Here is a 53,853-nt window from a genome sequence, read left to right on the forward strand (position 1 = left end):
GTGTCCGGCGAGCGCGGGGTCCTCCAGCAGCTCGTCGATGGGGCCCCGGATGCGGGCGAGCGGGCGCGGCACGGGGGTGTCGATCCGCTCGGCCACCGGGCTCGTGCCCGGGGCGCCGAGTTCGATCAGCCACATCGTCTTGCGGTGGTGGACCTCGGAAAAGGAGTAGGCGAGCGGGGAACCGGAGTAACGGACCCGTTCGTTGATCGTCTGACAGCCGTGCAGGTGGCCGAGGGCGGCGTAGTCGACTCCGTCGAAGACGGCGACGGGCACCGAGTCGACCCCGCCGACCGCGATGTCGCGCTCACTGTCGCTGGCCTGCCCGCCGGTGACGAAGGCGTGCGCGAGGACGACCGAGCGGATGCCGGGGCCGCGGGTGGCGAGGTCGTCGCGGATCCGGTCCATGGCGGCGCCGAGCACCGCCTCGTGGCTGACCTTCGGCGCGTCGAACGCGTCCTTGACCAGGGCCGGTTCGAGGTACGGCAGTCCGTAGAACGCCACGTCGCCGTGGACATCGGTGAGCACGACGGGGTCGGCGCAGCCCTCGGGGTCGGTCCGCAGGTGGATCCCGGCGCGGCCGATCAGTGCGGCCCCCACGCCGAGACGGCGGGCGGAGTCGTGGTTCCCGGAGATCATCACGGTGGGCACGTCGAGCTCGGCGAGCCGGTGCAGGACCTGGTCGAAGAGCTCGACGGCGGGCAACGGCGGCACGGCGCGGTCATAGATGTCGCCCGCGACGAGCACGGCGTCCACCTCGCGCTCCCGCACGGTCTCGACGAGGTGATCGACGAAGGTCGCCTGCGCCCCGAGCAGGTTGACCCGGTGGAAGGCCCGGCCGAGATGCCAGTCGGAGGTGTGGAGGATCCTCACAATGCCACTCCGACCTGCACTTTACCGTTCCTCCAGCTCCGGGACCAGCACGGACCCCCTACGGGCGCCGCGGCAGGCACCCACCACGCTAACGCGAATCGGCGTCCGGTCCGTCTCGGTTCTCAGTTTGCCACCGGCGCCCGGGGGTGGACGACCAGTCGGCCGGGCCCCGCGGGGCGTGGGTGCGACGGCCACGACCGCGCCCCCACGACCGCGCCCCCACGGCGTCGGATCCACGGCGTCGGATCCACGGCCTCGGCGTCACGTCCTCAGCGCCACGGGTCGAGGGCGTGCTTGCCGGTCGTCCGGCGGGATTCGAGTTCCCGCAGGACGGCGGGGCCTTCGTCCAGCGGGTGGACCCGGGGGGTGCCCGGCGGGTAGACGCCCCGCTCGACGAGCTCCGCCAGCTCGGCGATCAGCGACCGGTAGAGGGCCGGGGCCTTCGAGGCCAGGGCGCCGATGTGCAGGCCCTTCAGCTGTACGTGGTGGGTGAAGACGAGGTCGTGGGTGCTCAGGCCGGCGTCTCCGGAGGACGCGCCGAAGACGACGATCCGCCCGGTGAAGGGGCGGGTGACGCGGAGGCTGGTGTCGAAGGTAGCCCGCCCCACGGACTCCAGGACGAGGTCGACGCCTCCCGTCAGCCCGGTGATCGCCTCGGCGAGGTCGGGCCGGGAGCCGTCGAGGATTTCCTCGACCCCGAGCGCCCTGACCGTGTCGTGCTTGGCCGGCGAGGCGGTGGCGATGACGCGCGCCCCGTAGTGCCGGGCCAGGCGGACGGCCGCCTGCCCCACGCCTCCTGCCGCCGCGTGGACGAGGACCACCTCGCCGCGCGCGAGCCGGCCCAACGGTTTCAGCGCCGCCAGCGCGGTCGCCCAGTTCAGCACCATGCCGAGGGCTTCGGCGTCGCTCCAGCCCGCCGGCACCGGCAGGACGCCGGCGGCCGGCATGACCGCGTACGGGGCGAAGGCGCCCGCGCCGGCCCCGACGATCCGGGTGCCCACCGGAAGGGGGTCCTCGGTGTCCGGGCCGACGGCTCCGATCGTGCCGGCGGCTTCGAAGCCGGCGATGTAGGGCGCCCGCGGACCACCGTCGTAGGTGCCGTACGCCTGCATGACGTCGGCGTAGTTGATTCCGGCCGCCCCGACGCGGATCAGGTACTCGCCCGGCCCCGGCGCGGGACGGGGGCGGTCGCTGACGAGGACCAGGTCCCGCGGCCCGGCCTGGGACGGCTGGACCAGCGCCCGCATCGTGGGTACGTCACTGTCCTGCTGCTGAAGGATCTCCATGCCGAGGACCGTAGGAGCCTCACGCACACGTCAAGGTCAAGGGCGAAGGGCGAGAGGTGAGGGGTGAAGGACGAAGGGTGAAGCCGAGGTGAGGGTCAGGGTCGAGCGCCCGCGGCGGCCGGCGGCCGCGCGGTGCCCAGGAAGGACTCCAGCGCCGCCCGTTGGGCGGTGAGCGCGGCGATCCGTTCGGTGAGCCGACCGTGGTAGTCCCGCACCTCGTCGAGGAACTCCCCGCACAGGGCGGCCGCCCCGCCGATCGGATGCTCGGCGAGGAAGGGCAGGACCTCCTTGATCAGCCGCACCGGGAGCCCGGATTCCAGCAGCGAGCGGATGACCCGGACCCGTTCGACGGTGACGGCGCAGTAGTCGCGGTACCCGTTGTCGTGCCGGCCCGGGACGATCAGGCCCTCGTCCTCGTAGAAGCGCAACGACCGCACGCTCACGCCACTGGCCCTGGATGCCTCGCCGATCCTCATGCACGACCCCAACGCCCGACCGGCCCGTGGTCTTCCGGCGGCGCCGCATTACACTGCCGTAGACGGTCTACACCACCGTAGACGGAAGAAGCGTGAGGAGCGCCCCATGGGTGAGGCCAACCCGGACCGGCTGCCGGCCGGCGAGCTGGAGGCGTCGGTACTGGCGGCCCTGTGGGCGGCCGGCACCCCGCTGACCCCCGGCCAGGTCCAGGAGGCACTGGGCACGTCGCACGCGCGGACGACGGTGACGACGATCCTGACCCGGTTGCACGAGAAGGGCGCGGTGTCCCGCACCCGCTCCGGTCGCGGGTTCGCCTACCTGCCGACGGAGGACGCCTCCGGACTCACGGCCCGTCGCATGCACTCGGAGCTGCAGAAGACCGAGGACCGGGGCGCGGTGCTGACCCGCTTCGTCTCGCAGTTGAGCGACGACGACGAGCAGCTGCTGCGGTCCCTGCTCGACGGGGGCGGTGCATGATCTACGCGGTCTGGCTGCCGCTGCTGGTCCCCTTCCTCGCCGGGCCCGTGGGCCGACGGCTGGCGGCCTGCCTGCCCCCGCGGCACGCCGTGTGGCTGTTGGCCTCCGCCGCGGCGGGGCTGGCCCTCGCCAGCACGGTCTCCCTCGCCCTGCTCGTGGTCCCGGGCGCCACGCATCTGCGCACCGTCGCCGCGCTGGGCAAGCTGCTCACCCCACTGCGGACCGGTTCGCCCGATGCCGTGGTGGCGGTGGCCGTCGTGGCCGCGGCCCTGCTGGGCTGGTCCGTCGCGCTGCTGGTGCGGGCCGCGAACCGGCGCTGGACCCAGCTGCGCCGCGCCGGCCGGCTCGCGGCGCACGCCGGCGGAGAGCTGGTCGTCCTGGACGAACCGGGGCCGGACGCCTACGCGCTCCCGGGGCGCCCCGGTCGGATCGTGGTGACCACCGGCATGCTGGGCGCGCTGACGGCCGCCGAGCGCGAGGCGCTGTTCGCCCACGAACGCGCCCACCTGCGCGAGCGTCACCACCTCTTCGCCGCCGTGACCGATCTGGCGGCCCTGTGCCATCCGGCCCTGCGCGCCCTGCGCGAGCCGCTGGCCTACGCCCTGGAGCGCAGCGCCGACGAGGCCGCCGCGCGCGCCACGGGTGACCGCGGGCTGACCGCCCGGGCCATCGGCCGGGCCGCGCTCGCCACCCGTGCGGCCCGGGCGTCCGGCCCGGCGCGGCCGGCCTTCGCGCTGGCCGCGACGGCCGGTCCGCTGCCGCGCCGGGTGGCGGCCCTGTTGGGCCGACCGGTGGAGGCCTCGGCCGCGGCACGCTCCCGTACCGCACGGCACCTCACCGCCGCGGCCCTGGTGACCTGCCTGGCCCTGTCCGGCGCCGCCGCCCTGGACGCCGCGGTGGACCTGCACGCGGGCATCGAGGCGGCGCAGGGCGAGTCGGCGGGACGGTGACCCGGGGCGGCGGACCCGCCCCGGTCGCTCACCCGACCTCACCGCTCAGGAGCCTGGGGGGCGTAGGTCTCGCCGCTCAGGGGGCGTAGGTCTCCCCGCCCAGGGTGAGGGTCGCGCTGCCCGCCGTGCTGTCGGCGAGCCACGCCTCGAAGGCGGGCAGGTCGGCCTCGGGCAGGGCGATCTCGATCTCCACGGCGGCGCCGTAGCGCAGGTCGACCACGGTCCGGCCGGTCGAGCGGAGGTCGTTCTGGGTCTTGCCGGCGCGCTGGTGGTCGACGGTGACGGTGGCCAGCCGGTAGCGGCGGCGGGTGACCGTGCCCAGCGTGTCGAGGGCCTCGCCGACCACGCCCCCGTAGGCCCGGATCAGCCCGCCCGCGCCGAGTTTCACACCGCCGTAGTAGCGGGTGACCACGGCGACGACGTAGCGGATGTCGCGCCGCATCAGCATCTGGAGCATCGGCACTCCGGCCGTACCACCCGGTTCGCCGTCGTCACTGGCCTTCTGGACGGAGGCGTCCGCCCCGACGACGTAGGCGTAGCAGTTGTGCGAGGCGGTGGGGTGCTCCTTGCGGATGCGGGCGACGAAGTCCTGCGCCTCGCGCTCGGTCGCGGCGGGCGCCAGCGCGCAGAGGAAGCGCGAGCGGTTGATCTCGGACTCGTGGACGCCCTCGCGGGCCACCGTGACGTACTGGTCTGCCTTCACCCGCTCCACCCTAAAGGGAATCGGACGGGGGAATCGGACAGGTGTCCTCCCTGTTGAAGCCGGGTGCGGGCGGCACCCGGTCGGCCCGCGAGAGCAGGAGGCGGCACGCGTGTACGGCGACCCGGCAACCATCCGCAGGATCCTCACCCAGCACGGCGACACCTGGGCCGTGGTGGGCCTGTCCAACAACAGCGACCGCGCCGCCTACGGCGTGGCGCGGGTGCTCCAGCGCTTCGGCAAGCGCGTGGTGCCGGTGCACCCGAAGGCGGAGACGGTCCACGGCGAGCAGGGTTACGCCTCGCTGGCCGCGATTCCCTTCCCGGTGGACGTGGTGGACGTCTTCGTGAACAGCGCGCTGGCCGGTCCGGTCGCCGACGAGGCCGCGGCGGCCGGTGCCCGCGCCGTCTGGTTCCAGCTCGGCGTGGTCGACGAGGACGCCTTCGAGCGGACCACCTCCGCCGGGCTGGACATGGTCATGGACCGCTGCCCGGCCATCGAGATCCCGGCCCTGTGACCCGGGCCCACCAGGGCTGACCCGGGCTCCCCCGACCCGGGCACCCCTGACGTGGGCTCCCCGACCCGGGCTACGGGCGGCCCACGGGCGGGATGGACACCGCCATCGTCATCTCCATCGGCACGGGGCCGTCGTTGCGGTAGGCGTGGGGTGCGTTCGCCTCGAAGGAGACGGCCCCGCCCGCCGGAACGGCGTACTGCTCCCCGTCGACCAGGAGCGTGAGCTCCCCCGTGGTGACGTGCATCATCTCGACGGTGCCGGCCGGATGGGGGTCGGAGTCGGTGCCCTCGCCCGGCTCCAGCCGGTAGGTCCACATCTCCAGCGGTCCGCGCCGGTCGTCGCCGAGCAGCATCTCGCTGGCGCTGCCGCCGTCCGTCGACCACATGCGCACGCCCTGCCCCGGGAGCACCACGTGCACCTGGGGGCCGGGTTCGTGGTCGAGCAGGGTGGTGATGCTGACGCCGAGGGCGTCGGCCAGTTTGACCGTGGTGCCGACGCTGGGGTTCGTACGGTCCTGCTCGATCTGGATGATCATCCCCCGGCTCACTCCCGCGCGGGCCGCCAGCGCGTCCAGGGTGAAACCGCGCTCACCTCGGCACTTCTTGAGGTTCCGGGCGAGTGCCTGGGTGAGCTGTTCGAGATCCGACACCATACCGTCCAATATTTTGGATGACAGAGTTCAATGGGCTGAACTATCGTGCATTGCACTCACTGGCTCAATGCACTGTACTGCGAGGTCCTGCCATGACCGCCCTGTTCGCCCTGGCCACAGCCATTCTGTGGGGTCTCGCCGATTTCGGGGGCGGATTGCTGACGCGCAGGCTCCCGGCGCTCACCGTGGTCGTCGCGTCGCAGGCCGTCGCCGTCGTCGTGCTCGGCTCGATCGTGCTCGGGACCGGCGCCTGGCGGGGGGCCGGACCGCAGCTGTGGTTCGCGGTCGCCGCGGGTCTGGTGGGCCCCCTCGCCATGCTGAGCTTCTACAAGGCGCTCGCGCTGGGCCCGATGGGCGTGGTCTCGCCGCTCGGTTCGCTGGGCGTCGTCGTACCGGTCGGGGTCGGACTGACGCTCGGCGAACGGCCCGGCTTCGGCCAGGTCGCGGGCATCGCGGTGGCCCTGGTCGGGATCCTGCTGGCGGGTGGGCCCGAGCTGCGCGGGGCGCCCGTACAGCGGCAGGCGGTGCTCCTCACCCTGGGCGCGGCCTTCGGCTTCGGCGCGGTCATGGCGCTCATCTCGGAGGCGTCCAGTGGACTCACCAGCCTGTTCCTGGCCCTCTTCGTGCAGCGCGTGACGAACGTGACGGCGGGCGGGACCGCGCTCTGGGCCTCTGCCCGGCGCGGGAACCGGGTGCTCCCGGCGGGCAGCGGCCCCGCGCTGCTGTGGACCCTGCTGCCCGCGCTGGCCTTCGTCGGGCTGGCGGACGTCGCGGCCAACGGCACCTATTCCGTCGCCGCGCAGAACGGTCCGGTGACGGTGGCCGCCGTACTGTCCTCGCTGTACCCCGTCGTCACCGCGTTCGCCGCCTTCGCCCTCCTGAAGGAACGGCTGCGCACGGTCCAGGCGGCCGGGGCCGGCCTCGCCCTGGCCGGCACCGTCCTGCTGGCAGCGGGGTAGCCGGCCCGGGGACGGCCGGTGGAGGTCATTCGATGGCGGGGGCGGCGGCCCCGGCGATCGGGTTGCCCGCCCAGCGGGTCGCCGGTGGGACCGTCTCACCGCGCATCACCAGGGAGGAGGCACCGACCGAAGCGTGGGCGCCGACCGCGCTGCCCGGCAGCACGATGCTGTGCGGGCCGAGCGAGGCGCCCTCGGCGAGATCGACCGTGTCCATCCGCATGATCCGGTCGTGGAACAGGTGCGTCTGGAGCACACAGCCGCGGTTGACGGTCGCCCCCGCCCCGAGCGCGATCAGATCCGTCTCCGGAAGCCAGTGCGTGTCGCACCACACGCCCCGGCCGATCCGGGCCCCCAGGCTGCGCAGCCACCAGTTGAGGACGGGCGTCCCCGTGAAGGGGCCGGCCAACCACGGCACGGCGAGGGATTCCACGAAGGTGTCGTAGAGCTCGTTGCGCCAGACGAAGGAACTCCACAACGGGTGCTCCGTCGCCCGGAAGCGGCCCACGAGCATCCACTTCGCGGCGGTCGCCGTCAGGGCAGCGGCCACCCCCGCGGCCAGCAGCAGGGGCGCGCCGACCACGGCGGCGAGCCAGAGGCCGCCCGAGTCGAGGGCGTCCTGTTGGGCGAGCAGCACCCCTTCGGCCAGCGCCAGTCCGCACATCAGCGGGATCAGCCGGCACAGCTCGACCAGCCCGCGGGCCAGCACCAGGTGCGGTGCCGGCTCGAAGGTGCGCCCCGCGTCCGGCGTGGCCGCCACCCTCGGCAGCGGCATCGTCGGCCGGCCCAGCCAGGATGTCCCGGGCCCGCTGTGCGCCGGGGCGTCGGAGAGGACCCCGATCAGCGCGTGGTCGGGCACGGTGCGCCCGGGGCCGACGATGCCGGAGTTCCCGACGAAGGCGCGCCGCCCGACGCGGACCGCGCCCAGCCGCATCCGGCCGTCGCGCAGCTCGTACGGCGCGGCGAGCACGTCGTCGGCGAGGAAGGCGCCGTCCTCGACGGTGAGCAGCGAGGGCAGGGTCAGCACGGTGGAGATCTCGGTCCGTCGGCCGACCCCGGCGCCGAGCAGCCGGAGCCACAGGGGCGTGGCGAGGCTCGCGTACAGCGGGAAGAGGGAGGCCCGCGCGCCGCCGAGGAGCCGGTGCACCAGCCAGACCCGCCAGGCGACGCCGCCGTCGGCGGGGTGGGTGCCGGGGGTGATGGCGCGGCCGAGGAGGCGGACGACGGCGGCCACGGTGAGGATCCAGCACAGGGTGGTGACGCAGGTGGCGACGGGAACGGTGAGCAGGAGCCACAGGGCGACGGCGCCGAGGGTCACGCAGTCCTTGACCAGGTAGTACGTCCCGACGAGTGCGGGCGCGCCGGCGAGGAGCGGGAGCAGCGGGAGCAGGCCGAGGGTCGCGGCGTAGCAGGCCTTCCACCGGCCGGGGCGGGACCGCTCGCCGGATGCGCGGCCCGCGGGCCGCTGCGCCGCGGTCGGCTGCGGTCGGGGGGTCGGCCGGGCCGGTGAGCCCTCCCAGCTGGCGCCGGCGGGGATCTCGCCCGACAGGCAGCCGCCGCCGGTCAGTTCGGCACCGGGTCCGACCACCGCTCCGGGCATGAGCATCGACCGGTGCCCCACCCGGGCTCCGGCGCCGACCCGCACCGCCCCCACCCGCAGGGTCCCGCCGTCCACCCACCACCCGGACAGGTCGGCCTCGGGCTCGACGGCGCAGCCGTCGCCCAGCTCGGCGAGCCCCGTCACCGGCGGCATCGCGTGCAGCGCGACCCCCTGTCCGGTGGCGCAGCCGAGCGCTCGCGCGTACCGGGCGGCCCACGGGGTACCGAGCAGCGCCGGGACGCCGAAGGAGGCCACGGCGCGTTCCGCGGCCCACAGCCGCAGGTGGACCCCGCCCCCGCGCGGGTAGGCGCCGGGGACGATCCCCCGGGTCAGCAGCCGCGCCGCGGCGGTGCCCAGGGCGAACCGGGACGGGGCGCTGAACAGCACCACCCAGCCGGCCAGCACCAACCACCACGAGGTGTACGGGGCCCAGGCCTTGGGGGCCAGCACGGCGAGGACGTTGTCGATGACCGCCAGGGCGACCAGCCCGCGCAGCCCGGTCACGCCGAACAGGGCGCACTGGACGAGGATCTGGGCCGCGCCGGTACGCCGCCGCAGCGGCGGCGTCGGGGCCACGGCCCCGATCGACCCCAGCGGGGGCGCCGACGACGCCGAGGACGCGGACGCGGACCGGGGGGCGGCTGCGGCCGGGCCCGACGCCGCCCCCTTCGCCCCGCCGCCCGGGGCGAGGCCCTCCAGGTGTGCGGCCATGTCCCGCAGCACCGGGTTCCGGTAGAGGTCCGCGACCGACACTCCGGGGTAGCGCTCGCGCAGCCGCGAGGCCATCCGCGCGGCCGTCAGGCTGGTGCCGCCCAGTGCGACGAAGTCGGATCCCGGCCCGGGGCGGCTGCCGAGCAGGTGCGCCCACAGGTCGGCGAGCTCCGCGGCGACCGCCCCGAGCGGCTCCGGACCCGCCGCCTCCGACGCCCCCGAGGCGCCCGAGGCGGCTGCGCGGTCCAACGGCTCGGCCCCACCGGCCCAGCCGGACCCGCCGGACCCGTCCGCCCGATGCGCGGATTCCGGCAGCGGCCACGGCAGGGCCTCGCGGTCGACCTTGCCGGAGGTGCGGGTGGGCAGTTCGACGAGCTCGGCCAGTACGGGCACCAGCGCCGCGGGCAGCGCCCGGGCCAGGGCCTCCCTGGCCCGGGTGCGGTCGTAGCCGGGCGCGGGGACGACGTACCCGGCGAGCACCTGGCCGCCGGCCGGGGTCGCGTGCACGGCCGCGGCGGCGCCGAGCACCCCGGGCAGGGCGCTCAGGGCGGCGTCGATCTCGCCGAGTTCCACCCGGCGGCCGCCGAGCTTGATCTGGTCGTCGGCCCGCCCGGTGAAGACCAGCCCCGCGGGGTCCGCCAGCACGAGGTCGCCGGTGCGGTAGGCACGGGCGGCGCCCAGTGCCGCGCAGGGCCGGAAGCGCTCCGCGTCCTTGACCGGGTCGAGGTAGCGGGCGACGCCGGCGCCGGCGATGACCAGCTCGCCCTCGGCGCCGGGCGCGACGGGCTCCCCCGCCTCGTCGACGACGGCCAGGTCCCAGCCGTCCAGGGGCAGTCCGATGCGTACGGGTTCGCCGGGCCGCAGCCGGGCGGCGCAGGCCACGACGGTGGTCTCGGTGGGTCCGTAGGTGTTCCACATCTCCCGCCCGCCGATCGCGAAGCGGTCGACGAGCTCGGCCGGGCAGGCTTCACCGCCGACGATGAGCAGCCGGACCCGGTCCAGGCAGTCGGCGGGCCAGAGCGCGGCGAGCGTGGGCACGGTCGAGACCACGGTGACGGCCCGGTCGACGAGCCAGGGGCCCAGCTCGTGCCCGGCGCGCACGAGCGCCCGCGGGGCCGGGACCAGGCAGGCGCCGTGGCGCCAGGCCAGCCACATCTCCTCGCAGGAGGCGTCGAAGGCCACCGAGAGCCCCGCGAGCACCCGGTCACCGGGGCCCAGCGGGCGCTCCCGCAGGAACAGCCCGGCCTCGGCGTCGACGAACGCGGCGGCGCTGCGGTGGCTGACGGCCACGCCCTTGGGGGCGCCCGTGGAGCCCGAGGTGAAGATGATCCACGCGTCGTCCTGCGGGCGGGCCGCCCGGCGCGCACCCCCGGCGGCACCGGCGGGCGGCACGGCGCCGGGCGCCACCTCGCCGTCCGCGCCGAGGACCAGGCAGACGCCCGCCTCGCGGAAGACGGTCGCGGCCCGCTCGTCGGGGTCGTCCGCGTCCACCGGGACGTAGGCGGCCCCGCAGCGCAGCACGGCCAGGACCGCCAGGTAGAGCTCCGCGGTGCCGGAGGGCACGCGGATCCCGATCCGGTCCCCCGCCCCGGCCCCGGCGCGGCGCAGCCGTTCGGCCCGGGCGGCGACCTCGGCGGTCAGCCGCCGGTAGTCGAGGCGTTCGGCGCCGGTGTCCAGGGCGAGGGCCCCGGGGTGGGCGGCCGCGGTGGCGTCGAGGACGTCGAGGAGCGTGCGCGCGGGGGCGGGGGGCGCACCGAGGTGACACGCGCCCCGCGCCGCGTCAGCGGAGGCCGGGCGGGGTGGGGGGCCGGACGGGTGGGATGGCATCGGCGCGCCTCTATTCGGCTGTGTGACGTGCGTATTCTGCACGGCCGAACGCCTGCCTCCGGCGCCGCCCGCACGCATCCACAGATACCGGCCAGGGGTGCCCGGTTCACCGACCGGAGGCTACTGTTCCGCAAATCGAACAGGGCGTCCGGAACCCCAACGGCACGTCAAAACCCTTGTCGTGGCCGGGATCGCGCCGCGCGCCGCGCGCTCCCGGCACCGTCCCGCATCGGCGACCCGTGGGGAGGATTTGGACAATCGCTGGGCTGACGTTCGGTATCGGACTCACCCGTTCCGCCCGCATCGCGCCCGATCAGGGGGCCGTGGGCGATCCGATCCCGCGGGACTCGGCGATACGTTCGGCTTCCTCCAGCGCGCGCAGTTGCGCGGGAGTCACCCCTTCCGGTATCGGCACCGGGGCCGGCGTGCGCAGCGGCGGCTGCCAGCCCGTCTCCGGCTCCCAGCGCCGCACGATCCGGGCCGGCGCGCCGGCGACGACGGCGTGGTCGGGCACCTCGCCGCGGACGACGGCCCCCGCGGCCACCACCACGTTGCGGCCGAGCCGGGCGCCGGGGAGGACCACCGCGCCGGTGCCCAACCAGCAGCCCGGGCCGATCTCCACCGGCGCGCTGCGCGGCCACTGCTTGCCGACGGGCTCGTGCGGGTCGTCGTAACTGTGGTTGGTGGAGGTGATGTAGACCCCGGGACCGCAGAAGGTGTCCGATCCGATGGTGATCCGGGTGTCCGCGATGACGTGGCTCCCCCGGCCGAGCACCACGCCGTTGCCGAGGACCAGCACCGGGTCCCGGCCGAGGTCGAGGTCCGGCATCATCCCGGCGGTCAGGGTGACCTGCTCGGCGATGATGCAGTGCTCGCCCAGGTGGATCCAGCGTTCGCCGAAGACGGTGCCCTGGGGGAAGGCCAGCCGGGTGCCCTCGCCGATGGCGCCGAAGCGCAGCCGCCCGGGCGCCTGCGCGGTGACCGCGCCCGCCTGCTGCGCCCAACGCCAGCCCGCGTGGACGATCCGGCTCGCGGCCCGGCGGCGCAGGGCGGTCACGGCCGCCAGGACCTCCGCGGGCGAGACGGATGAGAACGTGTTTCTGTTCTTCGGCACCCGGCCACGGTAGTGGGCCGCGCCCCGGGCGTCCGGACGGCCCTCCTGTGATCTTCACCCCATCGGCCGGTCGGCCGGAGGCGTGGCCTACGGTGCAAGGAGCGCGGCATCCGGAAGCAGAGGAAGAGAACATGACGTTTCAGGCGGACCAGGCATTCGTCGCCGGTGTCGGCGGGAAGAAGCCGGCCATCCACCCGGAGGCGTTCACCGCGCCGACGTCGGTCGTCGTCGGCGACGTCAGCCTCGCCGCCGGGGCGAGCATCTGGTATTCCGCGGTGCTGCGGGCCGACTGCGGGCCGATCGTGCTCGGCGCCGACAGCAACGTCCAGGACAACTGCACGGTCCACGTCGACCCGGGCTTCCCGGTGACCATCGGCGCGCGCGTCTCCATCGGCCACAACGCGGTGGTGCACGGCTGCACCGTCGAGGACGACTGCCTGATCGGCATGGGCGCCACCGTCCTCAACGGCGCGGTGATCGGCGCGGGTTCGCTGGTCGCCGCCCAGGCCCTGGTGCCGCAGGGCATGGTCGTCCCGCCGGGCTCCCTCGTCGCGGGCGTGCCGGCTAAGGTCCGGCGCCCGCTGACGGACGAGGAGCGGGCGGGCATCAGCCTGAACGCGACGATGTACGTCGAGCTGGCGAAGCAGCACCGCGCGGCGGTCGAGGACCTCGCGTAGCGGAGCCGTGGTGTCCCGGGCGGGCGCGGCGGCCGCGCCCGCCCCGGGGCCCCCGGTTCAGTCGACCGCCACCGTGGTCTCGGGCGCCACCCTCGCCTCGGCCTCGGCCGCCGACTTCTTGGCCCGGTTGCGCAGCACCAGCATGGAGGTGAGCCCGATCAGCACGGCCGCCACCAGCCCCAGCCAGGAGAACCGCTTCAGCCAGGCCTCCGCGACGATCCCGATGTAGTAGATGACCGCCGTCGTACCGCCCGCCCAGATGATCCCGCCGAGCACGTTGGCGATCAGGAACTTCCAGTACGGCATCCGCAGCACGCCCGCCAGCGGCCCCGCGAAGATCCGCAGCAGCGCCACGAACCGCCCGAAGAAGACGGCCCACATGCCCCACTTCTCGAAGGACCGCTCGGCCATCGCGACGTGGTGCTCCCCGAAGTGCCGGGGGAAGCGCCGCCCGAGCCGGGCCAGCAGGGGTTTGCCGCCCTTGCGGCCGATCGCGTAGCCGATCGAGTCCCCGATGATCGCGCCCGCGCTCGCGCAGGCGCCCAGCACCACCGGGTCGATGCCGCCGTTCTGCGAGGCGAGCAGGGCCGCGCTGACCAGGACGATCTCCCCGGGAAGCGGGATGCCCACGCTCTCCAACCCGATGACGAGGCCGACCAGCAGATAGACACTCACCGCCGGGATGGTCTCCAGCCATTCCTGGATGTGCACCGGTACGTCCTCCCGCAGCGTGGTCGGCGCGCCCCCTGTGGCGCACCGACCCGCCAGCCTACCGGCCCGCCGCGCGCACCACCGCGGCCGCCCTCAGGGGCAGTTCCCGCGAGGAGCGCCCCACCCACACCTCCCGCCGTCCGGTGCCCACCACCCAGGCGTGCGGACCGGGGTCCCAGGAGGACAGCGTGCGGGCGTCGAGGTCGACGGCGATCCGCTGGGAGCGGCCGGGGGCGAGGCTGATCCGCCGGTAGCCGGCCAGGGCGCGGACGGGCTGGTCGAGCGTGAGGTCCGGCGAGGGGCCGAGGTACACCTGCGCCACGTCCGTGCCCGCGCGGCGGCCGGTGTTGCGCACGGTGAACTCCACCCGCAGCCCGGTGCCCCGGGGCCGCACGGTCAGCTTCTCGTACTGCCAGGTGGTGTACGAGAGGCCGTGGCCGAAGGGGAAGAGCGGGGCCACCCGCTCCGCGTCGTACCAGCGGTGGCCCACGTGGACGCCCTCGCTGTACTCCTGGCGCCCGCCGACCCCCGGGTAGCGCACCGGGTCCGCGCCGACCGGGGTGGCGCGCTCGTCGGCGGGGAAGGTCTGGGTGAGCCGCCCGCCGGGGTCGGCGTCGCCGAAGAGCACGGCGGCGGTGGCGCCCGCGCCCTCCTGGCCCGGGTAGTACATCTGCAGCACGGCCGCGGTCCGCGCGAGCCAGGGCATGGCGGTCGAGGAGGACGTGTTGAGGACCACGGTGGTGCGCGGGTTGGCCGCGGCGACCGCCTCGATGAGCCGTGCCTGGCCGCCGGGCAGGCCCAGGCCGGTCCGGTCGCCGCCCTCGGTGGCGTCCTCGTAGGCGAACAGGACCACGCTGTGGGCCGCCGCGGCCACCCGTACCGCCTCGGCCACGTCGGCGGCCCGGGTCGCCCGGGTGGTGTGGCGCAGCCGGAAGCGCGCGCCCCGGTCGCCGCCGTGGGCGCCGACGGTGAGCTTGTGGGTCCCGGGCGCGAGGGCGAGCGTACGGCGGCGCACGGTGAGCCCGTCGGGGGCGGCGCCGAGCAGACCGCCCACGAAGTACTCGGCCACGCCCTGCTGGACGGGGAAGACCTCCTCGCCGTCGAGCCGCACGTCGGGCCGCTTGCCGGTGTAGTGGACGAGCAGGGTCCACTCGTCGGCCTCGCGGAGCGTGAAGGCGCCCTCGTAGTGGTGCTCCTTGCCCGCGTCCACGACCTGGTCGTCCAGGGCGGGCGCCGGGGTCAACAGGCCCGCGGGCAGCGGGCGCCCGTACAGGTCCTCGCCGAGGGCGTGGCGGACCTCGGCCCCCTTGCCGGCGCGGGTGCGGATCGCGGCCAGCGGGCTCGCGGCCCGGTCCCGGTCGGGGACGACGTGGGCGCTGCCGCCGCCGCTGACGAAGGGCACCTGGCCGGTGGGCCCGATGACGGCGAGGGAGCGGGCGGCGGCCCCGGTGAGCGGCAGGGCCGCCTTCTCGTTGCGCAGCAGGACCGCGCCGGCGACCGCGACCTGACGGGCGACCGCGGCGCCGGCGGCGGGATCGCGGGCCGGGCGGGGCGCGGGGGACGCCTCCAGCAGGCCGAAGCGGTCCATGGTGCTGAGCACCCGGCGCACCGCGAGGTCCACGGCGTGCTCGGGCACGGATCCGGCGCGCACGGCCTCGCGCAGCGGCTCGCCGAAGTGGGTACCGGCGGGCATCTCCATGTCGAGGCCCGCGGTGACGGCCGCGACGGTGCTGTGAGTGGCCTGCCAGTCGGACATCACCCAGCCGTCGAACCCCCAGCGCCCGCGCAGCAGTTCGTTGAGCAGCGGCTTGTTCTCGCAGGCGTAGGTGCCGTTGACCTTGTTGTACGCGCCCATCACCGAGCCCGCGCCGGCCGCGACGGCGGCCTCGAAGCCGCGCAGCTCCGTCTCGTGCAGGGTCTGTTCGGTGGCGACCGCGTCGACGGTGTCGCGGCCCTTCTCCTGGTTGTTGAGGGCGAAGTGCTTGACGGTGGCGATCAGCCCTTCGTCCTGGATGCCGCGGACCACCTCCGCGACCAGGTCGGCGGTCAGCCGCGGGTCTTCGGAGTAGGTCTCGAAGTTGCGGCCGGCGTAGGGGGTGCGGATGAGGTTGACCATGGGCGACAGCAGCACGTCCTGGCCCAGCGCGCGGCCCTCGCGGCCGATGACGCGGCCGTAGGCGCGGGCGAGGGCGGGGTCGAAGGCGCTCGCCAGCATGACGGGCGCGGGCAGCGCGGTCGCCGGGCGGGCCACCCGTACTCCGGCCGGTCCGTCGGCGAGCCGCAGCGGCGGGATGCCCAGGCGCGGTACGCCGGGCACGTAGCCCGCCTGACCGAGCGGGGCGGGGTCCACGGCGCCGTGCAGCAGCGTGGTCTTCTCCTCCAGGGTCAGCCGCTCCAGCAGCGCGTCCACCCGCGCGCCGGCGCCGGGCCGGGCGGTGGCGCCGGCCGCGCTCGCCCGGGCGGCCGTGCGGGCCCCCGCGCGCGGGGGCACCTGGGGGACGCAGCCGCCCGCACCGAGGGCGGCGCCCGCCGCGCCCAGCAGCCGGATGGCGGTACGGCGGGACACGGCCTCGCTCATGGGGGCTCCCTGGAAGCGGCAGTGGGCGGGGCGGCCCGCGCCGGACCGCCCCGGCCCACTGTGCGCCACGCGTCCCCCGGCCCCGCCGGGACGCGCCCTCGGCGGGGCGGCCTTCCACTGATGGGACGCACCCGGGGTGCGCGTGGGGCCCGGGACTCAGGCGTTGGGGCGCAGCGTCCAGACGACCGTCATCTCGCCGGTCACGGCCTCGTCCTCGCGCTGGATGGCGATGGTCACGGGGAACTCGGGGCGGCCGCCCGCGTCGAGTTCGGCGATCACGTCGGCCGCCGGGCGGCCGAGGGTGGCGGTGGCCGTGACGACGCCCTTGGCCAGCTTCTTGTAGCCGATCTCGGCCCGGACGGCGAGCGGGACGGCGCGGGAGAGCTGCTCCCCGAAGGCCGCCAGCACGATCGCGCCGCTCGCGGACTCGGCGAGGGTGAACATGGCACCGGCGTGCGGGCCGCCGACGTGGTTGTGGAAGTCGCTCTGGTCGGGCAGGCGGACGACCGCGCGCTCGGGGGTGCTCTCCAGGAACTGGAGGTTCAGGGTCCGGGCCATCGGCACCGTCGCGGCGAGCAGTTCGCCCACGTTCATCTGTTCTGCGCTCATGACGAGCGATGTTACCCACGAGTAGATGGGCTTGACCAGAGCCGTAACGGGACCGGACGTGGTTCCCGCGTCCCGCTCCCACTATCGTTACCGGCCATGTGGCCAGGACAGCAGCAGCCGCCCGGGGGCGAGCAGAACGCGCAGGACGCGCAGAACAACCCGTACCAGCAACAGCCGGGACAGCCGAATCCGTACCAGCAGCCGGGGTACGCGGAGCAGCAGCCCGGCTACGGGTACCCGCAGCCGGGCTACCAACAGCCCCCGCCGACCCAGCCGTGGGGGCAGGCACCGCCCCACCCGCAGGAGCCCGCGCGAGGGGGCAAGGGGTCGAGCCCCTTCGCGACGAAGACCGTCGCCATCGTGGCCGCCTCCGCGGTCGTGGTGGCCGCGGCCGTCACCGGAGCCTTCGTGCTGACGAGGGACGACAACGCCAAGAAGGACGTGGCCGACGACAAGCCCGCCGCCAGCTCCCCCGCCCCGGTCCCGCCGGCCGCGCCGACCGGCAACCCGCGCGCGGGCGGCGACGTCGCCCCCGTGATCCCGGGCTGGAAGGTGGTCGTCAACCCGAAGTACGGGACCGCCTTCGACGTCCCGGCGGACTGGAAGGTCGACGGCTCGGGCATGACCTACGGCATCACCGACGACTCCAAGAACGACGGCTCGCCGCTCCTGAGCATGTCCGCGCCCGCGGAGTACAAGGGCGAGTGGTGCAAGGTCGACTCCGACAAGAACGGCAAGGAGGAGTCCACCGCCCTGGCCACCACCGGCACCAAGGGCGGCCAGGGCGCCAAGGACACCGCCGAGGCGGCCTACAACGAGGCCGGCAACTGGGTCTTCGCCGCCTACGCGCAGAAGGCGCCCAAGGGCACCGTCAAGGTGGGCACGGCCAAGGAGTACACGACCCTCTCCGGCCTCAAGGGGCACATGGACACCGCGACCGTCAGCGGCCTGCCCAAGAAGGACAAGTGCGACACCGACGGCAAGTCCATCGCCTTCAGCTTCAAGACCACCAACGGCGACTTCTCCAGCTGGGTGCTCTACGGCCCGGCGAACGTCCCCGACGAGGTCAAGCCCGAGGTCTACGAGAAGATCCTCAGCTCGGTCCGGCTCACCACGGGATGACCTCCCGCTCCCCCGTCCCCGGACCGTTAATCCGTTTGGATTCCCGGTCCGGGGCGGGGATAGTCCGGGGGTGAGCTCCCGCCCCGCCCCCGGCCCCCCGTCCGCGCGCCGTCGCCGCCCCGCCTGGGCGGGACGCAACTACACGTTGCTGACCGGCGCGGCGGTGGTGACCAACCTCGGCAGCAACGGCGCGCTCATCGCGTCCGCCTTCGCCGTGCTGGAGGCGGGCGGCTCCAGCGGGGACGTCGGTCTGGTGACCGCCGCCCGTACGCTCCCCCTGGTCCTCTTCCTGCTCATCGGCGGCGCCATCGCCGACCGGATACCGCGCCACCGGGTGATGGTGGCGGCCAACGCCCTCAACTGCGTCTCGCAGGGCGCCTTCGCCGTGCTCGTCCTCTCCGGGGACCCGCAGCTGTGGCAGATGATGCTGCTCACCGCGCTGTGCGGCACCGGAACCGCCTTCTTCAGCCCGGCCGCCGAGGGCATGCTGCTCTCCAGCGTCTCGGGCGAGCACGCGAACCGGGCCTTCGCGCTCTTCCGGATGGCGGTGAACGGCGCGGGCATCGGCGGCGCCGCCCTCGGCGGGGCCATGATCGCCGCGATGGGCCCCGGCTGGGTCCTCGCGGTCGACGCGGTCGCCTTCGCGCTGGCGGGAGCCCTGCGCGCCTTCCTCGACGTCCGTCACATCGCCCCCAGGGAACCCGGCGGCAGCCTGGTGGGCGACCTGCGCGACGGCTGGGTGGAGTTCCGCAGCCGCCCCTGGCTGTGGAGCATCGTGCTCCAGTTCTCCGTCGTCGTCGCCGTCGTCGGCGCGGCCGAGGCGGTCTACGGGCCGCTGGTCGCCCGGGAGCACCTGGGCGGTCCGGCCCCCTGGGGGTTGGCCCTGGCCGCCTTCGGGGTCGGCACGCTGGGCGGAGCCGTCCTGATGATGATGTGGAAGCCGCGCCGGCTGCTGCTGGTGGGCACGCTCTGCGTGTTCCCGCTGGCGCTGCCGTCGGCGGGGTTGGCGGTCCCGCTGCCGACCTGGGGGCTGTGCGTGGTGATGCTGGTCAGCGGGCTGGCCATCGAGGTGTTCGGCGTCAACTGGATGACCACGATGCACCAGGAGATCCCGGAGGAGAAGTTCTCCCGGGTCTCCGCCTACGACTGGTTCGGCTCGATCTCGATGCTGCCCGTCGCCACCGCCCTCGCGGGTCCGGTCGAATCGGCCGTCGGGCGCACCAACGCGCTCTGGGGCTGTGCGGCCCTGGTCGTCATCGTGACGGCCGCCGTCCTCACCGTCCCCGACGTCCGCCGGCTGACCCGCAAAACGGTGCCCGCGCTCCCGGGCGGGCCCGCCGAGCCGGTGGGCGGGAGCACCCCCCTGGTCAAGGCTCCGGTCGACGCCCCCTAGGGCCTCGGGATCAGCCGATGCTGAAGGCTCCCTCGGGCGGTTCCGGCGAGGCCACCGCATCGGCGTCCCGCACGACCGCGGCCCGTCCGGCCAGCTTCGCCACCCCCGCCCCGTACTCCACCCGGGCCGGGAACGCGTCCGCCGCGCACGCCCGCGCCAGGGCCGCCACCGGCAGCTCCCGGGCGGAGCCCACCAGCACGGCGTTGCCGAAGCGGCGTCCGCGCAGCACCCCCGGTTCCGCGATCAGCGCCAGCTGCGGGAAGACCGTGGCGAAGTTCGCCAGCTGCCCGCGCAGGAACGCGAAGGGCGCCCCGTCGGCCAGATTGGCCACGTAGGTACCGCCGGGCCGCAGTACCCGGGCCGCCTCGCGCGCGTACTCCACCGAGGTCAGCTGGGCCGGCACCCGCGAGCCCCCGAACACGTCGGCCACCAGTACGTCCGCGCTGGCCGCGGGCGCGGCTTCCAGCCAGGCCCGCGCGTCGGCCGCGTGCAGCTCGATGCCGGCCCGCGCGGGCAGCGGCAGGTGCTCGGCGACCAGCTCCAGCAGCTCCCGGTCGAAGTCGACGACCTGCTGCCGGGAGCCCGGCCGGGTGGCGGCGGCGTAGCGGGGCAGCGTCAGCGCGCCGCCGCCGAGGTGCAGCACGTCCAGCGGCTCGCCCGGGCCGGCCGCGCAGTCCAGCACGTGCGCGAGCCGGCGCACGTACTCGAATTCCAGGTGGTGCGGATCGTCGAGGTCCACGTACGACTGCGGGGCCCCGTCCACCGTCAGCAGCCAGGCCCGCCGCCGGTCCACGTCCGGCATCAACCTGGCGGTGCCCTGGCCCACGTCCCGGATCACCGGGATCTGTTCGTCGTCCACCCCACCATTGTCGGGCAGCTCAGTGGGTCCAGACGGCCGCGGCCTCGGCCGCGTGCGCGGCGGCCTGCGCAAGGCCCGCCCGGGCCGCCGGGGCCCGCCGGGCCGGGTCCAGCACGTTGCGCCCGAAGACCTTGCGGGCCTCGGCGGACGGGGTGATCAGCAGCACCTTGGACCCGTCCGCGCGCAGCCGTTCGACCTGCGTGCCGGGCGAGGGCGAGACCCCGGTGCCCATGGCCATGGGCGCGAGGACCACCACGCGCCGGTAGCCCGTCGCCACGTCCGCGTTGGCGGCCGACCGCACGCCCCCGTCGACGTAGCGCCGCTCCCCGACGCTCACCGGGGGCCACACCCCCGGCACCGCGCAGCTCGCCGAGACGGCGTCGACGAGGCCGACCCCGCTGTGCCGGTCGAAGTCGGCGGCGGCCCCGGTCCGTGCGTCCACCGCGGTGACCACGAACCGCCGCTCGGGCCACTGGTGGGAGACCAGCCGCGCTTCCAGCACCTTGCGCCGGGCCCGCTCGTCCCCGGTGTCGGCGGCCAGCGCGATCTCGCCGACCCGGCGCCGGTAGGCCGTGGCGTCCCTGGCCCGCATCATGGCGACGGCGTAGCGGGCGACGAGCCCGGCGCCCATCTTGGCCGGGATCTCGCCGCCCGCTCCGGCGAGCTGGCGCTCGTACAGCTCGCGCGGGGTCAGCAGGCCCGAGGTCAGCTGGGCGCCGACGACGGAGCCCGCGGAGGTGCCGACGACGAGTTCCGCGGCGGACAGGTCGATGCCCGCCTCGGCGAGCCCGTAGATGATCCCGGCTTCCCAGCCGACCCCGGTCAGGCCCCCGCCGCCGAGCACCAGCGCCGTCTCGCCGCTCATCGCAGCCCCCGCTCATCCGTGTGTGGTGACGGCAGTCTGCCGCAGGCGGGCCGCCGTCACCACGGTGACCTTCGGGTCAGCCGAGAACGGACGTCACCGTTCCGGCGCCGACCGTCCGCCCGCCCTCACGGATGGCGAAGCCGAGCCCCGCCTCCAGCGGCACGTCCCGGCCCAGCTCGACGGTCATGGCGACCGTCTCCCCCGGCCGGGCGAGCGCCGCCTCGCCCAGGTCCACGTCCCCCACCACGTCGGCGGTGCGGACGTAGAACTGTGGCCGGTATCCGCTGGCCAGTGGCGTGGTCCGGCCGCCCTCCCGGGCGGACAGGACGTACACCTGCGCGGTGAAGCGCCGGCGCGGCACCACGCTGCCCGGGGCGGCGACCACGTCACCGCGGCGGATCCCGTCGCGGTGCACGCCGCGCAGCAGCAGGGCGACGTTGTCCCCGGCCTCGGCGGAGTCCATCGGCTTGCCGAAGGTCTCCAGGCCGGTGACCACCGTCTCGACCGGCTCCCCGGCGGCGCCGAGCAGCGCGACCCGGTCGCCCGTGCGGACGGTGCCGCGCTCGATGGCGCCGGTGACGACCGTGCCCCGCCCGGTGATGGTCAGGACGTTCTCCACCGGCAGCAGGAACGGCGCGTCCGTGTAGCGCACCGGCATCGGTACGTAGGTGTCCACGGCGTCCAGCAGCGCCAGCACCGCCCCGGTCCATCGCGGGTCGCCCTCCAGCGCCCCCAGTCCGGAGACCCGGACCACGGGGGCGGTGTCGCCCCCGTACCCGTTGGCGCTCAGCAGCTCCCGGACCTCCAGCTCGACCAGGTCGATCAGCTCGGGGTCCCCGGCGTCGGCCTTGTTGAGGGCGACGACGATGTGGTCGACGCCGACCTGGCGGGCGAGCAGTACGTGCTCGGCGGTCTGCGGCATGACCCCGTCCAGCGCGGAGACGACGAGGATCGCGCCGTCGAGCTGGGCCGCGCCGGTCACCATGTTCTTCACGTAGTCGGCGTGACCGGGCATGTCGACGTGGGCGTAGTGGCGGGTGTCCGTCTCGTACTCGACGTGCGAGAGGTTGATGGTGATCCCGCGCCGCGCCTCCTCCGGCGCCCGGTCGATCCGGTCGAAGGGCACGTAGGACGCTCCCCCGCGCTCGGCGAGGACCTTGGTGATGGCGGCGGTGAGGGTGGTCTTGCCGTGGTCGACGTGACCCATGGTGCCGATGTTGAGGTGCGGCTTGGTCCGCACGAAGGCCGTCTTGGCCATGACTGTTTCCCGTTTTCGCGTTGTCCGGTGACCGAAGGTGACCGGAAGCCTGAACGGGACCCCTGGATCCTGCCGACCCTCCCCCTGCGGGGTCCGCCGGACGATCCGGGAAGGGTCAGCTTCGTGCGCCGCCGAAGGGCGCCGGGAGTGCGGATGCGACGTCCGCTGCGGGGGGTGCGATGTCCACGACGGCAGCCTTCGGCGCGTCCGCGACTGCGGACGGCGCTGCGGGGAAGGGGTGCCGGAACATGGGACCGATCCTGTCGCAGCGCCGCCACCGCGTCGAACGAATTAACGGTCCCGCGACAACGGGGCGCCGCGTCGAACGGCCCCGCGCTCCGGCGGGGCGTCCGCGAGCGCGCCGCGCGCGATGCCCGGGGGCCCGGGTCGCTCCGCCGCATGAGGTCCGGATCACGGCGCCCCGACGGGCCCGTCGGTTAGTCTCGGCGGATGTCCCCCCTGCTTCTGGCGCCCTGGTTCCGGCTGGCCCTGCTCGTCGTGCTGCTGGTGGCGGCCGGCGTGTGCGTGCTGCTGTTCGAGCCCCAGCGGATGCTGTCGCAGGGCTGGACCGGTTCGCTCCCGCTGGGCACGGCGGTCCTGTTGTTCGCGGTGGTGTACGGACTGTGCACAGCGGCGTTCGTGCCGCGCCCGCTGCTGAACCTGGCCGCGGGAGCGGTCTTCGGCGCGCAGTTCGGCCTGGTGGCCGCCGTGGGCGGCACGGTGCTCGGCGCCGCCGTGGCATTCGGGCTGGGCCGTGCCATGGGACAGCGGGCGCTGCGGCCGCTGCTGCGCGGGCGCTGGCTGCTGGCGGCGGACGGGCAGCTCAGCAGGCACGGGTTCCGCTCGATGCTGGCGGTGCGGATCTTCCCCGGGGTGCCCTTCGCGGCCGCCAACTACATCGCCGCGATCTCGCGCTGCGGCTGGGTTCCGTTCCTGCTGGCGACGGCGCTCGGCACCGTCCCGAACACGGCGGCCTACGTGATCGCCGGGGGCAGCGCCTCCTCGCCCACCTCGCCCGTCTTCCTGGCCTCGCTGGGCTTCATCACCGTCTCCGGAGCGCTCGCCGCGGCCGTCGCGTGGCGCAAGAGGCACAAGCTGGCTGCGCCCCCTACGAGCGGCCTGACGCCACAGCAGACCCCAGTGGTCGGCGGGGTCACCCGGACGCCCTAGCATCGGACGCGAACTTCCCGACGATCACAAGGACGAGCGCACCCCGACATGAGCTGGTTCGAATCCCTAATCCTCGGTCTCGTCCAGGGCCTCACGGAGTTCCTCCCGATCTCCTCCAGTGCCCACCTGCGGCTGACCGCGGCGTTCGCCGGCTGGCACGATCCCGGAGCGGCGTTCACCGCCATCACCCAGATCGGCACCGAGACCGCCGTGCTGATCTACTTCCGCAAGGACATCGCGCGGATCATCTCCGCCTGGTTCCGTTCCCTGACGAACAAGGCGCTGCGCTCGGACCACGACGCCCAGATGGGCTGGCTGGTCATCGTGGGCTCGATCCCGATCGGCGTCCTCGGCATCTCGCTGAAGGACCAGATCGAAGGCCCGTTCCGTGATCTGCGGCTGATCGCCACGACCTTGATCGTGATGGGCATCGTCCTCGGCTTCGCCGACTGGCTGGCCTCGCGCGACGAGAAGGGCGGCAAGCACCGGGTCGTCAAGCAGCGCAAGTCGCTCAAGGAACTGGGCGTCAAGGACGGTCTGATCTTCGGTGTCGCGCAGGCGATGGCGCTGATCCCGGGCGTCTCCCGCTCCGGTGCGACCATCTCCGGCGGTCTGCTGATGGGCTACACCCGCGAGGCGGCGGCCCGTTACTCCTTCCTCCTCGCCATCCCGGCCGTACTGGCCTCGGGCGGCATGGAGTTGAAGGACCTCGGCGAGGGGCACGTCTCCTGGGGTCCGACGATCTTCGCGACGGTCATCGCCTTCGTGGTCGGCTACGCCGTGATCGCCTGGTTCATGAAGTTCATCACGACGAAGAGCTTCATGCCCTTCGTGATCTACCGGATCCTGCTGGGCATCGTGCTGTTCGTGCTGATCGGCATGGGTGTGCTGAGCCCGCACGCGGGCGAGTCCGCCGGCTGACGCACCGCGCACCCGCACGCGGGGGCCGCACGGGAACGTTCCCGTGCGGCCCCCGCGTCGTTGTGCCTGGAGGAACGGTGACACAGCAGGGGGTGCGCAGCCATGAAGCGAGTGGTGCTGGAGCGTTTTCCGGCCGGAAGTCCGTGGGGAAGCTGGCCGGCCGAGGAGTACGCCGCCCAGCGCAAGCACGAGGGGATCGCGGCCGAGGTCGTCATGGACCTCGCCAGCGACGCGTTCCTCGTCGTGGTCAGGCAGCGGGAGGCGCGCTCCGGTCACTGAGCGGCCCGCCCGCGGATCCGGGGCGTGTTCCGAAAGTAGTGCCGGGCGCCTTGGACTCGCGGGCCCGCTGTCCCACACTGACCCGATGACGCAGCGTGTGGAACTCGCGACGGTGATGGACCGGCTGGCGATCGATGCCGTGGTGACCGGGTACGCGGTGGCGGTGGACGACGGCGACTGGGCGGCGTACCGGGCCCTGTTCACCGCGGCGGGGCGGGCGGACTACAGCTCGGCGGGCGGGATCGAGGGGCCGGTCCACGAGGTCGCGGCGTGGCTGGAGGAGACGATGCGGCTCTTCCCCGTGCGCCAGCACCTGATCGTCAACCGGCGGATCGACCTGGAGACCCTGGACGGCTCGGCCGGTGACCGCGCCGAAGTGAAGGCGGACTTCCTGAATCCGATGCGGCTGGCCGGGGAAGACTCCGATGCCGGCAGCACGGCGCCGAACTTCGTGGCCGCCGGGCGCTACACCTTCGTGCTCGCCCGCACCCGCGACGGGTGGCGCCTGACCGGCGTCACGGTCCACGAGAAGTGGCGCCACCTGTCCGCCTGATACGGCGGCCCGCCTGTCCACCCGGGACCGGCGGCCGCACACTGGAAGCGGAGGCGCGCCATGCTGACCGACCGGCCCCGGTGGTGGCACGCGGTGGCCGCCGTACCGGCCGGGGCACTGCCCGCCCTGTCCTTCCCCGCGCCCGCGCTCTGGTGGTTCGCGTACGTGGCCCTGGTGCCCTGGATGCTGTTGCTGCGCGCGGCGCCGACCGGGCGGCGGGCCGCCCTGGTGGGGTGGCTCGGGGGCGCCGGCTTCATCCTGGCGGTCCACCACTGGCTGCTGCCCAGCCTGCACGTGTTCCTCTTCCCGCTGGCCGCGCTGCTCGGCGTGCTGTGGATCCCCTGGGGGCTGCTGGTACGGCGGTTGCTCGGCGGAGCCGTGGCCGCGGGGCGGGCGAGCGCCGCGCTGGTGCTCGTACCGGCGGGCTGGTTGCTGTCGGAGCTGCTGCGGTCGTGGCAGGGGCTCGGCGGGCCGTGGGGGCTGCTCGGGGCGAGCCAGTGGCAGGTGGCGCCGGCGCTGCGGCTGGCCTCCGTGGGCGGGGTGTGGCTGCTCAGCCTGCTGATCGTCGCGGTGAACTGCGCGCTGGTGCTGCTGGTCGCGGCGCCCGCCGCGCGGATCCCGGCGGCGGCCGGGGTGAGCGGATGCGCGCTGCTCACCGGCGCGGTGTGGCTGTGGCTGCCCGGGCCGACCCCCGCCGGTCAGCTGCGGGTGGCGGTCGTGCAGATCGGCCCGCAGGGGGCCGCCGCGGGCATCGAGCAGCGGTTCGCCACCGGCGAGCGGCTGACCCGGCAACTGGTCGGGCGGCGCCTCGACCTGGTGGTGTGGGGCGAGAGCAGCGTCGGCGCCGACCTGGCCGCGCGGCCCGACCTGGCCCGGCGGCTCGCGGACCTGTCGGCGCGGGTCGGGGCGCCCCTGCTGGTCAATGTGGACGCGCGGCGCACCGCCGACGGGAGCGGCGGCGCGCCCGGCATCTACAAGAGCGCGGTGCTGGTGGGTCCGCGGGGGCCGACCGGTGAGCGCTACGACAAGATGCGGCTGGTCCCCTTCGGCGAGTACATACCGGCGCGGGCGCTGCTCGGCTGGGCGACCTCGGCGGGCAAGGCCGCCACGGAGGACCGGCGTCCGGGCAACGCCCCGGTGGTGATGGAGCTGCCCGGCGCGGCCGCGGGGGCGGGGGTCCGGATCGGGCCGCTGGTCTGCTTCGAGTCGGCGTTCCCCGACATGAGCCGCCACCTCACCCGCGAGGGCGCGGCCCTGCTGGTCGACCAGTCCTCGACCGCCACCTTCCAGGGCAGCTGGGCCCCGGCGCAGCACGCGTCGCTGGGGGCGCTGCGCGCCGCCGAGAACGGCAGGCCGACGGTGCACGCCACCCTCACCGGCATCAGCGAGGTGCACGGCCCGTCGGGCGAGCTCGTCGGGCCGCCGCTGCCCGGCTCCGCCTCCGCGGCGCAGGTGTACGAGGTGCCGCTGGCCCGGGGCACCACCCTCTACGTGCGCTTCGGCGACTGGCCGGTGGCCGCGGCCCTCGGCGCGCTGGCGGTGTACTGCGCGGGCGAGGGCGTGCGCGCGCTGCGCGGCGGCTCGCTCAGGAGGCCTGTTCCAGAGCCGAGAGCACCACGCGCTCGCACAGCTCGTGGGTGAGCAGGGCGTCCCGGGCGCTGAGCGTGCGGCCCGCCGCGACGGCTTCCAGGAAGGAGTCCACGACCTGCTCGATGCCGCGCTGGCGGGCGACCGTCACCCAGTCCCCGCGCCGCCGCGTGGTGGGCTGGCCCTTGTGGTCGATGATCTCGGCCAGATTGACCACCTGCCGCTTGGTGTCCTGCCCGGAGACCTCCAGGACCTCCTCGGTGGAGCCGGAGAGCCGGTTCATGATGCCGAGCGCGGTGAAGCCGGCGCCGGAGAGCTGGAGCACCACCTGGTGCATGAGGCCCTCGCGGACCACGGCCCGTACGTCGACGTGGTCGGCCTCGCCCGGCAGCAGGAAGCGCAGGGTGTCCACGACGTGGATGAAGTCGTCGAGGACCAGGGTGCGGGGGTCCTCGGGCAGGCCGACCCGGTTCTTCTGCATCAGGATCAGCTCGCGCGGGTGGTCGGCGCACTGCACGTAGCCGGGCGCGTGCCGGCGGTTGAAGCCGACGGCCAGCGAGACGCCGCGTTCCTCGGCGAGCTCGACCAGGTGCCGGGAGGCGGCCAACTCGTAGGCGAGCGGCTTGTCCACGTACGTCGCGACCCCGGCCTCCAGGAGCCGCGCGACGATCTCGGGGTGGACCGCGGTCGGGGCGTGCACGAAGGCGGCGTCGAGGCCCTGCGCGAGCAGGTCGTCGAGGTCGGTGTGGCGGCGCGCCGCCGGGACGTGGTGCAGGGCCCCGATCCGCTCCAAGGTGGCCGGCGTGCGGGTCTGGAGGTGGAGTTCGACCTCCGGGCGTGCGGTGAGGACGGGCAGGTACGCCTTCTGGGCGATGTCACCGAGTCCGATGCATGCGACCTTCACGGGGTTCCTCCTCGTTCGTTCCGTCCAGTACCGCCCGCAGCTTAATACCTGGTGGGAGGGGCCTCCGTCGGCCAGTATCGGATCATGAGCACTCCTACGACCGACCGCACCGAACCCTCCACCACCGCCAACGAGCGGGACATGCTGGACGGGTGGCTCGACTTCCACCGGGCCACCCTGGCCTGGAAGTGCGCGGGCCTGACCGACGAGCAGTTGCGGCGGACCCCGCTGGAGCCGTCCGGGCTGAGCCTGCTGGGGCTCGTACGGCACATGTCGGAGGTGGAGCGGTACTGGTTCCGGGAGATCACCCTGGGCGAGGACCTGGAGGACCTCTACTGCACGGAGGAGGACCCGGACGCCGAGTTCCACCTCACCGAGGAGGACACCTGGGACGAGGCCGAGCAGATCTGGCGCGAGGAGATCGAGCGCGCCCGGCAGGCGGCGGCGGGCCGTTCGCTCGACGCGGTGTCGATCGGACGCAGCAGCCGCAGCGGCGAGCAGTTCAACCTGCGCTGGGTCTACACCCACATGATCGAGGAGTACGCGCGCCACAACGGGCACGCGGACCTGTTGCGGGAGCACATCGACGGGGCGACGGGCGAGTGACGCGGCCGCGCGGCCGAGTGGCAACCGGCCAGTAGCTGTCACCCGTGCGGGGTGAATATCGCCCGCGGGTTTTCGCAACCGGGTGTTCACACAGCAGAGTTGCGCGGGTGCATCCAACCCGAACCACGACAAAACTGCTCCTCGGAGTCGCCTGTGCGGTCTCGGCCGTCTCCGGCTGCGTGAGCGTGAGTCCCCACGCGCCGCAGCCCGCCGGGGCCGCGTCCGCCGAGCCGCCGCCCCCGCACCAGCAGCACGATCCGCACGGCGGCCCGGGGGCCGCGCCGGTGGTCGTCATGGCCCCCGCCCTGGAGGCGCTGAAGGCCGTCCCGGCCGGGCGCGGGCAGCCGCAGGCCGCGGCGGGCGGCGCGGCGCAGCGGAGCACGCCGGGCGGTGCGGCCCGGCCGGAGCGGGGGCCCGCGGAGGCGGCGCCCCCGGTGCCGGACATTCCGGAGCCCGCCCGCCCGCCGTCCGGGCCCGCCGTGCGCCACCACGGGCGCGGGCACGGCCACGGCGGCGCGGAGCAGGGGCCGCAGGCGGAGTTGGAGCGGCAGCTGATGCCCGCCCTTCCGGTGCGGCCCGCCGACGTGTGCGCGCTGGGCCGCAGGCACGGCGGTTGGCAGCCGGACAGTCCGGAGGCCAGGATCTGCGGGGGCGTCCACGGCGGTTGATCCGCTGCGGGAGCGACCCGTGTCGCTCCGCCGCGGGCGCGAGCCGTGCGGGCGCCGCGGGCGGCGCTGCCCCTACTGCTGGCCGGGGAAGGGGGTGGCGCGGGGACCCGCGTCCGGTCCCGTCCCGAGGCGCAGTTCGAGCCGCGAGATGGCCGCCCGTACGCCGTCCCCGTACCCGTCGTCGGCGAGCGCGCCGGTGGCCGCCCTGGCCCGGGCCAGGTGGATCCGGGCCGCCTCGGGGCGGCTCAGCTTGACGTAGTCGGCCGCCAGGTTCAGGTGCAGGGACGGGTAGAAGACCCGCACGGCCGAGTGCGGCTGCGGCAGGGGCAGGGGGATGGGTTCCTGCCGCAGCCCGTCGGCGGCGTTCAGCGCCCGCAGGTCCCAGGCGAGTTCGTCGGCCGGGTCGTCCTGGGCGTCGGCCATGTAGTGCGCGAGGGTGCAGCGGTGGAGGGCGGGGCCCTCCTCGCCGATCTCGTTCCAGATGTCACCGAGACGGTTGCGCGCCTCTTCCCGGTCTCCGGCGTGCAGCAGGATGATCGCCTGGCCGATCCTGGTCATGACGGCGTCCTCCGACGCCTCCTGCTGCTGCTCGGTCAATGCGGCCTCCGGCTTCCTGGTCGGACCCGCTGCGGTCCGATCATCCAGAAGCTAGCCGGAGCGGGCCGCAATGGCGCCGAGGCGCGGTCGGGCGTCAGCCCAGGTTCGGGATCCGCCAGTCGATCGGCTCATGGCCCTGGGCGGCGACGGCCTCGTCGATCTGCGTGAAGGGGCGGGAGCCGAAGAACTTCTTCGCCGACAGCGGCGAGGGGTGGGCGCCCTTGACGACCGCGTGGCGCTCCTCGTCGATCAGCGGGAGCTTCTTCTGCGCGTAGGCCCCCCACAGGACGAAGACGGCCGGGTCGGGCCGGGCGGCGACCGCGCGGATCACCGCGTCGGTGAACTTCTCCCAGCCCTTGCCCTTGTGCGAGTTGGGCTCGGCCTCGCGGACGGTCAGCACCGCGTTGAGCAGCAGGACGCCCTGCTCGGCCCACGGCATCAGGTAGCCGTTGTCCGGGACGGGCAGGCCCAGCTCCTCCTTCATCTCCTTGTAGATGTTGCGCAGGGAGGGCGGGGTCCGCACGCCGGGCTGTACCGAGAAGCACAGCCCGTGGCCCTGGCCGGCGCCGTGGTAGGGGTCCTGGCCGAGCACCAGCACCTTCACCTGGTCGAACGGCGTGGCCTCCAGCGCCGCGAAGACCTGCTCGCGCGGCGGGTAGACCGGTCCGTCGGCCCGCTCCTTCTCCACGAACTCCAGGAGTTCGCTGAAGTAGGGCTTGTCCAGTTCCTCACCGAGGACGGGCAGCCAGGACTCGGGCAGCAGCTGGGTCACGTCGACAACCTCCGGTACGCGTTCGTGCAACTGCTCCAGAACCTACCGGCACCCACTGACAACGGACCCGGCCGCCCCGTTCCCGCGCTACCAGCTGGTCTTGCGGGACAGTTCCCACATCTGCATGGCGGTCTGCGGGTCCAGCGCCCGCTCCCCGCCGGCGATGTCGTCGCGCGCGGCGACGTACAGCTTGCCCTGCCACAGGGGCAGCAGTCGGACGTCCTCGGAGAAGATCTGCTGCGCCCGCTCGAACTCGCGCGTGACCGCCGAGCGGTCGCTCTCGCGCCGGGACTTGGGGAGCAGGTCGGTGAGGATCTCGGGGTTCTCGTAGGGCGTGCCGACCGCGTTCTCCTTGCCGACGAACGGCGCGATGAAGTTGTCGGGGTCCGGGAAGTCGGGGAACCAGCCGCGGCCGAAGACCGGGTACTCGCCGCCCTTGTAGCCCTCCTGGAACTCCTTCCAGGGCTTGCCGCGCAGGGTGATGTTGAAGAGGCCGCTCGCGTCCAGCTGCCGCTTGAGCTCGGCGAACTCCGGCGCGGTGGAGGAGCCGTAGCGGTCGGTGGTGTACCAGAAGGTGAGCGGCACCGGCGTCGCGATCTCCGCCTTCTGGAGGAGCTTCTTGGCCTTGTCGACGTCCGGCTGGCCGAAGCGGTCGTAGAAGGGCGTCTTGTGGCCCACGACGCCCTTGGGGACCATCGAGTACAGCGGTTCCGCGGTGCCCTGGTAGACCTTGGCGACGAGCGCTCCGCGGTCGACGACCTGGGCGATGGCCTCGCGGACGGGGAGCTTGGCGACCGCCGGGTCCTTCGGGTTGAAGACCAGGTAGCGGATCTCGGCGCCGACGTTGTCGACGACCTGGATGCCCGCGGCGTGCGAGGCGGGGCTCTGCAGGTCCTTGATCTCGTCCGCGGAGAGGCCGCGGTAGGTCGCGTCGATCTGCTTGTCCTTGAGCGCCGCGACCATCTTCTTGGAGTCCGGGAAGTAGCGGATGGTCACGCCGTTGTTCTTGCTCTGCGCGAAGCCCTGGTAGTTGCCGTAGCTCGTCAGGACCGCCTCGGAGCCCTCCTTGTAGGAGTCGAGGACGTAGGGCCCGGAGCCGGTGACCTTGCCGTCCTTGCGGACCTTGTCGGCCGGGTACTCGTTGGGGGCCACGAGCGAGGCGGCGGGCGAGCCGAGCACGAAGGGGAAGGTCGCGTCGGGGGTCTTCAGCTGGAAGACGACCGTCAGCGGGTCCGGGGTCTCGATCCGGTCGAGGCTGCCGAAGAGGTCCTTGGGGCCGACCTTGGAGCCGATCTTGCGGATCCGGTCGAGGGAGTGCTTGACGGCCTTGGCGTCGAGCGCCTCGCCGTCGGAGAACTTCAGGCCCTTGCGCAGGGTGCAGCGGTAGGCCTCGTTGGCGGAGTCGGTGAACTCGCAGCTCTGCGCGGCGTCGGGCTGCGGTTTGGTACTTCCCGTGGGAAATGCCAGGAGTGTCTGATAGACGTTCCGGTAAAGCTCCCATGAGCCGTCCCAGGCCGCCGCGGGATCAAGGTTGCTCGGCGCGCTCGTCGTACCCACGACGATTCTTTTTGTCTGATCTGCGCTCGAATCCGAAATCAGCCCGCAGCCGGCGAGCAGGGATATGGACGCAAGGGCCGCAGTGATCTGCAGGCATCTGGTCCGGTTGAACACGTGCACGCTCCTCGATCGGCCAGGGGTGCGGCAGACCCTACCGCAGTGCCCCACGGATCCAATAAGGAGGTTCCGTGGGGCACTTGACCGGTTCCATGCATATTCGATATGCATTTACCACCCGGCCGGGAGCGCATCCGTCCGGTTATCGGTCAGCCGACACCGGCATTCAGAAAAATTCCTCCGTCGACGACCAGAGTCTGCCCGGTAATCCATTCCGCTTGCGCCGAGGTGAGGAATGCGGCGGCGCCGCCGATGTCCGAGGGCACGCCGAGCCGGCCGAGCGGATAGGCCGCCGCCGCCTCCTGCTCGCGCCCCTCGTAGAGGGCCTGCGCGAACTTCGTCTTGACCACCGCGGGCGCGATGGCGTTCACCCGGACCCCGGGGGCCATCTCGTGGGCGAGCTGGAGGGTCAGGTTGATCATCGCGGCCTTGCTCATCCCGTACGCCCCGATGAAGGGCGAGGCGGACACGCCGGCGATGGAGGCGATGTTCACGATCGCGCCGCCGTGGTCCTTCTGCCAGGCGTGCCAGGTCCGCTGGGCGAAGCCGAGCGCCGAGATCACGTTCGTCTCGAAGACCTTGCGGGCGACCCCGAGGTCCAGGTCCGCGATCGGGCCGAAGACCGGATTGGTGCCCGCGTTGTTCACGAGGAAGTCGACCCGCCCGAAGGCCTCCATCGTGCGCTCGACGGCGACCGCCTGGTGCTCCTCGTCGTGCGCCTTGCCCGCGACCCCGATCACCCGGTCCGCGCCGAGCCGCTCGACGGCCTCCTTGAGGGTGTCCTCGTTGCGGCCGGTGATGCAGACCCGGTCGCCGCGGGCGACCAGGGCCTCCGCGACGCCGTAGCCGATGCCCCGGCTGGCTCCGGTGATCAGCGCGACCTTGCCGCTGTCGATGCCGTTGTACGTCATGACGTACGCCCTGCCTCTCGTCAGTTGAGGGGGCCGCCGGCCACGTACATGACCTGGCCCGAGACGAAGCCCGCGGCCTCGCCGGTGAAGAAGGCGATGGCGTTGGCGATGTCCTGCGGACGGCCGACGCGCTGCACGGGGATCTGGGTGGCGGCGGCGGCCTGGAACTCCTCGAAGCCCATGCCGATGCGGGCGGCCGTCTGCGCGGTCATCTCGGTGACGATGAACCCGGGGGCCACGGCGTTGGCCGTGACGCCGAACTTGCCGAGCTCGAAGGCCAGCGTCTTGGTGAAGCCCTGGAGGCCCGCCTTGGCCGCCGCGTAGTTGGCCTGGCCTCGGTTGCCCAGGGCCGAGCTGCTGGAGAGGTTGACGATGCGGCCGAACTTGGCCTCCACCATGTACTTCTGACAGGCGCGGGCCATCAGGAACGCACCGCGCAGGTGCACGTTCATGACGGTGTCCCAGTCGGTGTCGCTCATCTTGAAGAGCAGGTTGTCGCGGAGCACGCCCGCGTTGTTGACCAGGACGGTCGGCGCGCCGAGCGTGCTCGCGATCCGCTCCACCGCCGCCTCCACCTGGGCGCTGTCCGACACGTCGCAGCCGATCGCGACGGCCTTGCCGCCCGCGGCCGTGATCGCCTCCACGGTGTCCTTGCAGGAGTCCTCGTCGAGGTCGAGGACGGCGACGGCCCGGCCCTCGGCGGCCAGGCGCACGGCGGTGGCCGCGCCGATGCCCCGGGCCGCCCCGGTGACGATGGCGACGCGCTGCTCGGTGGTGGACATGCTGGTTCTCCTCGCGCTGGGGATGCCCTGTCGGCGGCGCCCCCCTGGGTGAGCAACCGCTTAGTAGCTTCGGCTGAAGAGACGCTAGGAGCCCCGGCACCCGGTGTCAACGCCACCGGGCGCCGGGGCTCCTGGTGCCGTGACCGGAAACCCACCGGGCGCGGTCAGTACACCAGCAGCTCCAGCAGCCGGGCCAGCTCCGCCTCCGGGTCGGCCGTCAGCCCGGTGTGCACCGGACCGGGCTGTACGACGGTGCTGCGCGGGGCGATCAGCCAGCGGAAGCGCCGCCCGGCGTCGTCGCCCGCGGCCTGCCCGGCGGCGTCCCCGCCCGCGCACACGCCCGCGACCCCGCGCAGGGCGGCCCGCACCCCGGCCACGTCGGCCTCGGGGTCCAGGGCGAGGAGCTTCGCCTCGTCCAGGTGGACGCGCGCGGCGACGTACGAGTGCGCCCGGCAGTAGAGGATGACCCCGGCGTTGAAGCACTCCCCGCGCTCCATCCGGGGCACCACGCGCACCAGCGCGTATTCGAACACGTACCGCTCGGTCACCGGCTGTCGCTCTTCTTGTCGTGGGGCAGGGGGGCAAGGCGTTCGGCGAGCCAGCCGGGAGGCCCGCTGCGGACCTTCACCTCGGCCTCCATGGTGATCCGCTCGTGGATCGTCGCGGCGCGCGGCAGCAGGGCGTCCACGTAGGCGCGGCGCACGGCGTCGGTGGACTCGAAGCCCGGCTCGTCGACCAGCCACTCGTCCGGGACGTCGGCCGCGACCTCGGTGAGCAGCTCCCGCGTGACGAGGGGGGCCAGCTCGGCGGCGGCGGCAGCGATGTCCGGGCCGACCGGGGCCAGGACGTGGTCGGAGGCGTTGTACGGCTTGGCCGCCGCGGCGGTCGCGGTCGGCCAGTTGTGGTGCCAGATCATCGTGGCGCCGTGGTCGATGAGCCACAGGTCCCCGTGCCAGACCAGCATGTTCGGGTTGCGCCAGGACCGGTCGACGTTGTTGATCAGGGCGTCGAACCAGACGACGCGGCCCGCCTCGGCCGGATCCACCTGGTAGGCCAGCGGGTCGAAGCCGATCGACCCGGGCAGGTAGTCCATCCCGAGATTGAGTCCGCCGCTGGCCTTGAGCAGCTCCTGGACCTCCTGGTCGGGCTCGCCGAGCCCGATGACGGGGTCGAGCTGCATCTGCACGAGCGGTGGGACGCGCAGCCCCAGCCGCTGGGCGAGGCGCCCGCAGACGACTTCGGCGACCAGGGTCTTGCGGCCCTGGCCGGCTCCGGTGAACTTCATGACGTAGGTGCCGAGATCGTCGGCTTCGACGATCCCCGGCAGCGAGCCGCCCTCGCGCAAGGGCGTGACGTAGCGGGTCGCGATCACTTCGGACAGCATCCGCCCAGGCTATCGGGCGCGCGCACCGCCGGGCTCCCCGCCGGTCGGCGGGGAGCCCGGGGCGTGGTCCGGGGTCGGATCAGCCCTTGCGGTGCTTGCCCTGGAGGGCGTCCTTGGCATCGGACATGGTCTTCTTCGCCTCGCCCTTGGCCTGGTCGATCTTGCCTTCGGCGGTCAGCCGTTCATTGCCGGTGACCTTGCCGGCGGCCTCCTTGGCCTTGCCCTTCGCCTTGTCCGCGGTTCCCTTGTCGGCCATGGTGGCCTCCTTCACGTTTGGTGTGGATCGTGCGCCGCCCGGAGCTCCGGGCCGCCGCATCCGTACCTCTCACTGCGCCCCTGCCCCGTGCTTCCCGTCCCATTCGTCCGGGCGGCCGTCCGTCACGGTGCGTCGGAGGGGGTCCCGCCCTCCGGCTTCGAGCCGAAGTTCCCGTACCCCTTCATCTCGTGCGCGGTACGACGGCTGCCGTCGGGCGGCGAACGCGGCGCGTCACCGGTCGCCCTTGCCCCTCCTGCGCAGGAGCAGGAACGGCAGCAGCAGCCAGCAGATGACGAACCAGCCCGTGACGAAGCCGGTCAGCGGCCAGGCGATCCAGTGCGTGGTGGCGACGCGGAGCAGCAGGAGCACGGCCGAGGTGACGGTCAGCGCGAGCAGCACGATGCCCACGGAGACCAAATGGCCCGCCGCGTCGACGAGTTGCGGCTTGAGGTGCTGGCCGGCCAGCATCCGGTGGTAGGCGACGGGAGCGATCAGGGTTCCGGTCGCCAGGGCGCCCAGCGTGACCGTGACGACGTACAGCGTCCGGTCGAAGGCGGCCAGCTCGTGGAAAGCCGGCATGAAGGCGACGCTCAGCAGGAAGCCGAAGAGGATCTGCGCCCCGGTCTGTGCGACCCGTACCTCTTGGAGCGTCTCGTTCCAGCGGCGGTCGGCCCGCTCCGCCTCCGTCTCCTTACGATCGGCCGCCATGACGGCGTCCTCCTTCGCACCCGGGACCGCGGCCCGCCGGCGGTCCCCGTGCGCGCCTGCCCGCTCCGGCTGCCGCTACACCGGCCCGGTCGGATCGGGACGCGGGGGGACGTAGATCTCCAGGACGCAGATGTCGTCGCGGTGCCCGTGGCGCAGGCCCGCGAGGGCCGTGGCCAGGGCGCCGCTGCGCCCTTCCCGCACGAGCCGCAGGGCCGTCTCGGCGAGCTGGGCGAGGCCCGCCCCGATGTCCTCGCCCGGCTCCTCCACCAGGCCGTCCGTGTAGAAGAGCAGGTGGTCGCCGGGTAGCAGGTCCGTCACCTCCTGCCCGTACGAGGAGCCGAACGCGGCGCCGAGGAGGGTGCCCTGCGGCTGCGGCAGGAAGGTGGCCGTGCCGTCGCGGATCAGCAGCGGCGGGAGGTGGCCCGCCCGCACCCAGGTCAGCCGGTGGTCCCAGGGCTGGTAGCGCCCCATGACCATGGTGGCGGTGGCGCTGTGGGTGTCCGTGGCGGTGTGGAGCAGCAGGGCGTTGAGTCGGGCGAGCGCGTCGGGCAGGGGCGATCCGGTGATGGTCATGCCCTTGGCGGTGAAGCGCAGTTGGGCCATCGTGCCCACGGCCGCCAGACCGTGGCCCGCGACGTCTCCGACGACGAACAGCGCGCTCTTGTCCGGTAGTTCGATCGCCGAGTACCAGTCGCCACCGACGTTCAGACCGCTGTCGGCGGGCAGGTAGGCCACGTCGACGCGCAGACCGGCCAGTTCCAGCGACTGCTCGGGGATCGGCAGCAGGGTGTCCTGGAGGCTTGCCCCCAGCGCCCGTTCGGCCTTGAGGGTGCCGCGCTGGACGAGGTTGGCGCGTTCGCTCTCGCGCAGGGCCATTTCGGCGCCCCGTAGCGCGGTCAGGTCCTGGAAGAAGCCGTGCACCTCCAACGGGCTTCCGTCCGCGTCCCGTTGGGCCTCCGCGACGATCCGCAGGTACCGCAGGCCGTCCGGCGCGGCGATCCGGAAGTACTGGTCGATGGCCGTGCCGTCGCCCAGCAGCCGCTGCACGGCCGCGCCCAGCGCGGGCAGGTCCTCCGGGAGCAGATGCTCGGGCAGCTCCTCCAACCGCATGGGCCCCAGGGCGGGATCGCGGCCGAAGACGGCGTAGACCTGGTCGGACCAGGCGATGGTGTCGGTCAGCAGGTTCCAGCTCGCCCAGCCGAGGTTGCCGAGTCGCTGGAGGTCGTCCAGCCGGCGCGTCTCGCGGTCGGTGGTGTCGTGCCGGATCCAGGTCACCACCAGGCGCTCGCCCAGTCTGGTGGCGCGCACCGAGTAGGTGGACCGCTGGGGGACTCCGGCGCTCACGTCCTCGTACAGGAAGGGCTCGCCCTCGTAGGCCGTGCCCAGGGTCAGCGCGTCCAGGTACCCCTCCCACAGCGCGGTGCCCGCGACGGTGGGGTAGGTCTCCAGCACCCGCCGGCCGACCAACTCCTTGCCGTGGCGCCCCGCGACGTCCACCGACTGCGGCGAGGCGGCGTCGATCCGGTAGTCCTCCACCTCCCCCGTCCGCCCGCGCAGCGGGCTGAGCAGGACGACCGGTCCGGACATGGCGTCGAAGATCGTCTGGATCGCTTCGACGTCCGCGTGGAGCGGCAGGCTCCCCCGGACCGCCTCGCCCTCGTGCAGGAGTCCGCCGCACAGTCGGACGGCCCGCCTGAGCAGGGTCCGGGTACCGGCGGTGAAGGGGCCCCGCCGGGTGCGGAAGAACCCGACGACCGCCGTCCCCGCTCCGTACCCGGGTACGGGCAACCAGGCGCGCGAGGGCCACCGCTCGGGCGGCTCCCCGATCAGCAGGTACCGGGCCGCGTCCAGATCCGGATCTTCGAGCCACACCGCTTCCCGGGCCTCGATGGCCTCCATCGCGGCGATCCCGCTGAGCGGCGGGACGTGGCTCCACTGCTCGGCCATCGCGTCGTCGACCCCCGCGTGCCCGATCAGCTTCAGGCTGCCGGCGGTGGTCACGGTGTAGATCATCACCGCGCCGACGTCCTCGGCGTCCGCCAGCGCCTCGTACAACCGCCGGGCGGTCTCGATCGGGGTGCGGGCGCCGGCCAGGGACCGGGCCAGGGCCGCGAGGACCGTGCGGCGCCCGGTCGGACGGCCGCCGTCGGCGACGACGTAGCGGCCGGTGTCGAAGGGTGAGGGGCCCGGCTCCTGCGGGAGGGTGGGCACGGCCCCGGCGCCCGGTACCGCCTGCGCCGGCGGCGCCGCCGGGCCCGCGCCGGTCGCGCGACCCAGGGTGAGCCAGCACTCTTCCAGGAGGGTGCGGCGGTGCTCCGCGGCGCGCTCCAGCAGCAGCCGGTTCGCGGTGTCGGCCGTGACGCCTTCCTGGGCCATGAGCACGCCCTTGGCCCGCTCCACGACGGCCGTCATCGAGGCCAGTCCCTCCAGGTCCACCACCTCGGCGCGCAGCCTGGAGACGACCTTGGCCAGCGCCAACACCTCCGGTGTCGCACTCGCGCCGCCGTCGGGAACCCCGGATTCACCCGCCATGTGTCGAGCATGGCACGCCACGGGGCCGGTGGACGCCGTTCTCGCCGGTCACCCCCCATGACCGGACCGGCAGCGGCCACCGTCAAAAGGGGCGACGAGCGGCCCGCGCCGTGGCCGCCACCCCCGCGATGATGCCCAGCACTCCCGCGAGGGTGCCCGTGTACGCGTGCACCTGTTCCCGGGCCCGCGCCTCCGCTCCCTCGGGAACCGCGAAGAACCCGGGGGTCGTGCCCTCGGGCTGCTCCCGGCCGCGTGCCGTCTCGTACCGCGCCCAGTCGGTCCGGTGCACGCTGCGCGCGCGCAGCAGGTCCTCCTCCTGGACCTGCTCGGCACCGAGCCGGGCCCTGAGCCGCTCGGCGGCCACCTTGAGCACGATCGAATCGGTCACCGTCAGCGGCGCGTCCGGGCGGCCGATGCCGCGCTCCAGCAGGGGCACGCCCGCGGTCGGCCACGGCGAGCAGACGGCGGTGAGCGCGGAGTGCAGCCGCGCCCAGTCGGGCCTGCCGCTCTTCTCCCCCTCCTCGACCAGCAGTTGGACCGTACGGCGCTGCTGGTGGGTGGCCGAGGGATGGGCGAACTGTTCGACGACGCGGCGGGCGGTGTCCCGCCGTCGGGTGGCGTTCGCCTTGCCGGTGGTCCGGGCGTACGTGCGCAGCGCCCGGCGCGCCTGCGCCACCGGCACGACGGTGTCGGAGTTCAACCAGACGAAGAGCGCCACCGGGATCAGGGCGTGGTGCGGGATCCGGGCGAGGGGCGAGCGCCTGCGCACGTCGAGCAGCTCGGAGAAGAGCCGGCGCTGGACGGCGGGGAAGAGTCCGAGGTCGCTGCCGTGCCGGGTGGACTTCCGGAACTCGGGGGCGGCCAGCAGCCCGACCTCCACCCAGTCCGTGACCATGCGCGCCGAGACCCGCTCGACTCCGAGGGCTTCGGCGTCGCCCACGAGGTCTGCGGCCGTGCCCGGCTCCCACTCCCTGACCTGGCCTTTTTTCATGCCGTGGAAGTTACACCGAGATCGGAGGCCCGTGCGGAGCCCGCCGATTCCTCTCCCGGCAGGGTGATCCGCGTGATATCGGAAGCCCTCGCGCCGCACCGGACGGACAGACCGGCGGACGCGGGGGCACGTACCTCCGGAGGAAACCGTGAGCCGCCGCAAACACCGTCGCCACCACCCCCGATCCCGCACCCACACGCGGCCGAGTCCGGCCCGCGCCGCCCGGCGCCCCGAGCCGCGCGGCCCGGGCCTGCTCCACCGGACGATCGGCGCGCTCGTGAGCGGCCTCGCCGCCGTGCTCGTCAAGGAGGTCATGGGCCTGCTGCACCGCGACTGATCCGGGATCCGGCGAAGCTCAAGGGCCGTCGGCCCGGCCGGCCCCCGTCCAGTGGAGCCGCCCCGCGTGGATCAGCCGGAGCTGACGGCGGGCCGTGTCGGTGACGTCGGCCCACGCGTTGCCCTCCAGGGACGCCGCCAGGTAGGCGGACGCCGTCATCACCATGTGGTCGACGTAGAGGCGGGCGAGCATCAGCAGGTCCTCGGGACTCCACCCGGCGCCGAGCGGGTCGGCGGCGAGGTTTTCGGCCAAGTCCCGGGCGAAGCCGTCCAGCCGTCCGGCGACCGCCTCGCGCACCCTGCGGACCCCTCCGTGGCGTTCCCGGACGATGAATCGCAGGTGTGCCGGGTACGCGCGGACGAGTCCGGCCATCAAATCCACTGCCTGGTCGATGCGTCGGGCCGCGATCCCGGCGCCGTCGAAGAAGACCGCGGCGATCCCCTCCTCCAGGTTCCCCAGCGCCTCGTCCACCAGGGCGACCCCCAGTTCTTCGATGCCGGTGAAGTGCCGGTAGAAGGCCGTCGGCGCCACTCCCGCCGCGCGGGTCACCTCGCGCAGACCGAGGCTGCCCAGGCTCTGCTCCTCCAGGAGCGAGAGCGCGGCGTCCAGCAAGGCCCGGCGCGTACGGAGGCGTTGGGCCTGGCGGGCCCCGACGGTCTGGTTCATGACGGAAAGTAAACCCCCATCCCGCGGCGACCGCATGCCATCATTTAGACTGACCAGTCAGTGAACAACTGTTACCGATTCTAGGAATCCGAAGGAGGAAGCACGATGCTCTTCCTCGTAGCGGCCCTTTTGCTCTTGGGCATCCTGCTGGGAACCGTGGCCCACGTTCCGGCGGCGGTCTCGCTCGTCGCGACGGCCGTGATCGCCATCTGGCTCACGGTCTTCGCCGTACGGGAGCGGACCGGGCGCCACCACCGCGTCGACCGTCAGGGGAGTTCCTCATGACCACGCACCGACCCGCCGTCCGGGAGCGCCGCTCCACCACCCCCGCCCCGGAGCTCCGCGCCGGGGCCCCGACGACCGGCACCGGCCCCGACGGCCCGACTCCCGGGGCCCGTTCGGCCGGCGTGACGGACACGGCCGGCACGACTGACATGACCGGCACGACCGGTTCCGCCCACGACGCGCGTTCGGCCCGCGACGCACGTTCCCCCGGCGACGCGCGTTCGGCCGGCGATGCCGACACCATGGCCGTCCTTTCCTTCGTGTCCGGCCTGGTCGGGCTCCTGGCCATGAACCTCGTCCTCGGACCCGTCGCGATCGCCCTCGCCGCCCTCGCCCTGATCCGCGGAACGACCCGCCCCGCCCGTGCCCGCCTCGGGCTGGCCCTCGGGGTCGCGGACCTCGTCGTCCTGGCCTGCCTCATCGGCGCGGACCACACCTGGTCCTGGAGCCTCGGCTGACGCTCGAAGGACCGGGCACAGGGTGTGAGCTATGTTGGGTGACGAGTGACATGAGAGGGAGGCCCGTCGGTGTCATCCGGGCAGCAGGCACGCGCCCAAGCAGCCGCCATCACGCCGGGCGGTCGCTCGCCTGAACCCGAACGCGCCCCCGGCGAGCGGGTCCGCGCACTGTTCGACGGCCACCGGCTCTCCCCGGGACAGCGGCGGATCGCCCAGTACCTGATCGACCACCTCACCGAGGCCGCCTTCCTCTCGATCACCGAGTTGGCGGACCGGGTCGGGGTCAGCCAACCGTCCGTGACCCGCTTCGCCGTGTCCCTCGGATTCAGCGGCTACCCCGCCCTGCGGGACGCGCTCCAACCGATCGCCCTGAGCGCGGTCGCGGGCGCCCCCGGGGCCGGCGGGCAGTTCCGCCGCAACGAGTTGCAGGCGGCCGTGGACGCCGAGATCGAGAACCTGCAGAACCTGCGCCACCTGCTCGCCGACACCGACCAGGTGCTGAACATCGGGCGCGAGCTCGCCGGTTCCGTGCCGTTGACGGTGCTCGGCCTGCGGATCTCGGTGTCACTGGCGGAGTACTTCGCCTACGCCGCCCGGCGCATCCACCCCGACGTCCGCCTGGTGACCCGCGGCGGCAGCGTGGCCTACGACGCCCTGCTCCAGTCGCGGGCCGCGGGCGGGACCTGGGTGCTGGCCTACGCCATGCCCCGGCACGCCAAGGAGACGCTGGGAGCGCTCCGGGCCGCGCGGAGCGTGGGGCTGCGCACCGCGCTGATCACCGATCCGACCCTGGGCCCCCTGACGGACGCCGCGGACGTGACGCTGACCGCGGGCACCGGAGCCAGGCTCGTCTTCGACTCCTACGCGGCACCCGGCATGCTGTCCGCGGCCCTGCTCCAGGCGATGGCCGACGCGGACCCCGAGCGGACCCAGGCACGCCTCGAAGGCTACGAGCAGGTCGCCGACCAGCACGGCTTCTTCCTCTAGGACCGAACCCACGCCCGGACCCGACCCGCACCCCCACACCCGCCCCACACCCGCACCCGCACCCGCACCCGCACCCGGCTCCACGACCGATTTCCGGGGCCGGGTTTCATCTTGCCGTCGTATGTAATTTTTCATTCCCTTGCTTACCCGACGGTATATATGTTTACTTGCCGAGCGCCCCCGATCCACCAGACGCCACGGAGAGCTCACCCCAAGCCCTCCCGGAGACGGGCACGCGGTGTGACGCCACTCCTCCTCACGTCCCACCCGTGCCCGATCCCGGCTTACGGATCCACCGGAGCGCTCACGGCGGTCCCGGCCAACCCCTGGGCCGGGGCCGCCGCAGCAACGTCTCGATCAGAGTTCGACACCACTCGGAAGCGACGAGCATGCGCCAGACTGCCTCCATCACGCTCAGCCCCGACTGGCCCTGCCAGGTCAAGGCTCCCGGCACCCAGGACTGGGAGCGCACCGCCGTGCACTGGCTACGGGACCTGCTCCCGGCCCGCTACGGCAGCTACCCGACGCTGACCCGCCATCCCGCCCTGCTCGCCCGGCACGCCCAGCTCCAACTGCGGCACGAGGTACGGACGATGCGGATCGCCCTGGAGACCAGCCGGGCGGAACTCCCCTCGATGGGCGTGGCCGCCTCCGTGATCGAGAACTCCATCAGGATGTACGCCGTCGAGCTCCAGCAGCTGGGCCGGCTGTCCCGCGGGGTCCGCCTCGTCGGCGACGCCCTCCTCTCCCAGGGCGCCGCCCGCCGCGGCTGACCTCAGTCCCGCGCCCAGGTGTCGATGACGTCCTCGGCCGTGGTGACGGTGGCGACCAGGGCCAGGGAATTGCGGATGAGCTGCGGGGTGTAGTCGGCCGGCACCCCGGCGATCGCGTCGGCCGGGACCACGACGGTGTAGCCGAGGTTGACCGCGTCGAAGACCGTGTTCGGGATCGCGACGTTGGCGGAGACCCCGGTGACGACGAGGGTGCGGCAACCGAGATTGCGCAGCAGGGCGTCCAGGTCGGTCCCGGCCATCGGGGACAGCCCGTGCAGGCGGCGTACGACGATGTCCTCCTCGGCGACCGCGATCGGCTCGGCGACCTCGACCGCGCGCGTGCCCGACAGTTGCTGCACCGGGAGCTTCCCGGCCGCCCGGAAGAGCCGCGCGTTGGAGTTGGCCGCCCGCCCGTCCGGCCGCCGCTCGGCCACCGCGTGCAGGACCTGTACGCCCGCCAGGTGCGCGGCGTCGACCAGTGCGGCCACCCGCCCCAACATGCCGGACGCCTGAGCCTCCTTGGCCAGCTCGGGCAGCGCGCTGTCCGCGCCGACGACCCCGTTCTGGCACTCGACGGTCAGCAGCGCGGTGGTGGCGGGGTCGAGTTGCGCCCTGAGCCGGTCGCGGCGGGCGGCGTCCTGGGACATGCATCCCCCTGGCGTGATGACGGAAGAGCCCTCATGATTCCTGACACATAGTCAGATGTGAAGGGGTGTGGGGCGGATGGACGACGCACAGCGGCGCGGCCGGCGGATCATGATGACCGGCGCGGAGGTGGACGAGTTCCTGCGCGCCGAGCGCACCTGCCGGGTCGCCACCGTCTCCGGCGACGGCCGCCCGCACGTCGGCGCCCTCTGGTTCGCCTGGGACGGCACCTCGCTGTGGTTGTACTCGATCACCCGCAGCCGCCGCTGGGCGGACCTGCGGAAGGACCCGCGGATCTCGGTGGTCGTGGACGCGGGCGAGGAGTACGACGAGCTGCGCGGCGTCGAGCTCTCCGGCAGCGCGGTCTTCGTCGGCGAAGCGCCCCGGACCGGCGAGCCCTGCCCGGAGCTGGAGGAGGCCGAACGGCTCTTCCCGGTGAAGAACTTCGGCATCACCGAGATGCCCCACGACGGGCGGCACGCGTGGATCCGCCTCACCCCGGACTCGGTGGTGTCCTGGGACTTCCGCAAGCGGTAGTGCTGCGACCCGGGCCCTGAGGCCGGGCGCCGGAAGCAGGGCGTCCACAGCCGGGCGCCGGCCGTCTCAGAGCAGGGCCGCGGCGTCCCGCAGCGCCGCCACCGCCGCCCGGATCGAAGGCCGCCGGTCGGCATCGGCCCGCCAGACGACGTACACGTGGCGGCGCAGGGTGTCGCACACCGGGAGCAGCCGCACCGCGGGCGGCACCGGCCCGCGCCCGAGCCGCGGCGCCACGCACACCCCGAGCCCGGCCTCGACGAACGCCAGCTGGGTGTGGTGCTCCTCGGCGATGTGCGCGATGCGCGGTTCCACGCCCAGGCCGCGCAGCGTGAAGACCAGCCACTCGTGGCAGAACTGGCCCTCGTTCCAGGAGATCCAGTCGTCGTCGGCGAAGTCGGCCAGGGAGATCCGGCTCCGCTCGGCCATCGGGTGCCCCGCGGGCATCGCGATGTCGACGGAGTCGTCGAGCAGGTGGGCGCGGGAGAGTTCGGCGGGCACCGGCATCCGCCGGTTGTGCCAGTCGATGGCCACCGCGAGGTCGAGGTCCCCGCGCACCACGGCGCGCATGCTCTGCTCCGGCTCCTGCTCGGTCACCCGGGCCCGCAGCTCGGGGTGTGCGGCGCGCAGCGCGCTGAGGGTGCGCGGCAGCAGCCCGCGCATCGCGGTGGGGAAGGCACCGATCCGCAGCTCGCCGACGACGCAGCCGCGCTGGGCCTCCACGTCGGACTGGGCCAGCTCCACCTGGGAGATGATCCGTGCGGCGTGGTCGGCGAGCAGGCGCCCCGCGTCGGTGAGCCGGACCCCGCGGCCGTACTTGGAGAGCAGGGGCTGGCCGACCTCGCGCTCCAGTTTGGCCATCTGCTGGGAGACGGCCGAGGTCGTGACGTGCAGGCCGTCGGCGGCCCCGCTGACCGAGCCGTGCCGGGCGAGGGCGTCGAGCGTGCGCAGGCGCTCCAAGTTCAACATGTAAGCAATGCTACGGCGTGAGTCGAAAGAACTCTCGCTTGTCCTAAGAGGTCGTACGGAGCAGAGTGATCTCCATGAGCGCATCCGCACCCGCCCGGCCGACCCTCCCCACCTCCTCCACCGCCGCCCCCACCCCCGCGGCCACCACGCCGACCACCATCGCGGCCACCATCCCGCCCACCGCCCCGGCCGCGGCCCGCCCGGGCCTCGACTGGCGGATCCGCTTCGCGATCCTCTCGGTGGTCTGGGGGTTCAGCTTCCTGTTCATCAAGGTGGGCACCGAGGCCTACGCCCCCTTCCACGTCTCCATGGGTCGGGTCTTCTTCGGCGCGCTCGCCCTCGTCACCGTCCTGCTCGTCCGGCGCGAGCCGCTCCCCCGGGGGCTGCGGACCTGGGGCCACCTGTCGGTGGCGGCGCTGCTGCTCAACAGCGCCCCCTTCTCCCTCTTCGCCTACGCCGAGCTGAGCATCCCCTCCAGCCTCGCGGGCATCTGCAACGCCACCTCCCCGCTGTGGGGCATGGCCCTGTCCCTGGTCGCCCTCTCCGAGGACCGGCCGACCCGGCGCCGCTTCGCGGGCCTCGGCCTCGGCTTCCTCGGGGTGCTGACGGTCCTCGGCGCCTGGCAGGGCTTCGCGGGCGTCGACGCGAAGGGCACGGCCTTCGCCCTGCTCGCGTCCCTCTGCTACCCGATCGGCTGGATCTACGTCCGCCGCACCCTGGCCGGCACCCCCGGCTCGCCGGTGGCGCTGACCGGAGCCCAACTGATCGTCTCCACCCTCCAGCTGGCGGTGGTGAGCGCCGCGTTCACCAGCGCGCCGACCTCCTTCCCGCTGTGGCCCACGCTGTCGGTGGTCGCGCTGGGCGCGCTGGGGACGGGCATGGCCCTACAGATGCAGTACGGCCTGGTGAGCGAGATCGGCCCGACCACGGCCCAGATGGTCACGTACTTCATCCCGGTGATCGCGACCGCGGCGGGCGTCCTGGTCCTGGGCGAGCAGTTGCACTGGAACACCCCGGTGGGCGCCGCGATCGTCCTCGCCGGCGCCGCCCTGACCCAGACCCGGTCCGGCCCGCGCAAGAAGGGCTGACCCCGCCGCGCCACCGCGCGCCGAGTGCCGTGACCGGAGGAGGTCACGGCACTCGGCGTTTCCCGAGCCGTCTCCCGAGCCGTTCCGCAATCCGCTCCCCGGGGCCGTTCCGCTAGTCGTACCGGACCCCCCGCGCCGGGCGGACCGCCTGCGCCACCGCGTCCGCCAGCGCCGGGATCTCGGCCGGGGCCACCGGCGACACGGTGATCCGTACGCCCGGACCGCTGTCCACCCGGAAGCGCGCGCCCGGCGCCACCGCCCAGCCGGCCGCGAGGAGCCGGGTCACCGCCCCCGTCTCGTCCGGCACGGGCACCCACACGTTCATCCCGCTGCGCCCGTGCGCGGCCACGCCCCGCTCGCGCAGCGCCGCCACCAGCGCGTCCCGCCGCTCCCCGTACGCCCGTGCCACCGCGGCCGCGTCCACGGCCCCCGAGGTCCACAGCTCGATGACGGCGTACTGGAGCAGCCGACTCACCCAACCCGGACCCAGCCGCTGGCGGCCGAGCACCCGGTCCACCGTGACCGCGTCCCCCGTCAGCACCGCGAGCCTCAGGTCCGGCCCGTACGCCTTGGCGGTGGACCGCACCAGCGCCCAGTGCCGGGTGACCCCGCCCAGGGGTTCCAGCGGCAGATCGACGATGCCGTGCCCGTGGTCGTCGTCGATGACGAGCACGTGCGGGTGGCGGGCCAGCAGCTCCCGCAGCACGGCCGCCCGCGCCGCGCTCACCACCGCGCCCGTGGGGTTCTGCGCCCGCGCGGTGACCACCAGCGCCCGCGCGCCCTCCGCGAGGGCCCGCTCGACGGCCTCGGGCACCGGCCCCTCGTCGTCGACGGCGACGGGCGCGATCCGCAGGCCGAGCGCGGGCACGAGGTCCAGCACGCTGCCCCACCCCGGATCCTCGACCGCCACGGCGTCCCCCGGGCGCAGGTGCGCCGACAGCACCCGCTCCAGCGCGTCGAGCGCGCCCGAGGTCAGCCCGACGGGCCCGGCGGGCACCCCGTCGGCGTCGAGCCCGGCCCGGGCGAGCCGGGCCAGTTCGGGGACGACGGGCTCGTCCCCGTACCGGGTGGGCGCCTGCGCGTAGCGCCGGGCCGCGGCCGCCAGCGCGCCGGACAGCTGGGGCAGTACGGCCGGATCGGGGTTGCCGCTGGCCACGTCCCGGCCGCCCGGCGGAACCGCCACCCGCAGACCGTCGCGCGGGGTGCTGGCGGGTCGGGCGCGCACCCGGCTGCCGCGCCGCCCGTCGGTTTCGATGACCCCGCGTTCGCGCAGCGTGCGGTAGGCGGCGGCGACGGTGTTCGGGTTGACCCCGAGCGCCCCCGCCAGCTCGCGCATCGGTGGCAGCAGGGCGCCGGGGGCCAGCTCCCCGGAGCCCACGCCCGCTTCGACACTGGCCGCGATCTCAGATGCACGGCTTCCGACGATTGTGTATTCTCCTAGCACAAACCACAGTATGCACTAGTGCAATGGAGTTCGCATCATGACCGTCGCGCCCGCCGCCGCCCACGACCCCGCGACCGACGCCTACGAGCCGACGGACCTCACCATCCCCTCCCGCTCCCGCGACCGCGCGCGCTACGACCGCGAGACGGTGCACGCGATACTCGACGAGGGTTACCTCTGCCACCTCGGCTTCATCCGCGACGGCGCCCCGGTGGTCCTGCCGACCCTCTACGGTCGGGTCGGCGAGGCGCTCTACCTCCACGGCTCCACCGGTTCGCGCCCGCTGCTCGCCGTGGGCAAGGCCGACCCCGGCCTCCCCGTGTGCGTCACGGTCACGCACCTCGACGGGCTGGTGCTGGCCAAGTCGGCCTTCCACCACTCGATGAACTACCGCTCGGTCGTGGTGCACGGCACGGCGTACGAGGTCACGGACGAGGCCGAGCGCCGGACGGCCCTCGACGCCCTCGTCGACCAGGTGGTGGCGGGCCGCTCGGCGGACTCCCGCCCGGCCGACGCCAAGGAACTGGCCGCCACCGCCGTCATCCGGCTCGACCTCGAACAGGTCTCCGCGAAGCTTCGCACCGGCGGCCCCAACGACGAGGCCCGGGACCTGGACCTGCCGTTCTGGTCGGGCGTGGTCCCCGTCGCGCGGACCTACGGCGCCCCGGTCCCGGCGGCCGACCTGGCCCCCGGGATCGAGGTACCGGACTACATCGCCGCGCTCTGAGCCGGAACGGGCCCCACCTCGGGCCCGTCCACCGCGCCACCCCGGGCTCCGTCCGCCCCGGCGGCGGCGCCCTCCAGCGCCGGACGGCGGCCCTCCGCGACGATCAGCGCGAGGACCGCCGCCAGCAGGAGCAGGATGCCGAGCACCACCGACCCGGTCAGCCGCTCCCCCAGGACCAGTACGGCGATCAGCGCCGCGCTCACCGGCTCGATCAGCATGATCACGGACACCGTGGCGGCCCGCACCGCGGCCGCGCCGGTGAAGTAGAGGACGTACGCGAGCGCGGTGGGCACCGTCGCCACGTACACCAGCAGCCACAGCACCCGACCCGGCTGCGCGGTGTGCGGAACCAGCCCCTCCAGCACGGCCAGCGGCAGCAGGCACACGGTGCCGACCGCCAGTGACCACGCGGTCGTGACCAAGGGGTCCCCGCCCGCCCCGCGCCGCCCGAGGGCGCGCGTGCGCAGGGTCATCACCGCGTAGCCGGACGCCGACAGCAGCGCCCAGCCGACCCCGGCGGGCCGCACCTCGGCGCCCCCGCCGCCCAGCGTCAGCGCCACCAGCCCGGCCAGCGCACCGCAGACGGCGGCCGCCCCGCCCCGGCCGAGCCGCTCGCCCATCCAGTACCGCGCCCCGAGCGCGATCATCACCGGCCCGGCGCCCAGGGTGACCACCGTCCCGACCGCGAGCCCGGTCTCGCGCACGGCCCCGAAGTAGGCGGCCTGGAACAGGGTGAAGAGCAGCCCGGTGACGACCAACGAGGCCGCCGACGGCCGCGGCGCCGAGTGTCGTCGGCCGGCCCACGGGCGGCGCAGGGCCAGCGCCCCGAGGAGGAGCAGCAGGGCGCCCGCGCAGCGCCAGAAGGACAGGGCCAGCGGACCGAGGTCGCTCGCCAGGAAGAGGAGTGAGGCGGCCGCCCCGGCGGTGCCCCAGGCGGCTCCGGCGACGACGAGGTACAGATGCTTCGACTGCTTCGACACGTGTGCTCCGCGTGACGTGAAGGATGAGGGGAATGGTCATCTCTTCGCGGGCAGCACGGACCGGCCCGGTGACTCCGGGCGGGGTTCGTCGGCGCAGTGGCGAGGCCGCCCGCGTCAGGCGGCGGGAGGCGGCAGCACGTTCATCAGCATGGTCGTGACCCTAGGCCGTCGCGGCCGTCCGGTCCAGCGCCCCGGGTTCGACGGCTCCCCGGTCCACGGCTTCCCGATCGACGGCTTCCCGATCGACGACTTCGCGGCCGGCTCCCAGGACCGCCTGGTCCATGGCTCCCGGCCCCAGGGCGGCCGGGTCCGGGGCGCTCCGCCCGTCCCCCGCGCCCGACCCCGGGCCCGGCTTCGGCGCCGCGGGCCGCGAGGTCTGCGCGATGAAGGCCCCGCCCAGCACCAGCGCACCGCCGATGATCTGCGGGGTCGAGAGGTGTTCCTTGAGGAGCACCCAGGCCAGCACGGTGGCGACGACCGCTTCCAGGCAGGCGACCACGCCCGCCACCTGCGGCGAGAGCATGCGCACCGACACCACACCGGTCAGGTAGGCCGCGACCGTCGCGATGAGCACGATCCAGCCGACGAGCACCAGCGCGGGCACGGCCGTCCCGCCGACGTCCGCGTCCCGTCCCAGGACCGCCCATCGCGTCTCCCAGGGCCGCGCGATCACGGTCATCACCAGCGCACCGATGACCATGCCGTACGCGATCACCCCGAACGGGTCGGGCGCGTCCTCCCCGTCCGCACCCTGGTCGGCCAGGACGAAGTAGCAGGCCTGGCAGCAGGCGGCGGCCACGCCGAGCAGCACCCCGAGCGGGTCCAGCCGCAGCCCGGCCCAGATCTCGACCACGCAGGCCAGGCCGACGACGGCCACCGCGGCCCCGGCGGCGGCCGCCCGGGTCACCGGCTTGCGCTGGACGAAGCAGATGTAGCCGAGCAGCAGCGCGGGGCCGAGGTACTCCAGCAGCAGGGCCACGCCGACCGGTATTCGGGACAGGGAGGCGAAGTAGAAGGCCTGCACCCCGGCCACGGCGACCAGGCCGAAGCCGGCGAGCAGCGCGGGTTTGCGGAACAACAGTCCACGGTGGCGCCAGGCCAACGGGGACATCACCAGCGCCGCCCCGGCCACCCGCAGCCAGACCACGTGCAACGGGTCCAGACCCGCCTCGATCAGCGGCTTCGCCGCCACCCCGGAACCACCGAACGCACACGCCGAAACGAGGGCGAGGCCCAGTCCGGCATTTCTCCCTGACGCTTGCATCGGCACATCATGACAGCCCTCGTCAGGAGCGTCACCGGGGTGACGCCTGTTGAGATTTCCTGACAGGTCGTCAGTCTTGAATGTTCCGCCGACCGGGACTACGTTCCGCCGGACACAGCCGACGAGAAGGGGCGGTCCCATGGCCGAAGTCACCGCGGAATCACGCATCGAGGCCTCCGCCTCCGCGCTCTGGTCGCAGCTCACGGACTGGGACGCGTACGGCCAGTGGAGCATGACCCACACCGGCTTCCCCAAGGGCGGCCCGGAGACCCTGGCCGTCGGCTCCACCTTCGCCGAGAACATGAAGATGATGGGCTTCCCGGCCGAGGTCGTGTGGACCATCGAGGAGCTGGAGACCGAGCGCGTCTTCGCCATCCGCGGCAAGGGCCCGATGGGCGTGGTCGTGGGCACCCGCTACACCCTGATCCCGGACGGGGAGGCGACGACCGTGCGCATCGACGGGGACTTCCAGGGCGCGGCCGTCTCCCTCATGGCGGGCAAGCTGAAGGACTCGGCCAGCGCCGCGCTGAACGAGTCCCTGCGCAAGCTGGCCGGCCTGGTCGCCTGACCGGTCGCCCGCCCACCACCGGCCCACGCCGGAGCGCCCCGCGCGTCATGACGCGCGGGGCGCTCGGCCGTACCTCTCGCCGGACGGTCAGTGCTCGTCGGCGAGGATCAGGTAGAGCTTCTTACGGGCCTCGTTGATGACCGCGACGGCCTTCTCCCGCTGCTCGGACGAGCCGGTCTTCCAGACCTGGCCGAAGGCCTCCATCAGGCCGAAGCCGGCCGTACGGATCTCGTTCATCGCCTCGCGGTCGAACCCGCGCCCGGCCTCTTCCCAGGGAGCCGCGGAGCCCGCCTCGGCCTCGGTGCGGCCGGCGTCGGTCAGCGTGAACAGCTTCTTGCCGCCCTCGCTCGCGCTGCTGATGAGCCCCTCGTCCTCCAGCATCTGCAGGGTCGGGTAGACCGACCCCGGGCTGGGCTTCCAGGCCCCTCCGCTGCGCTCGCCGATCTCCTGGATCATCTCGTAGCCGTGCATCGGCCGGTCCGCGAGCAGCGCCAGGATCGAGGCCCTGACGTCCCCCCGCCGAGCCCGCCGGTGCGGTCCGCCACGCCCGCCGCGCCCGCCGAAGGGCCCACCGAAGGGCGGCCCGAACGGGCCGAAGGCGGCGCGCCGACCCTCGAAGTCACCCTGACGGTCCGGCCCGCAGTGCCCGTGCCCACGACCGTGCTCGTGTCCGTGCTCATGTCCGTGTGAACGCATGACTGCGCTCCTTTCGTCATTGTTCCTACTGATTCGTTCATGTCGTTGTCCGACATCCCAACCATCGCCGACCGCTCGCGATGTGTCAACGATATATCGGGAGTGTTCTTAACGAGCCTCGCGATCCCGATGTGTCGCGGACCGGGCACGAGCCCCGGATCGCCACCGAAGTCGGACCCCACCCGATGCGTGCCCGTACCCGCCCGTGCCCGGCGGGTCGCGGGGACCGTTGAGCAGATCATGGAATCCCTCGCTCCCACCCGACGGCGGCCGCGCCTGGCGCTGGCGGCCGTCCTGCTGGCCCTCGCGTACAGCGCCGTCACCAGCGTGACCCAGCCTCAACCCGCCGCCGCGGCCTCTACGTTCTCCCAGCCCGTCACCGGTGTCGTCTGGCAGGCCGGCCGGGCCCACTCCATCGTCTGGACCGGCGGCGCACCCGGCAGGCAGCCGCTCACATTGATGCGCGGCTCGTCCACCGCGCGCCAGCAGGTGCTCCAGATCGCCGTGGTGGAGGGCTCCTCCGGCACGTACGACTGGACGCCCCCCGCCGACCTGCCCACCGACGACACGTACGCGATCGCCCTGGGGAGGCCGCCCGAGGTCGGCTACACCGGCCGGTTCACCATCACCCACCAGGGCGAGGACGCACCGGCTCCGCCCGCGAAACCGCACCGGGCCCCGGCCCCGGCCCCGGCACCCAGGAAGCCCTGACCAGGGAACGTATCCGCACGTGCGCTCCACACGTGACGGGAATCCCGCAGTGAGTCGATACCGGTCATGGCGGCCTCCGCGCGGGCCGTGACGCCCGAGGGGCTCCGGCGCCGGGACGCGCCGTTACGGTGGGCCGATGTCATCGATCAAGAAGTTCCAAGTCACCTTCGACTGCGCGGAACCGGAGCGCCTCGCCCTCTTCTGGTGCGAGGTGTTGGGGTACGTCGCGGCGCCCCCACCGGCGGGGTTCGCCACCTGGGACGACTTCAGGGCTTCGCAGCCGGCCGAGGAGCGGGACGCCTGGTTCGCCTGTAGCGACCCCTCGGGCGTCGGCCCGCGGCTGTACTTCCAGCGCGTCCCCGAGGGGAAGGCCGCCAAGAACCGGCTGCACCTCGACATCCGGGTCGGCACCGGACTCGTGGGCGAGGAGCGCCTCGCCGCGCTGGAAGCCGAGTGCGCACGCCTGGTCCCCCTCGGCGCGGTGCACGTGCGGACGTTGTACGACGGCAACGACGCGTGCATACCCATGCTGGACATCGAGGGCAACGAGTTCTGCGTCGACTGAGGACCGCGCCCCTTCCCCGGAGAACCGGACACACCGACACCCGGACACCTGGACACCTGGACACCCGGGCAACCGGACACCCGGACACCCGGACACACCGCCCCGCGGACACGAGGAGACCGAAGCCAGTGATCACCACAGACCGCCTCCGGCTGCGCCCGCTCACCGAAGCCGACACCGACTGGTGGGTGCGCCTCCACACGGACGACGAGGTCAACCGGTTCGTCGGCGGCTACCACCGGGAGCAGGCCGCCGCACGCCTGCACGCGATACAGGACCAGTGGACCCGGCGCGGCCACGGCCTGTGCGCCGTCGAACTGCGCAGCACCGGCGAGGCGATCGGACGCTCCGGCCTGAACTGGTGGGAAGAGTTCGACGAGACCGAGATCGGCTGGACCTTCGCCCGCGCCCACTGGGGCCACGGCTACGCCACCGAGGCCGCCCGCGCCGTGCTCGCGTGGGGCTTCGGACCACTGGGCCTCCAGCAGATCACCGCCATGATCCACCACGGCAACACGGCCTCCGCAGCCGTCGCCCGGCGCCTCGGCTTCACCCCGCTGCGCGAGGACTCGGTCCTCGGCCGCCCCTGCACCGTCCACGCCCTGACCAGGGAAGGCCACGCGGCCGGCTGACGGTGAACGCCGCCCGACGA

At 73.7% G+C, this 53,853-nt stretch carries 58 protein-coding genes (1 of these 58 running past the window's edge); 26 read left to right on the top strand and 32 right to left on the bottom strand.

The window, feature by feature from the left end:
• The 3 genes from ACIQWR_RS35775 to ACIQWR_RS35785 all read right to left on the bottom strand — a co-directional run.
• Positions 1-870, bottom strand: partial view of an exonuclease SbcCD subunit D gene (locus ACIQWR_RS35775; protein ID WP_404018505.1) — the 5' portion only. It extends 315 nt beyond the left edge of the window; 870 of the gene's 1,185 nt are visible here — the first part of the coding sequence; its start codon is at positions 868-870; its stop codon lies off the left edge, out of view.
• 269 nt (positions 871-1,139) lie between these two features.
• Positions 1,140-2,156 carry an NADPH:quinone oxidoreductase family protein gene (locus ACIQWR_RS35780; protein ID WP_404018508.1) on the bottom strand — a complete coding sequence of 339 codons (1,017 nt, stop codon included), beginning with the start codon at positions 2,154-2,156 and terminating at the stop codon, positions 1,140-1,142.
• Between the two features lie 95 nt (positions 2,157-2,251).
• A complete protein-coding gene (locus ACIQWR_RS35785) occupies positions 2,252-2,632 on the bottom strand; it encodes a MerR family transcriptional regulator (protein WP_404018511.1) in 381 nt (126 codons plus the stop codon).
• Between the two features lie 106 nt (positions 2,633-2,738).
• Here ACIQWR_RS35785 and ACIQWR_RS35790 point away from each other — a divergent pair, with 106 nt between their 5' ends.
• Complete coding sequence (locus ACIQWR_RS35790) at positions 2,739-3,110, top strand: BlaI/MecI/CopY family transcriptional regulator (RefSeq protein ID WP_404018513.1); 372 nt, start codon at positions 2,739-2,741, stop codon at positions 3,108-3,110.
• Positions 3,107-4,060 (top strand): M56 family metallopeptidase, encoded by a 954-nt coding sequence (locus ACIQWR_RS35795; protein ID WP_404018516.1) that lies wholly within the window; start codon positions 3,107-3,109, stop codon positions 4,058-4,060. The genes ACIQWR_RS35790 and ACIQWR_RS35795 overlap by 4 nt, the downstream gene beginning before the upstream one ends.
• A gap of 76 nt (positions 4,061-4,136) precedes the next feature.
• Here ACIQWR_RS35795 and ACIQWR_RS35800 read toward each other — a convergent pair whose 3' ends face one another.
• On the bottom strand, positions 4,137-4,763 hold the full coding sequence (locus ACIQWR_RS35800; protein WP_404018519.1) for a YigZ family protein: 627 nt from the start codon (positions 4,761-4,763) through the stop codon (positions 4,137-4,139).
• Positions 4,764-4,872: 109 nt separating this feature from the next.
• On the opposite strand from ACIQWR_RS35800, the gene ACIQWR_RS35805 reads away from it, so the two are divergent.
• On the top strand, positions 4,873-5,277 hold the full coding sequence (locus tag ACIQWR_RS35805) for a CoA-binding protein (protein ID WP_399258966.1): 405 nt from the start codon (positions 4,873-4,875) through the stop codon (positions 5,275-5,277).
• A 70-nt stretch (positions 5,278-5,347) separates the two neighbouring features.
• Here ACIQWR_RS35805 and ACIQWR_RS35810 read toward each other — a convergent pair whose 3' ends face one another.
• The gene (locus tag ACIQWR_RS35810) at positions 5,348-5,926 is read right to left on the bottom strand and encodes a helix-turn-helix domain-containing protein (protein ID WP_404018681.1); all 579 of its coding nucleotides are present in this window, start codon (positions 5,924-5,926) and stop codon (positions 5,348-5,350) included.
• Positions 5,927-6,021: 95 nt separating this feature from the next.
• On the opposite strand from ACIQWR_RS35810, the gene ACIQWR_RS35815 reads away from it, so the two are divergent.
• Positions 6,022-6,888 (top strand): EamA family transporter, encoded by an 867-nt coding sequence (locus ACIQWR_RS35815; protein WP_404018522.1) that lies wholly within the window; start codon positions 6,022-6,024, stop codon positions 6,886-6,888.
• A 25-nt stretch (positions 6,889-6,913) separates the two neighbouring features.
• On the opposite strand, the gene ACIQWR_RS35820 is transcribed toward ACIQWR_RS35815, so the two are convergent.
• Positions 6,914-11,023: a Pls/PosA family non-ribosomal peptide synthetase gene (locus tag ACIQWR_RS35820; protein WP_404018525.1), complete on the bottom strand. Its 4,110-nt coding sequence runs from the start codon at positions 11,021-11,023 to the stop codon at positions 6,914-6,916.
• Positions 11,024-11,336: 313 nt separating this feature from the next.
• Entirely contained in the window at positions 11,337-12,137 is an 801-nt protein-coding gene (locus ACIQWR_RS35825; RefSeq protein WP_404018528.1) for an acyltransferase, read from the bottom strand.
• 131 nt (positions 12,138-12,268) lie between these two features.
• On the opposite strand from ACIQWR_RS35825, the gene ACIQWR_RS35830 reads away from it, so the two are divergent.
• Positions 12,269-12,814: a gamma carbonic anhydrase family protein gene (locus tag ACIQWR_RS35830; RefSeq protein WP_404018530.1), complete on the top strand. Its 546-nt coding sequence runs from the start codon at positions 12,269-12,271 to the stop codon at positions 12,812-12,814.
• Positions 12,815-12,871: 57 nt separating this feature from the next.
• On the opposite strand, the gene ACIQWR_RS35835 is transcribed toward ACIQWR_RS35830, so the two are convergent.
• From ACIQWR_RS35835 to ACIQWR_RS35845, 3 genes are all read right to left on the bottom strand, one after another.
• Complete coding sequence (locus tag ACIQWR_RS35835; RefSeq protein ID WP_404018533.1) at positions 12,872-13,525, bottom strand: DedA family protein; 654 nt, start codon at positions 13,523-13,525, stop codon at positions 12,872-12,874.
• Between the two features lie 58 nt (positions 13,526-13,583).
• The gene (locus ACIQWR_RS35840; RefSeq protein WP_404018536.1) at positions 13,584-16,103 is read right to left on the bottom strand and encodes a beta-glucosidase; all 2,520 of its coding nucleotides are present in this window, start codon (positions 16,101-16,103) and stop codon (positions 13,584-13,586) included.
• A gap of 156 nt (positions 16,104-16,259) precedes the next feature.
• A complete protein-coding gene (locus tag ACIQWR_RS35845) occupies positions 16,260-16,712 on the bottom strand; it encodes a DUF4442 domain-containing protein (protein WP_404018539.1) in 453 nt (150 codons plus the stop codon).
• Between the two features lie 96 nt (positions 16,713-16,808).
• Here ACIQWR_RS35845 and ACIQWR_RS35850 point away from each other — a divergent pair, with 96 nt between their 5' ends.
• A complete protein-coding gene (locus ACIQWR_RS35850; protein ID WP_404018541.1) occupies positions 16,809-17,834 on the top strand; it encodes a hypothetical protein in 1,026 nt (341 codons plus the stop codon).
• Positions 17,835-17,904: 70 nt separating this feature from the next.
• Entirely contained in the window at positions 17,905-19,227 is a 1,323-nt protein-coding gene (locus ACIQWR_RS35855) for an MFS transporter (protein WP_404018544.1), read from the top strand.
• A gap of 10 nt (positions 19,228-19,237) precedes the next feature.
• On the opposite strand, the gene ACIQWR_RS35860 is transcribed toward ACIQWR_RS35855, so the two are convergent.
• The 3 genes from ACIQWR_RS35860 to tuf all read right to left on the bottom strand — a co-directional run bounded on the left by ACIQWR_RS35860 (position 19,238) and on the right by tuf (position 22,209).
• Positions 19,238-20,029 (bottom strand): spermidine synthase, encoded by a 792-nt coding sequence (locus ACIQWR_RS35860; RefSeq protein ID WP_404018684.1) that lies wholly within the window; start codon positions 20,027-20,029, stop codon positions 19,238-19,240.
• Positions 20,030-20,105: 76 nt separating this feature from the next.
• Positions 20,106-20,951: a patatin-like phospholipase family protein gene (locus ACIQWR_RS35865; protein WP_404018547.1), complete on the bottom strand. Its 846-nt coding sequence runs from the start codon at positions 20,949-20,951 to the stop codon at positions 20,106-20,108.
• A gap of 76 nt (positions 20,952-21,027) precedes the next feature.
• The gene (tuf, locus tag ACIQWR_RS35870) at positions 21,028-22,209 is read right to left on the bottom strand and encodes an elongation factor Tu (RefSeq protein WP_404018549.1); all 1,182 of its coding nucleotides are present in this window, start codon (positions 22,207-22,209) and stop codon (positions 21,028-21,030) included.
• A gap of 450 nt (positions 22,210-22,659) precedes the next feature.
• Between tuf and ACIQWR_RS35875 the strand changes: the two genes are divergently transcribed.
• The 5 genes from ACIQWR_RS35875 to lnt all read left to right on the top strand — a co-directional run bounded on the left by ACIQWR_RS35875 (position 22,660) and on the right by lnt (position 26,773).
• Positions 22,660-23,379 carry a TVP38/TMEM64 family protein gene (locus ACIQWR_RS35875; RefSeq protein ID WP_404018552.1) on the top strand — a complete coding sequence of 240 codons (720 nt, stop codon included), beginning with the start codon at positions 22,660-22,662 and terminating at the stop codon, positions 23,377-23,379.
• Between the two features lie 48 nt (positions 23,380-23,427).
• Complete coding sequence (locus ACIQWR_RS35880) at positions 23,428-24,300, top strand: undecaprenyl-diphosphate phosphatase (RefSeq protein WP_399258979.1); 873 nt, start codon at positions 23,428-23,430, stop codon at positions 24,298-24,300.
• Positions 24,301-24,402: 102 nt separating this feature from the next.
• On the top strand, positions 24,403-24,579 hold the full coding sequence (locus tag ACIQWR_RS35885; protein WP_354381988.1) for a hypothetical protein: 177 nt from the start codon (positions 24,403-24,405) through the stop codon (positions 24,577-24,579).
• An 85-nt stretch (positions 24,580-24,664) separates the two neighbouring features.
• The gene (locus ACIQWR_RS35890; RefSeq protein WP_404018555.1) at positions 24,665-25,132 is read left to right on the top strand and encodes a nuclear transport factor 2 family protein; all 468 of its coding nucleotides are present in this window, start codon (positions 24,665-24,667) and stop codon (positions 25,130-25,132) included.
• A 60-nt stretch (positions 25,133-25,192) separates the two neighbouring features.
• Positions 25,193-26,773: an apolipoprotein N-acyltransferase gene (gene lnt, locus ACIQWR_RS35895; RefSeq protein ID WP_404018557.1), complete on the top strand. Its 1,581-nt coding sequence runs from the start codon at positions 25,193-25,195 to the stop codon at positions 26,771-26,773.
• On the opposite strand, the gene ACIQWR_RS35900 is transcribed toward lnt, so the two are convergent.
• Positions 26,718-27,623 carry a Gfo/Idh/MocA family protein gene (locus tag ACIQWR_RS35900; RefSeq protein ID WP_404018560.1) on the bottom strand — a complete coding sequence of 302 codons (906 nt, stop codon included), beginning with the start codon at positions 27,621-27,623 and terminating at the stop codon, positions 26,718-26,720. The two genes, lnt and ACIQWR_RS35900, sit on opposite strands and share 56 nt — an antisense overlap.
• Positions 27,624-27,707: 84 nt before the next feature.
• Between ACIQWR_RS35900 and ACIQWR_RS35905 the strand changes: the two genes are divergently transcribed.
• Positions 27,708-28,229: a DinB family protein gene (locus tag ACIQWR_RS35905; RefSeq protein WP_404018562.1), complete on the top strand. Its 522-nt coding sequence runs from the start codon at positions 27,708-27,710 to the stop codon at positions 28,227-28,229.
• A 107-nt stretch (positions 28,230-28,336) separates the two neighbouring features.
• The gene (locus ACIQWR_RS35910; protein WP_404018565.1) at positions 28,337-28,897 is read left to right on the top strand and encodes a hypothetical protein; all 561 of its coding nucleotides are present in this window, start codon (positions 28,337-28,339) and stop codon (positions 28,895-28,897) included.
• 72 nt (positions 28,898-28,969) lie between these two features.
• On the opposite strand, the gene ACIQWR_RS35915 is transcribed toward ACIQWR_RS35910, so the two are convergent.
• The 11 genes from ACIQWR_RS35915 to ACIQWR_RS35965 all read right to left on the bottom strand — a co-directional run bounded on the left by ACIQWR_RS35915 (position 28,970) and on the right by ACIQWR_RS35965 (position 39,504).
• Positions 28,970-29,455, bottom strand: coding sequence for a hypothetical protein (locus tag ACIQWR_RS35915; protein WP_404018686.1), 486 nt, complete (start codon positions 29,453-29,455; stop codon positions 28,970-28,972).
• Between the two features lie 133 nt (positions 29,456-29,588).
• Positions 29,589-30,266, bottom strand: coding sequence for a uracil-DNA glycosylase (locus ACIQWR_RS35920; protein WP_404018567.1), 678 nt, complete (start codon positions 30,264-30,266; stop codon positions 29,589-29,591).
• A gap of 87 nt (positions 30,267-30,353) precedes the next feature.
• Positions 30,354-31,937 carry an ABC transporter substrate-binding protein gene (locus tag ACIQWR_RS35925; RefSeq protein ID WP_404018569.1) on the bottom strand — a complete coding sequence of 528 codons (1,584 nt, stop codon included), beginning with the start codon at positions 31,935-31,937 and terminating at the stop codon, positions 30,354-30,356.
• A 152-nt stretch (positions 31,938-32,089) separates the two neighbouring features.
• Positions 32,090-32,851: an SDR family oxidoreductase gene (locus tag ACIQWR_RS35930; protein WP_354381997.1), complete on the bottom strand. Its 762-nt coding sequence runs from the start codon at positions 32,849-32,851 to the stop codon at positions 32,090-32,092.
• Positions 32,852-32,871: 20 nt separating this feature from the next.
• Positions 32,872-33,633, bottom strand: a complete 762-nt coding sequence (fabG, locus tag ACIQWR_RS35935; protein WP_404018572.1) for a 3-oxoacyl-ACP reductase FabG — start codon at positions 33,631-33,633, stop codon at positions 32,872-32,874.
• Between the two features lie 164 nt (positions 33,634-33,797).
• The gene (locus ACIQWR_RS35940) at positions 33,798-34,181 is read right to left on the bottom strand and encodes a DUF3037 domain-containing protein (RefSeq protein WP_404018575.1); all 384 of its coding nucleotides are present in this window, start codon (positions 34,179-34,181) and stop codon (positions 33,798-33,800) included.
• Positions 34,178-35,017 carry a HipA family kinase gene (locus ACIQWR_RS35945; RefSeq protein ID WP_404018578.1) on the bottom strand — a complete coding sequence of 280 codons (840 nt, stop codon included), beginning with the start codon at positions 35,015-35,017 and terminating at the stop codon, positions 34,178-34,180. The genes ACIQWR_RS35940 and ACIQWR_RS35945 overlap by 4 nt, the downstream gene beginning before the upstream one ends.
• Positions 35,018-35,096: 79 nt before the next feature.
• A complete protein-coding gene (locus ACIQWR_RS35950; RefSeq protein ID WP_404018581.1) occupies positions 35,097-35,273 on the bottom strand; it encodes a CsbD family protein in 177 nt (58 codons plus the stop codon).
• A 231-nt stretch (positions 35,274-35,504) separates the two neighbouring features.
• Positions 35,505-35,981, bottom strand: coding sequence for a DUF6328 family protein (locus ACIQWR_RS35955; RefSeq protein ID WP_404018584.1), 477 nt, complete (start codon positions 35,979-35,981; stop codon positions 35,505-35,507).
• A gap of 75 nt (positions 35,982-36,056) precedes the next feature.
• Entirely contained in the window at positions 36,057-38,513 is a 2,457-nt protein-coding gene (locus tag ACIQWR_RS35960) for a SpoIIE family protein phosphatase (RefSeq protein WP_404018586.1), read from the bottom strand.
• 82 nt (positions 38,514-38,595) lie between these two features.
• Positions 38,596-39,504 (bottom strand): hypothetical protein, encoded by a 909-nt coding sequence (locus ACIQWR_RS35965; RefSeq protein WP_404018588.1) that lies wholly within the window; start codon positions 39,502-39,504, stop codon positions 38,596-38,598.
• A 148-nt stretch (positions 39,505-39,652) separates the two neighbouring features.
• Here ACIQWR_RS35965 and ACIQWR_RS35970 point away from each other — a divergent pair, with 148 nt between their 5' ends.
• On the top strand, positions 39,653-39,841 hold the full coding sequence (locus ACIQWR_RS35970; protein WP_404018591.1) for a hypothetical protein: 189 nt from the start codon (positions 39,653-39,655) through the stop codon (positions 39,839-39,841).
• Positions 39,842-39,859: 18 nt separating this feature from the next.
• Here ACIQWR_RS35970 and ACIQWR_RS35975 read toward each other — a convergent pair whose 3' ends face one another.
• A complete protein-coding gene (locus tag ACIQWR_RS35975) occupies positions 39,860-40,507 on the bottom strand; it encodes a TetR family transcriptional regulator (protein ID WP_404018593.1) in 648 nt (215 codons plus the stop codon).
• A 105-nt stretch (positions 40,508-40,612) separates the two neighbouring features.
• Here ACIQWR_RS35975 and ACIQWR_RS35980 point away from each other — a divergent pair, with 105 nt between their 5' ends.
• The 4 genes from ACIQWR_RS35980 (at position 40,613) to ACIQWR_RS35995 (ending at position 43,010) form a co-directional block, all read left to right on the top strand.
• Positions 40,613-40,792, top strand: a complete 180-nt coding sequence (locus ACIQWR_RS35980; RefSeq protein ID WP_404018594.1) for a hypothetical protein — start codon at positions 40,613-40,615, stop codon at positions 40,790-40,792.
• Positions 40,789-41,250: a hypothetical protein gene (locus ACIQWR_RS35985; RefSeq protein ID WP_404018597.1), complete on the top strand. Its 462-nt coding sequence runs from the start codon at positions 40,789-40,791 to the stop codon at positions 41,248-41,250. Before ACIQWR_RS35980 ends, ACIQWR_RS35985 begins: the two co-directional genes overlap by 4 nt.
• A 69-nt stretch (positions 41,251-41,319) precedes the next feature.
• The gene (locus ACIQWR_RS35990) at positions 41,320-42,237 is read left to right on the top strand and encodes a MurR/RpiR family transcriptional regulator (RefSeq protein ID WP_404018600.1); all 918 of its coding nucleotides are present in this window, start codon (positions 41,320-41,322) and stop codon (positions 42,235-42,237) included.
• Positions 42,238-42,626: 389 nt separating this feature from the next.
• Positions 42,627-43,010 (top strand): hypothetical protein, encoded by a 384-nt coding sequence (locus tag ACIQWR_RS35995; protein WP_404018603.1) that lies wholly within the window; start codon positions 42,627-42,629, stop codon positions 43,008-43,010.
• 2 nt (positions 43,011-43,012) lie between these two features.
• Here ACIQWR_RS35995 and ACIQWR_RS36000 read toward each other — a convergent pair whose 3' ends face one another.
• On the bottom strand, positions 43,013-43,657 hold the full coding sequence (locus ACIQWR_RS36000) for a cysteine hydrolase (protein WP_404018606.1): 645 nt from the start codon (positions 43,655-43,657) through the stop codon (positions 43,013-43,015).
• 76 nt (positions 43,658-43,733) lie between these two features.
• On the opposite strand from ACIQWR_RS36000, the gene ACIQWR_RS36005 reads away from it, so the two are divergent.
• Positions 43,734-44,192, top strand: a complete 459-nt coding sequence (locus ACIQWR_RS36005) for a pyridoxamine 5'-phosphate oxidase family protein (RefSeq protein WP_404018608.1) — start codon at positions 43,734-43,736, stop codon at positions 44,190-44,192.
• A gap of 66 nt (positions 44,193-44,258) precedes the next feature.
• Here ACIQWR_RS36005 and ACIQWR_RS36010 read toward each other — a convergent pair whose 3' ends face one another.
• The gene (locus ACIQWR_RS36010) at positions 44,259-45,158 is read right to left on the bottom strand and encodes a LysR family transcriptional regulator (RefSeq protein WP_404018610.1); all 900 of its coding nucleotides are present in this window, start codon (positions 45,156-45,158) and stop codon (positions 44,259-44,261) included.
• Positions 45,159-45,232: 74 nt separating this feature from the next.
• Here ACIQWR_RS36010 and ACIQWR_RS36015 point away from each other — a divergent pair, with 74 nt between their 5' ends.
• Positions 45,233-46,246, top strand: coding sequence for a DMT family transporter (locus tag ACIQWR_RS36015; RefSeq protein WP_404018613.1), 1,014 nt, complete (start codon positions 45,233-45,235; stop codon positions 46,244-46,246).
• A 112-nt stretch (positions 46,247-46,358) separates the two neighbouring features.
• Here the strand turns inward: ACIQWR_RS36015 and ACIQWR_RS36020 are convergent, their stop codons facing one another.
• The gene (locus ACIQWR_RS36020; RefSeq protein ID WP_404018616.1) at positions 46,359-47,690 is read right to left on the bottom strand and encodes an aminotransferase class I/II-fold pyridoxal phosphate-dependent enzyme; all 1,332 of its coding nucleotides are present in this window, start codon (positions 47,688-47,690) and stop codon (positions 46,359-46,361) included.
• Between the two features lie 37 nt (positions 47,691-47,727).
• On the opposite strand from ACIQWR_RS36020, the gene ACIQWR_RS36025 reads away from it, so the two are divergent.
• Positions 47,728-48,417 (top strand): pyridoxamine 5'-phosphate oxidase family protein, encoded by a 690-nt coding sequence (locus tag ACIQWR_RS36025; RefSeq protein ID WP_404018619.1) that lies wholly within the window; start codon positions 47,728-47,730, stop codon positions 48,415-48,417.
• Here the strand turns inward: ACIQWR_RS36025 and ACIQWR_RS36030 are convergent.
• Positions 48,399-49,397, bottom strand: a complete 999-nt coding sequence (locus ACIQWR_RS36030; RefSeq protein ID WP_404018621.1) for a DMT family transporter — start codon at positions 49,395-49,397, stop codon at positions 48,399-48,401. The genes ACIQWR_RS36025 and ACIQWR_RS36030 overlap by 19 nt on opposite strands.
• A gap of 160 nt (positions 49,398-49,557) precedes the next feature.
• Positions 49,558-50,661 (bottom strand): EamA family transporter, encoded by a 1,104-nt coding sequence (locus tag ACIQWR_RS36035; protein WP_404018623.1) that lies wholly within the window; start codon positions 50,659-50,661, stop codon positions 49,558-49,560.
• Positions 50,662-50,800: 139 nt separating this feature from the next.
• Between ACIQWR_RS36035 and ACIQWR_RS36040 the strand changes: the two genes are divergently transcribed.
• Positions 50,801-51,229: an SRPBCC family protein gene (locus ACIQWR_RS36040; protein WP_404018626.1), complete on the top strand. Its 429-nt coding sequence runs from the start codon at positions 50,801-50,803 to the stop codon at positions 51,227-51,229.
• Positions 51,230-51,316: 87 nt separating this feature from the next.
• On the opposite strand, the gene ACIQWR_RS36045 is transcribed toward ACIQWR_RS36040, so the two are convergent.
• Positions 51,317-51,925 carry a PadR family transcriptional regulator gene (locus ACIQWR_RS36045; protein WP_399259013.1) on the bottom strand — a complete coding sequence of 203 codons (609 nt, stop codon included), beginning with the start codon at positions 51,923-51,925 and terminating at the stop codon, positions 51,317-51,319.
• Positions 51,926-52,165: 240 nt separating this feature from the next.
• Here ACIQWR_RS36045 and ACIQWR_RS36050 point away from each other — a divergent pair, with 240 nt between their 5' ends.
• From ACIQWR_RS36050 to ACIQWR_RS36060, 3 genes are all read left to right on the top strand, one after another.
• Positions 52,166-52,636: a GPI anchored serine-threonine rich family protein gene (locus ACIQWR_RS36050; protein ID WP_404018629.1), complete on the top strand. Its 471-nt coding sequence runs from the start codon at positions 52,166-52,168 to the stop codon at positions 52,634-52,636.
• Positions 52,637-52,772: 136 nt separating this feature from the next.
• Positions 52,773-53,201, top strand: coding sequence for a VOC family protein (locus tag ACIQWR_RS36055; RefSeq protein WP_404018630.1), 429 nt, complete (start codon positions 52,773-52,775; stop codon positions 53,199-53,201).
• Positions 53,202-53,329: 128 nt separating this feature from the next.
• Entirely contained in the window at positions 53,330-53,833 is a 504-nt protein-coding gene (locus tag ACIQWR_RS36060; RefSeq protein WP_404018633.1) for a GNAT family N-acetyltransferase, read from the top strand.
• Positions 53,834-53,853: the final 20 nt, after the last annotated feature.

Source organism: Streptomyces sp. NPDC098789 (assembly GCF_044759975.1).
Taxonomy (GTDB): domain Bacteria; phylum Actinomycetota; class Actinomycetes; order Streptomycetales; family Streptomycetaceae; genus Streptomyces.

Coding starts and splice junctions, on each gene's coding strand:
- ACIQWR_RS35780 (WP_404018508.1), bottom strand. CDS start 2,156: ATGGAGATCCTTCAGCAGCAGGACAGTGACGTACCCACGATGCGGGCG.
- ACIQWR_RS35785 (WP_404018511.1), bottom strand. CDS start 2,632: ATGAGGATCGGCGAGGCATCCAGGGCCAGTGGCGTGAGCGTGCGGTCG.
- ACIQWR_RS35790 (WP_404018513.1), top strand. CDS start 2,739: ATGGGTGAGGCCAACCCGGACCGGCTGCCGGCCGGCGAGCTGGAGGCG.
- ACIQWR_RS35795 (WP_404018516.1), top strand. CDS start 3,107: ATGATCTACGCGGTCTGGCTGCCGCTGCTGGTCCCCTTCCTCGCCGGG.
- ACIQWR_RS35815 (WP_404018522.1), top strand. CDS start 6,022: ATGACCGCCCTGTTCGCCCTGGCCACAGCCATTCTGTGGGGTCTCGCC.
- ACIQWR_RS35820 (WP_404018525.1), bottom strand. CDS start 11,023: ATGCCATCCCACCCGTCCGGCCCCCCACCCCGCCCGGCCTCCGCTGAC.
- ACIQWR_RS35830 (WP_404018530.1), top strand. CDS start 12,269: ATGACGTTTCAGGCGGACCAGGCATTCGTCGCCGGTGTCGGCGGGAAG.
- ACIQWR_RS35840 (WP_404018536.1), bottom strand. CDS start 16,103: ATGAGCGAGGCCGTGTCCCGCCGTACCGCCATCCGGCTGCTGGGCGCG.
- ACIQWR_RS35845 (WP_404018539.1), bottom strand. CDS start 16,712: ATGAGCGCAGAACAGATGAACGTGGGCGAACTGCTCGCCGCGACGGTG.
- ACIQWR_RS35850 (WP_404018541.1), top strand. CDS start 16,809: ATGTGGCCAGGACAGCAGCAGCCGCCCGGGGGCGAGCAGAACGCGCAG.
- ACIQWR_RS35860 (WP_404018684.1), bottom strand. CDS start 20,029: ATGCCGGACGTGGACCGGCGGCGGGCCTGGCTGCTGACGGTGGACGGG.
- ACIQWR_RS35865 (WP_404018547.1), bottom strand. CDS start 20,951: ATGAGCGGCGAGACGGCGCTGGTGCTCGGCGGCGGGGGCCTGACCGGG.
- tuf (WP_404018549.1), bottom strand. CDS start 22,209: ATGGCCAAGACGGCCTTCGTGCGGACCAAGCCGCACCTCAACATCGGC.
- ACIQWR_RS35875 (WP_404018552.1), top strand. CDS start 22,660: ATGTCCCCCCTGCTTCTGGCGCCCTGGTTCCGGCTGGCCCTGCTCGTC.
- ACIQWR_RS35880 (WP_399258979.1), top strand. CDS start 23,428: ATGAGCTGGTTCGAATCCCTAATCCTCGGTCTCGTCCAGGGCCTCACG.
- ACIQWR_RS35885 (WP_354381988.1), top strand. CDS start 24,403: ATGAAGCGAGTGGTGCTGGAGCGTTTTCCGGCCGGAAGTCCGTGGGGA.
- ACIQWR_RS35890 (WP_404018555.1), top strand. CDS start 24,665: ATGACGCAGCGTGTGGAACTCGCGACGGTGATGGACCGGCTGGCGATC.
- lnt (WP_404018557.1), top strand. CDS start 25,193: ATGCTGACCGACCGGCCCCGGTGGTGGCACGCGGTGGCCGCCGTACCG.
- ACIQWR_RS35905 (WP_404018562.1), top strand. CDS start 27,708: ATGAGCACTCCTACGACCGACCGCACCGAACCCTCCACCACCGCCAAC.
- ACIQWR_RS35915 (WP_404018686.1), bottom strand. CDS start 29,455: ATGACCAGGATCGGCCAGGCGATCATCCTGCTGCACGCCGGAGACCGG.
- ACIQWR_RS35930 (WP_354381997.1), bottom strand. CDS start 32,851: ATGACGTACAACGGCATCGACAGCGGCAAGGTCGCGCTGATCACCGGA.
- fabG (WP_404018572.1), bottom strand. CDS start 33,633: ATGTCCACCACCGAGCAGCGCGTCGCCATCGTCACCGGGGCGGCCCGG.
- ACIQWR_RS35945 (WP_404018578.1), bottom strand. CDS start 35,017: ATGCTGTCCGAAGTGATCGCGACCCGCTACGTCACGCCCTTGCGCGAG.
- ACIQWR_RS35950 (WP_404018581.1), bottom strand. CDS start 35,273: ATGGCCGACAAGGGAACCGCGGACAAGGCGAAGGGCAAGGCCAAGGAG.
- ACIQWR_RS35955 (WP_404018584.1), bottom strand. CDS start 35,981: ATGGCGGCCGATCGTAAGGAGACGGAGGCGGAGCGGGCCGACCGCCGC.
- ACIQWR_RS35960 (WP_404018586.1), bottom strand. CDS start 38,513: ATGGCGGGTGAATCCGGGGTTCCCGACGGCGGCGCGAGTGCGACACCG.
- ACIQWR_RS35965 (WP_404018588.1), bottom strand. CDS start 39,504: ATGAAAAAAGGCCAGGTCAGGGAGTGGGAGCCGGGCACGGCCGCAGAC.
- ACIQWR_RS35975 (WP_404018593.1), bottom strand. CDS start 40,507: ATGAACCAGACCGTCGGGGCCCGCCAGGCCCAACGCCTCCGTACGCGC.
- ACIQWR_RS35980 (WP_404018594.1), top strand. CDS start 40,613: ATGCTCTTCCTCGTAGCGGCCCTTTTGCTCTTGGGCATCCTGCTGGGA.
- ACIQWR_RS35985 (WP_404018597.1), top strand. CDS start 40,789: ATGACCACGCACCGACCCGCCGTCCGGGAGCGCCGCTCCACCACCCCC.
- ACIQWR_RS35995 (WP_404018603.1), top strand. CDS start 42,627: ATGCGCCAGACTGCCTCCATCACGCTCAGCCCCGACTGGCCCTGCCAG.
- ACIQWR_RS36000 (WP_404018606.1), bottom strand. CDS start 43,657: ATGTCCCAGGACGCCGCCCGCCGCGACCGGCTCAGGGCGCAACTCGAC.
- ACIQWR_RS36005 (WP_404018608.1), top strand. CDS start 43,734: ATGGACGACGCACAGCGGCGCGGCCGGCGGATCATGATGACCGGCGCG.
- ACIQWR_RS36010 (WP_404018610.1), bottom strand. CDS start 45,158: ATGTTGAACTTGGAGCGCCTGCGCACGCTCGACGCCCTCGCCCGGCAC.
- ACIQWR_RS36015 (WP_404018613.1), top strand. CDS start 45,233: ATGAGCGCATCCGCACCCGCCCGGCCGACCCTCCCCACCTCCTCCACC.
- ACIQWR_RS36025 (WP_404018619.1), top strand. CDS start 47,728: ATGACCGTCGCGCCCGCCGCCGCCCACGACCCCGCGACCGACGCCTAC.
- ACIQWR_RS36035 (WP_404018623.1), bottom strand. CDS start 50,661: ATGCAAGCGTCAGGGAGAAATGCCGGACTGGGCCTCGCCCTCGTTTCG.
- ACIQWR_RS36040 (WP_404018626.1), top strand. CDS start 50,801: ATGGCCGAAGTCACCGCGGAATCACGCATCGAGGCCTCCGCCTCCGCG.
- ACIQWR_RS36045 (WP_399259013.1), bottom strand. CDS start 51,925: ATGCGTTCACACGGACATGAGCACGGACACGAGCACGGTCGTGGGCAC.
- ACIQWR_RS36050 (WP_404018629.1), top strand. CDS start 52,166: ATGGAATCCCTCGCTCCCACCCGACGGCGGCCGCGCCTGGCGCTGGCG.
- ACIQWR_RS36055 (WP_404018630.1), top strand. CDS start 52,773: ATGTCATCGATCAAGAAGTTCCAAGTCACCTTCGACTGCGCGGAACCG.